42 protein-coding genes, 1 pseudogene and 1 riboswitch (2 of these 44 cut by a window edge) are annotated in these 57671 nt (G+C 72.2%); of the genes and pseudogenes, 16 read left to right on the top strand and 27 right to left on the bottom strand.

What is annotated here, in order from left to right; all coding sequences use genetic code 11:
* On the bottom strand, nt 1-642 hold the 5' portion of the coding sequence (locus MDN94_RS11490) for a DUF3017 domain-containing protein (protein ID WP_482725718.1). The gene continues 78 nt to the left of window position 1, outside the view; only the first 642 of its 720 coding nucleotides appear in the window; the start codon lies at nt 640-642; the stop codon falls past the left edge of the window.
* 17 nt (nt 643-659) lie between these two features.
* Entirely contained in the window at nt 660-1529 is an 870-nt protein-coding gene (locus tag MDN94_RS11485) for a bifunctional methylenetetrahydrofolate dehydrogenase/methenyltetrahydrofolate cyclohydrolase (RefSeq protein WP_482725717.1), read from the bottom strand.
* Between the two features lie 245 nt (nt 1530-1774).
* Here MDN94_RS11485 and MDN94_RS11480 point away from each other — a divergent pair, with 245 nt between their 5' ends.
* Both MDN94_RS11480 and MDN94_RS11475 read left to right on the top strand, forming a co-directional pair.
* Nucleotides 1775-2317 carry a hypothetical protein gene (locus MDN94_RS11480; protein ID WP_482725716.1) on the top strand — a complete coding sequence of 181 codons (543 nt, stop codon included), beginning with the start codon at nt 1775-1777 and terminating at the stop codon, nt 2315-2317.
* 139 nt (nt 2318-2456) lie between these two features.
* Nucleotides 2457-2711 (top strand): annotated as a pseudogene (locus tag MDN94_RS11475) (FHA domain-containing protein); the annotation flags it as partial.
* A 559-nt stretch (nt 2712-3270) separates the two neighbouring features.
* On the opposite strand, the gene purH reads toward MDN94_RS11475, so the two are convergent.
* Together purH and purN are read right to left on the bottom strand one after the other, a co-directional pair.
* Nucleotides 3271-4833 (bottom strand): bifunctional phosphoribosylaminoimidazolecarboxamide formyltransferase/IMP cyclohydrolase, encoded by a 1563-nt coding sequence (gene purH, locus MDN94_RS11470; protein WP_482725715.1) that lies wholly within the window; start codon nt 4831-4833, stop codon nt 3271-3273.
* The gene (gene purN / locus MDN94_RS11465; RefSeq protein ID WP_453467368.1) at nt 4830-5444 is read right to left on the bottom strand and encodes a phosphoribosylglycinamide formyltransferase; all 615 of its coding nucleotides are present in this window, start codon (nt 5442-5444) and stop codon (nt 4830-4832) included. Before purN ends, purH begins: the two co-directional genes overlap by 4 nt.
* Nucleotides 5445-5679: 235 nt before the next feature.
* Between purN and MDN94_RS11460 the strand changes: the two genes are divergently transcribed.
* Nucleotides 5680-6477: a hypothetical protein gene (locus MDN94_RS11460; RefSeq protein WP_482725714.1), complete on the top strand. Its 798-nt coding sequence runs from the start codon at nt 5680-5682 to the stop codon at nt 6475-6477.
* A 34-nt stretch (nt 6478-6511) separates the two neighbouring features.
* Here the strand turns inward: MDN94_RS11460 and MDN94_RS11455 are convergent, their stop codons facing one another.
* A complete protein-coding gene (locus MDN94_RS11455) occupies nt 6512-8251 on the bottom strand; it encodes a cell division protein PerM (protein WP_482725713.1) in 1740 nt (579 codons plus the stop codon).
* A gap of 115 nt (nt 8252-8366) precedes the next feature.
* Here MDN94_RS11455 and MDN94_RS11450 point away from each other — a divergent pair, with 115 nt between their 5' ends.
* Nucleotides 8367-9740, top strand: a complete 1374-nt coding sequence (locus MDN94_RS11450; protein ID WP_482725712.1) for a sigma factor-like helix-turn-helix DNA-binding protein — start codon at nt 8367-8369, stop codon at nt 9738-9740.
* A gap of 72 nt (nt 9741-9812) precedes the next feature.
* Here MDN94_RS11450 and sucD read toward each other — a convergent pair whose 3' ends face one another.
* The 8 genes from sucD to MDN94_RS11410 form a co-directional block, all read right to left on the bottom strand.
* Nucleotides 9813-10697 carry a succinate--CoA ligase subunit alpha gene (gene sucD / locus MDN94_RS11445; protein WP_053557004.1) on the bottom strand — a complete coding sequence of 295 codons (885 nt, stop codon included), beginning with the start codon at nt 10695-10697 and terminating at the stop codon, nt 9813-9815.
* 20 nt (nt 10698-10717) lie between these two features.
* Complete coding sequence (gene sucC, locus MDN94_RS11440) at nt 10718-11899, bottom strand: ADP-forming succinate--CoA ligase subunit beta (RefSeq protein ID WP_482725711.1); 1182 nt, start codon at nt 11897-11899, stop codon at nt 10718-10720.
* 340 nt (nt 11900-12239) lie between these two features.
* A complete protein-coding gene (locus tag MDN94_RS11435) occupies nt 12240-13220 on the bottom strand; it encodes a hypothetical protein (RefSeq protein WP_482725710.1) in 981 nt (326 codons plus the stop codon).
* Nucleotides 13221-13331: 111 nt separating this feature from the next.
* Nucleotides 13332-14309 (bottom strand): hypothetical protein, encoded by a 978-nt coding sequence (locus tag MDN94_RS11430; protein ID WP_482725709.1) that lies wholly within the window; start codon nt 14307-14309, stop codon nt 13332-13334.
* A 113-nt stretch (nt 14310-14422) separates the two neighbouring features.
* Entirely contained in the window at nt 14423-15598 is a 1176-nt protein-coding gene (locus MDN94_RS11425) for a VWA domain-containing protein (RefSeq protein ID WP_482725708.1), read from the bottom strand.
* Nucleotides 15595-17928, bottom strand: a complete 2334-nt coding sequence (locus MDN94_RS11420; RefSeq protein ID WP_482725707.1) for a DUF5682 family protein — start codon at nt 17926-17928, stop codon at nt 15595-15597. The genes MDN94_RS11425 and MDN94_RS11420 overlap by 4 nt, the downstream gene beginning before the upstream one ends.
* A complete protein-coding gene (locus MDN94_RS11415) occupies nt 17925-19037 on the bottom strand; it encodes an ATP-binding protein (RefSeq protein WP_482725706.1) in 1113 nt (370 codons plus the stop codon). The genes MDN94_RS11420 and MDN94_RS11415 overlap by 4 nt, the downstream gene beginning before the upstream one ends.
* A gap of 121 nt (nt 19038-19158) precedes the next feature.
* The gene (locus MDN94_RS11410) at nt 19159-19581 is read right to left on the bottom strand and encodes an MmpS family transport accessory protein (protein WP_482725705.1); all 423 of its coding nucleotides are present in this window, start codon (nt 19579-19581) and stop codon (nt 19159-19161) included.
* A 129-nt stretch (nt 19582-19710) separates the two neighbouring features.
* Here MDN94_RS11410 and MDN94_RS11405 point away from each other — a divergent pair, with 129 nt between their 5' ends.
* On the top strand, nt 19711-21087 hold the full coding sequence (locus MDN94_RS11405) for an SWIM zinc finger family protein (protein WP_482725704.1): 1377 nt from the start codon (nt 19711-19713) through the stop codon (nt 21085-21087).
* A 15-nt stretch (nt 21088-21102) separates the two neighbouring features.
* Entirely contained in the window at nt 21103-22725 is a 1623-nt protein-coding gene (locus tag MDN94_RS11400; protein WP_482725703.1) for a DUF5691 domain-containing protein, read from the top strand.
* A 204-nt stretch (nt 22726-22929) separates the two neighbouring features.
* Here the strand turns inward: MDN94_RS11400 and icmB are convergent, their stop codons facing one another.
* On the bottom strand, nt 22930-23343 hold the full coding sequence (gene icmB, locus MDN94_RS11395; protein WP_005313282.1) for a coenzyme B12-dependent isobutyryl CoA mutase small subunit: 414 nt from the start codon (nt 23341-23343) through the stop codon (nt 22930-22932).
* Between the two features lie 365 nt (nt 23344-23708).
* Between icmB and MDN94_RS11390 the strand changes: the two genes are divergently transcribed.
* Nucleotides 23709-24566 (top strand): esterase/lipase family protein, encoded by an 858-nt coding sequence (locus MDN94_RS11390; protein WP_482725702.1) that lies wholly within the window; start codon nt 23709-23711, stop codon nt 24564-24566.
* 231 nt (nt 24567-24797) lie between these two features.
* The gene (locus tag MDN94_RS11385) at nt 24798-26369 is read left to right on the top strand and encodes a M23 family metallopeptidase (RefSeq protein ID WP_482725701.1); all 1572 of its coding nucleotides are present in this window, start codon (nt 24798-24800) and stop codon (nt 26367-26369) included.
* Between the two features lie 159 nt (nt 26370-26528).
* Here MDN94_RS11385 and pcrA read toward each other — a convergent pair whose 3' ends face one another.
* Nucleotides 26529-28964 (bottom strand): DNA helicase PcrA, encoded by a 2436-nt coding sequence (pcrA, locus tag MDN94_RS11380; RefSeq protein ID WP_482725700.1) that lies wholly within the window; start codon nt 28962-28964, stop codon nt 26529-26531.
* 241 nt (nt 28965-29205) lie between these two features.
* A riboswitch (cyclic di-AMP (ydaO/yuaA leader) is annotated at nt 29206-29367 on the top strand.
* A 2-nt stretch (nt 29368-29369) separates the two neighbouring features.
* Here pcrA and MDN94_RS11375 point away from each other — a divergent pair.
* Nucleotides 29370-30554, top strand: a complete 1185-nt coding sequence (locus MDN94_RS11375) for a C40 family peptidase (RefSeq protein ID WP_482725699.1) — start codon at nt 29370-29372, stop codon at nt 30552-30554.
* An 80-nt stretch (nt 30555-30634) separates the two neighbouring features.
* Here MDN94_RS11375 and MDN94_RS11370 read toward each other — a convergent pair whose 3' ends face one another.
* Nucleotides 30635-30988: a hypothetical protein gene (locus MDN94_RS11370; RefSeq protein ID WP_482725698.1), complete on the bottom strand. Its 354-nt coding sequence runs from the start codon at nt 30986-30988 to the stop codon at nt 30635-30637.
* 342 nt (nt 30989-31330) lie between these two features.
* Here MDN94_RS11370 and MDN94_RS11365 point away from each other — a divergent pair, with 342 nt between their 5' ends.
* Nucleotides 31331-32389 carry a C40 family peptidase gene (locus tag MDN94_RS11365; protein ID WP_482725697.1) on the top strand — a complete coding sequence of 353 codons (1059 nt, stop codon included), beginning with the start codon at nt 31331-31333 and terminating at the stop codon, nt 32387-32389.
* Between the two features lie 119 nt (nt 32390-32508).
* Nucleotides 32509-33261 carry a GNAT family N-acetyltransferase gene (locus tag MDN94_RS11360; protein ID WP_482725696.1) on the top strand — a complete coding sequence of 251 codons (753 nt, stop codon included), beginning with the start codon at nt 32509-32511 and terminating at the stop codon, nt 33259-33261.
* Nucleotides 33262-33279: 18 nt separating this feature from the next.
* On the opposite strand, the gene MDN94_RS11355 is transcribed toward MDN94_RS11360, so the two are convergent.
* Entirely contained in the window at nt 33280-33969 is a 690-nt protein-coding gene (locus MDN94_RS11355; RefSeq protein WP_307707843.1) for a LuxR C-terminal-related transcriptional regulator, read from the bottom strand.
* Nucleotides 33966-35255, bottom strand: coding sequence for a PspC domain-containing protein (locus MDN94_RS11350; RefSeq protein WP_482725695.1), 1290 nt, complete (start codon nt 35253-35255; stop codon nt 33966-33968). The genes MDN94_RS11355 and MDN94_RS11350 overlap by 4 nt, the downstream gene beginning before the upstream one ends.
* Before the next feature lie 203 nt (nt 35256-35458).
* Between MDN94_RS11350 and MDN94_RS11345 the strand changes: the two genes are divergently transcribed.
* The gene (locus MDN94_RS11345) at nt 35459-36736 is read left to right on the top strand and encodes a PspC domain-containing protein (protein ID WP_482725694.1); all 1278 of its coding nucleotides are present in this window, start codon (nt 35459-35461) and stop codon (nt 36734-36736) included.
* A complete protein-coding gene (locus tag MDN94_RS11340; RefSeq protein ID WP_482725693.1) occupies nt 36723-37043 on the top strand; it encodes a hypothetical protein in 321 nt (106 codons plus the stop codon). The genes MDN94_RS11345 and MDN94_RS11340 overlap by 14 nt, the downstream gene beginning before the upstream one ends.
* Here MDN94_RS11340 and MDN94_RS11335 read toward each other — a convergent pair.
* The 3 genes from MDN94_RS11335 to guaA form a co-directional block, all read right to left on the bottom strand.
* Nucleotides 36953-37474 carry a DoxX family protein gene (locus tag MDN94_RS11335; protein WP_482725692.1) on the bottom strand — a complete coding sequence of 174 codons (522 nt, stop codon included), beginning with the start codon at nt 37472-37474 and terminating at the stop codon, nt 36953-36955. The genes MDN94_RS11340 and MDN94_RS11335 overlap by 91 nt on opposite strands.
* Nucleotides 37475-37605: 131 nt before the next feature.
* Entirely contained in the window at nt 37606-38841 is a 1236-nt protein-coding gene (locus MDN94_RS11330; protein ID WP_482727056.1) for a hypothetical protein, read from the bottom strand.
* A gap of 241 nt (nt 38842-39082) precedes the next feature.
* Complete coding sequence (gene guaA, locus MDN94_RS11325) at nt 39083-40678, bottom strand: glutamine-hydrolyzing GMP synthase (RefSeq protein ID WP_307707838.1); 1596 nt, start codon at nt 40676-40678, stop codon at nt 39083-39085.
* A 311-nt stretch (nt 40679-40989) separates the two neighbouring features.
* Between guaA and MDN94_RS11320 the strand changes: the two genes are divergently transcribed.
* The gene (locus tag MDN94_RS11320; protein ID WP_208545425.1) at nt 40990-41277 is read left to right on the top strand and encodes a chorismate mutase; all 288 of its coding nucleotides are present in this window, start codon (nt 40990-40992) and stop codon (nt 41275-41277) included.
* 697 nt (nt 41278-41974) lie between these two features.
* On the top strand, nt 41975-43018 hold the full coding sequence (locus MDN94_RS11315; RefSeq protein ID WP_482725691.1) for an LAETG motif-containing sortase-dependent surface protein: 1044 nt from the start codon (nt 41975-41977) through the stop codon (nt 43016-43018).
* Between the two features lie 92 nt (nt 43019-43110).
* Here the strand turns inward: MDN94_RS11315 and MDN94_RS11310 are convergent, their stop codons facing one another.
* The 6 genes from MDN94_RS11310 to MDN94_RS11285 form a co-directional block, all read right to left on the bottom strand.
* Nucleotides 43111-45009 carry a GMC oxidoreductase gene (locus MDN94_RS11310; protein WP_482725690.1) on the bottom strand — a complete coding sequence of 633 codons (1899 nt, stop codon included), beginning with the start codon at nt 45007-45009 and terminating at the stop codon, nt 43111-43113.
* A gap of 63 nt (nt 45010-45072) precedes the next feature.
* Nucleotides 45073-46689 carry a succinic semialdehyde dehydrogenase gene (locus tag MDN94_RS11305; protein WP_482725689.1) on the bottom strand — a complete coding sequence of 539 codons (1617 nt, stop codon included), beginning with the start codon at nt 46687-46689 and terminating at the stop codon, nt 45073-45075.
* A 179-nt stretch (nt 46690-46868) separates the two neighbouring features.
* Complete coding sequence (locus MDN94_RS11300; protein WP_482725688.1) at nt 46869-48455, bottom strand: serine/threonine-protein kinase; 1587 nt, start codon at nt 48453-48455, stop codon at nt 46869-46871.
* 113 nt (nt 48456-48568) lie between these two features.
* Nucleotides 48569-51751, bottom strand: a complete 3183-nt coding sequence (locus MDN94_RS11295; RefSeq protein ID WP_482725687.1) for a protein kinase — start codon at nt 51749-51751, stop codon at nt 48569-48571.
* A 126-nt stretch (nt 51752-51877) separates the two neighbouring features.
* A complete protein-coding gene (locus MDN94_RS11290) occupies nt 51878-54433 on the bottom strand; it encodes a serine/threonine-protein kinase (RefSeq protein WP_482725686.1) in 2556 nt (851 codons plus the stop codon).
* Nucleotides 54434-54822: 389 nt separating this feature from the next.
* Complete coding sequence (locus MDN94_RS11285) at nt 54823-56529, bottom strand: glycerol-3-phosphate dehydrogenase/oxidase (RefSeq protein WP_482725685.1); 1707 nt, start codon at nt 56527-56529, stop codon at nt 54823-54825.
* A gap of 271 nt (nt 56530-56800) precedes the next feature.
* Here MDN94_RS11285 and MDN94_RS11280 point away from each other — a divergent pair, with 271 nt between their 5' ends.
* A protein-coding gene (locus MDN94_RS11280; RefSeq protein WP_482725684.1) for a nucleotide sugar dehydrogenase crosses the window boundary here: on the top strand, nt 56801-57671 show its 5' portion. Its footprint extends 353 nt past the window's final position; only the first 871 of its 1224 coding nucleotides appear in the window; its start codon is at nt 56801-56803; its stop codon lies beyond the right edge, outside the window.

Raw genomic sequence — 57671 nt, 5'->3', positions numbered from 1 at the left:
CAGCACGATCAGCGTTCCGAGCAGCCCGTACGTGATCATGTCCGTGAAACGGGAGCGGACGGCGAGCATGCCGACGGACGGCATGACGCGGCGCAGCACGGCGCCGAGGACGAGAGCCGCGCCGACCAGCATCGTTCCCACGCGGAAGGCGTCGGCGAAGGCGTTGGTGCCGACGACCAGCAGGCCGACTCCGGTCAGGGAGAGCACCGCGAGCAGCGGCCACTGCCGTGCCGGGGCGGGCGCGTCCCCGGGCGCGGCCCGCCCGCCGCCCTCGGGCCGGGCTGTGTCCAGGGTGACGGCGGGCGGCCTGCGCGAGCCGGCCCTGGGGTCGGGGTCGGCGTCGAGGCCGTGCCCGTCGGCCGCCGGACCGTCGCCCGGTCCCGCTCCGTCCTCGGCAGCCTCGGGTGCGTCTTCCGTCGAGGCCGCGGAGGCCGATCCGGGGTGCGACGCCGTACCGGCGGCCTCCGCGGAGGTGCCGGACACCGCCTCCGCTGCGGCCTTTCCCGAAGCCGTGCCGGCCGGGACGGAAGCGGTGTGGGCCTTTCCGGAAGCCGTGCGGGCCGGGACGGCCCGGTCCGGACCCGGGGCGCCGTCGCCGTCGCCCGGCCCTCGGGTGCCGCTGCTGTCCGCGCGTACCACCATGGGTCAGCCTCTTCCCGTCAGGCCGCGGACCCGGCCGACGCCGCGCGCTCGGCGGCCTCGACCACGTTCACCAGCAACTGCGCACGCGTCATCGGGCCCACGCCACCGGGGTTGGGGGCGACCCAGCCGGCCACCTCCGCGACGCCGGGGTGGACGTCACCGACGATCTTGCCGTTCTCGTCACGGCTGACGCCGACGTCGAGCACGGCCGCGCCGGGCTTCACGTCCTCGGGCCGGACCAGGTGCGGCACACCGGCCGCGGCGACGATGATGTCCGCCTGGCGCAGGTGGGCGGAGAGGTCACGCGTGCCGGTGTGGCACTGCGTCACGGTGGCGTTCTCCGACTTACGGGTGAGCACCAGCGGCATCGGCCGCCCAATGGTGATGCCGCGGCCGACGACCACGACGTTCGCGCCCTTGATCTCCACGCCGTGGTGGCGCAGCAGCTGGACGATGCCGTACGGCGTGCAGGGCAGCGGCCCCTCGATGCCCAGCACGAGCCGGCCGAGACTCACCGGGTGCAGCCCGTCCGCGTCCTTGGCCGGATCCATCAGCTCCAGGACGCGGTTCGCGTCGATGCCTTTGGGAAGCGGCAGTTGGACGATGTAGCCGGTGCACTCGGGGTTCTCGTTGAGCTCCCGAACGACCGCCTCGATCTCTTCCTGCGTGGCGGTCCCGGGCAGTTCGCGCTGGATCGACGCGATGCCCACCTGTGCGCAGTCGCGGTGCTTGCCGTTGACGTACCAGCGGCTGCCCGGGTCGTCCCCGACGAGCAGGGTCCCGAGACCGGGTGTGATCCCCCGCTCCTTGAGGGCCGCCACCCGGGCGGTCAGGTCGGACTTGATCGCGGCTGCGGTGGCCTTGCCATCGAGAATCTGGGCAGTCATGCCCCCATCCTCCCGGATGGACCCGCCCCGGTTCCAATCCGCCCGGCCTCCGTCTCGACGGGCGGATGGCCGAGAGGTTGCACTTGCACAACACCTGTGGATACCGGCTGGACAAAAAGTCCACTCTCAGACGACGATGAGCCGCGCAGTGCCGCGGGCAGTGCCGGGGGGCAAAACAGTAATAACAGCAGAGTTCCTCCGCTCGGGCCGCGTCGTCCCCGCATTTCCACACGGAGGAACCCGCCATGAGCTTCGGCGACCCGAACAACCCCTACGGCCAGCAGCAGGGCCAGCAGCCCGGCTACGGCTACCCGCAGGCCCCGCCGGTCCAGCCCTACGGCGGCGGCGGCTTCCCGACCGGCCCGCAGGAGATGCCGGGCGGCGTCAAGGCGGCTCGCGTGATGCTCTACGTCATCGCCGGCTTCCAGCTGATCGGCACGATCCTGTTCGCGCTCAGCGCGGTGGCCATCGGCAAGGCGAAGGACGACCCGGCGCTCAGGGACGACGTCCAGTTCCAGGACCTCGCCGACTACTCGTCGGGCGTCCTGTGGCTGCTCACGCTGCTGGTGCTGGCCTGGGGCGTCTTCGCCATAGTCCTCGCCGTCAAGTTCGGCAGCGGCGGCAACGGCATCCGCATCGCGGCGATGGTGTTCGGCATCATCACCGCCATCCTGGGCATCTACCCGTTCATCCTGGTGGGCCTCGTGCACACCGTCCTGGCGATCCTCGTGACCGTTTTCGTCGGCAAGTCCGACGGTGGCGCCTGGTTCAACCGCCAGCGCGTGTGAGTCCCTCGCACCGCATCCGCCGAAGGCCGTGAGACCCCCGGGTTTCACGGCCTTCGGCCTTTCGCGGCCGGCGACTCCCGTGCCGCACCGGGCGAACGCCCTGCCCTTGCCCGTACGTGTCCCCACCCTGGCGCAGCTCCACGCGCCGCTGCCCACCGGGAGCAGGTCATGGAGCGGCGGCGGCCGGTGTGACCCACGGCGAACCGGGCGGCCGTGCAGGGAACATCGACTTTCTCGCGGTGAAGCCGCGCCTCAAGCCCGGTCCTGACACCGTCGACCGCGGCTGAACGGCAAGAAGTTGTCCCTCGTCCCGCCGGCGCTCCGCTTCGACCTCGTACACGAGGACGACCTGCCTGCGCTCGCCGTCGCGGCTACGAGCGGGACCGTGCGATGACCGCCCCGGGGCCGTACGGCATCGCCGCCGTGCCCGCGGGCCACCGGTCTGATGCGCCGCGTACACATTGCCGAACGCCCCGGCGCCCAGCGGTTCGTCGACGATCCGCGCCCCGACGCAGACCATTGCCACCGTCGCGGCCCTCGGACTCGCGGCTATCGGAGCGATGGTGCCGGCGAGCAGCGCCGGAGCCGCGACGGCCGCATCCGCCTACTGCTCGAACTCAGGTAACGGCCAGGGAGCTTTCCCGTGCCGCGACACCCAGGAGGCTCGCTCCTGCTGAAGACCACGGACTCCGGCCTGGCCGTCAAGGTGTTGAACGGGACCGGCACCGACCGGGGCGGCGGCTACAACTGCGTCCGGGGCGACGAATTCTGCATCAGCAGCCCCCACGACGGCGAGAAGTTCACCAGCGGGGCGCTCGCCCCGAGATCAGCTCCCACCGGCGGGTGGTTGCCGCCGACTGAGCGGCAACTTCATGCGCCGAGCGCGTCGGTCCGACGCGCGTGCGGCCCGCCGGTCCATCCGACCGGCGGGTCGCACGCCGTGCTCGCACGGCTCAGTGGAAGAAGTGCCGCGTCCCCGTGAAGTACATCGTCACGCCCGCCTTCTTCGCCGCCTCGACCACCAGCTCGTCGCGGACCGAACCGCCCGGCTGGACCACGGCCTTGACGCCCGCCGCGGTGAGGATCTCCAGGCCGTCCGGGAACGGGAAGAAAGCGTCCGACGCGGCGTACGCGCCCCGGGCCCGGTCCTCGCCGGCCCGCTCGACCGCGAGCTTCGCGGAGTCGACCCGGTTGACCTGTCCCATGCCGACGCCCACAGAGGCGCCGTCCTTGGCGAGCAGGATCGCGTTGGACTTGACCGCGCGGCACGCCTTCCAGGCGAAGGCCAGCTCGGCCAGCTCCTCGGCGGACAGGGCCTCGCCCGTCGCCAGGGTCCAGTTCTCCGGCTTGTCGCCGTCCGCCTGGAGGCGGTCGGTGACCTGGAGGAGCGCGCCGCCGTCGATGGGCTTGAGCTCTACCGGGTTCGCCGGGGCGCCCTCGGCGCGCAGGACGCGGATGTTCTTCTTGCGGGCCAGGACCTCGACCGCGCCGTCCTCGTACGCCGGGGCCACGATGACCTCGGTGAAGATCTCGGCGACCTGCTCGGCCATCGCCACGGAGACCGGGCGGTTGACGGCGATCACGCCGCCGAACGCGGAGAGCGGGTCGCAGGCGTGCGCCTTGCGGTGCGCCTCCGCGACGTCCGCGCCGATCGCGATGCCGCACGGGTTGGCGTGCTTGATGATCGCGACGCAGGGCTCGGAATGGTCGTACGCGGCCCGGCGCGCGGCGTCGGTGTCCGTGTAGTTGTTGTACGACATCTCCTTGCCGTGCAGTTGCTCCGCCTGCGCGAGGCCGCCGCTGCCGGAGGTGTAGAGCGCGGCGGGCTGGTGCGGGTTCTCGCCGTAGCGCAGGACGTTCTCGCGCTCCCAGGTGGCGCCGAGGAAGTCGGGGAAGTCGCTCTCGTCGGCGGGCGCGTAGGAGGAGGCGAACCAGGACGCGACGGCCACGTCGTACGCGGCGGTGTGCTGGAAGGCCTCGGCGGCCAGGCGCTTGCGGGCGGCCAGCTCGAAGCCGCCCTCACGGGCTGCGGTCAGCACGTCCGCGTATCGCGCCGGGCTGGTGACGACCGCGACCGAGGGGTGGTTCTTGGCGGCGGCGCGGACCATCGACGGACCGCCGATGTCGATCTGCTCGACGCACTCGTCCGGGGTCGCACCCGAGGCGACGGTCTCCTTGAACGGGTACAGGTTCACGACCACCAGGTCGAAGGGCTCGACGCCCAGCTCGGCGAGCTGCCGCTGGTGGTCCTCCAGGCGCAGATCGGCGAGGATGCCGGCGTGCACGCGCGGGTGGAGGGTCTTGACACGGCCGTCCAGGCACTCGGGGAAGCCGGTGAGCTCCTCGACCTTGGTGACGGGGACGCCCGCCGCCGCGATCTTCGAGGCGGTGGAGCCGGTGGAGACGAGGGAGACACCCGCCTCGTGCAGGCCGCGGGCCAGCTCCTCAAGGCCGGTCTTGTCGTAGACGCTGACGAGTGCGCGGCGGATGGGGCGCTTCGTACCTTCGGCGGTCACGGGATTGTTACCTTTCGTCCCTCAATGCGGTAGCCGTGCCGGGCCAGACGCCCCACGACCTCGACGAGCAGCGAGCGCTCGACTTCCTTGATGCGCTCATGGAGAGCGGCTTCATCGTCCTCGTCCCGGATCTCGACCACGCCCTGGGCGATGATCGGGCCGGTGTCGACGCCGTCGTCGACGAAGTGGACGGTGCATCCGGTGACCTTCACGCCGTACGCGAGTGCGTCGCGCACTCCGTGGGCACCGGGAAAACTGGGCAGCAGCGCCGGGTGGGTGTTGACGACCCGGCCACCGAAACGGGCGAGGAACTCCTTGCCGACGATCTTCATGAAGCCGGCCGAGACGACGAGGTCGGGCTCGTAGGCGGCGGTGGCGGCGGTCAGGGCGCGGTCCCACTCGTCGCGGGTGGCATGGTCCTTCACCCGGCACACGAAGGTGGGCAGTCCGGCCCGCTCGGCCCGCTCGAGGCCCGCGATGCCGTCGCGGTCGGCGCCGACGGCGACGATCCGGGCGCCGTACCCGTCGGGGTCGGCGGCGATGGCGTCGAGCAGGGCCTGGAGGTTGGTACCGGACCCGGAGACCAGGACGACGATGCGGGCGGCGGCCACGGGGACTCTTTTCGCGTTACGGTGCGGCTTACGGTGCAGCTTTGTGCGGTCGTACAAATGGAGCGCATCCCCGGATACGGGGAACTCTACGAAGCGGTCGACCGTCAGCAACGATACCGGCACACAGCACGGCCCCCACGGGACGGGGGCGTGGCCGGAAGGTAGCGTCTGGGGGGCAGGGCCCGCGCCCAGGCGGTCCCGATCAAGGGCATGACGAGGGGAAGACGTTCACCAGATGCCGGACCGACGCCGTCGTACGGACCTCCTGTTGCCGCGGGAGCGCCAGTCCACGGACGACAACAACCCCTTCGCGCCGCCGCCGGAGGGCAGGCCGGACCAGCCGTGGCAGCCGCGCCACCCGGCGTCCGAGGACGACTCCTCCTCGTCCTCCGGCCGGTCCGGCGGCGACGGCTCGGACAGCGGCTCGGGATCGGGATCGGGCTCGAACCGGGGCAGCCAGTGGAGCAGCCGCCAGCCCGGCCGGTCGTCGGGCGGCGGCTTCGGCGGTCGTCCGCGCCCCGACGGCAACGGCGGCGGCCAGGGCGGGCCCGGGGCCCCCGGCGGCCTGCGATGGGACCCGACGGACCCCGCGCAGCGGCGGGCACGGTACGCCCTGCTGTCGGGCATGTGGGCGTTCTTCTTCGCCCTGTTCGACTTCCCTGAGATCGCCCTGCTGCTCGGTGCGCTCGCGCTGTACTGGAGCATCAGCTCGCTGCGCGCCAAGCCCCGGCGCCGGCTCGACGCCGACGCCCTGACCACGGGCGGGACCCCGGCGAACGCACCGGCCGCCCCGCAGCACACGCCCGCGGCCGGGCCGCCCGCCTCCCCCGGCAGGCCGCAGATCACGGCGGCGGTGAGCGGCCTGGTCATGGCGAGCGTCGCGCTGCTGATCGTGGCGGCGTCCTTCACGGCGCAGCTTGTCTACCGCGAGTACTACACCTGTGTGAACGACGCACTGACCAAGTCGGGGCAGCTGGCCTGCAACGAAAAGCTCCCGGAGCCTCTTCGGGGCGTGCTGGGCGTCAAGGAGTAACACGCGCGACAGCGCACGGGAGCCGCGCCGCAGGTCATTGGGCGGCTTCCTCGGAGGGCTCGGGCGGTTCCTCGCCCGGGCCCTTCGCCGTCCGCGACGCGGGCGGTGATGTGGGCGGCGAGGTGGGCGGGGACGCCGGGGCGGGCACCGGTCCTGCGTCGGACTCGGACCGGCCGTCGGGCTCGGTCCCGGGAGGCGGCGCGGGTACCGGGGGTGGGGGGAAGTCCGGCGTCAGGCCGCCGGAGGACTCCTTCAGCGCGGCCCAGCGGTCCTCATGGGGCCCGCGGGCCGTCCAGGTGTCCGCCGGCAGGAAGTCGTACAGCTCGGACTCGTCGTCGAGCGGGCCGGACCCGCCGTCGAGGTCCGTGTCCGACCGCTCCTCCCCCACCGCCGGAGACGAGGGCGCCGGCGACGTCGCCGGTGCGTCCACGAACGGCACCGCGTCCCCTTGCCCCTCGGCCTCGGCGGCGCGACGGCGCAGCAGCCCGCGCAGCCCCCGGCCGGGCGTCCGCAGCCGCCACGCCCGCAGCGCCAGTGCCAGCGGCACACCCAGGCCGGCCGTCCAGAGCAGGGCAGCGCCACCGGTCAGCCACCACACGGGGCCGAACTCCGAGAGGCGGCCGGTGCCGAGCGGACCTCCGGCGGCGGCGGCGAGCAGGCACATGAGCACGGCGCAGCCGACCGCGCCGAGCAGCACCGTGAGGGCGGTCCCGCCGGAGCTCCAGGCGCTCTCGCGCTCACCGTGCCGCGGGGCCGCCGCTCCCACTGTGAACCAGGCGAGCACCGCGCCCGCGACGAGGGGCACCGCGACCGCCGCCCAGTGCAGCGGCGTGCCGGGCCCCTGCCCCGGCACCGCCGCGAGCAGCGGGAAGTCGGGCAGCGCGGGCGTGCCGGTCGCCGCAAGCGGTGCCGCCGTCGCGCCCGTGCCGAGGGTGAATCCCGGCCCGAGCCCGTAAGCGGCGCCCCACACCGCCGCGTTCGGCAGCAGCGCCAGCGCCAGCAGAGCGAGGGCCGCCCGGCCCGACCACTCCCCGGACAGGCCCAGGAACGACTCCTGTGCTGCCCGCCCGTGCCAGACGGTGGAGGTCACGGCCAGCACCGCCCCGCCGACGATCAGCGTGAGCGTGCCCGCGCCGGCGGACCGCAGCGCGGGAGGCACCCTGGCATGGGCGACGGCCGCCCGCAGCCGCTGCGGCACCCCGGCCGGCAACGGTCCCAGCGGCCGGCCGCTCGCGGTCCAGGCCCCGGTGGCCGCGGCCAGGAAGGTCACGAGCGGCAGATGGACCAGTGCGCTCAGTGGGTCGGCGGCGAAGGGACCACCGGCGGCGTAGAGCATGACCGGCGCACCGACCATCACGTAACCGCTGGCCACCATCGTCGGCGCGCTCCAGGCGGACGGCCTCGGACGGCCCTCCGCCGGTTCCAGGGCGTCGCGTGCCGCACGGTGGGCCAGCCGGACGGGCACGGCGACGAGCAGCAGCGGCACGATCCCCATGGGCGCGGGCGCCCCGGAGAGCGTGTCCGTCCGCACGAGTTCCGTGCCGTGCGCGAGCAGCCACAGCGCCGCCGCGACGTGCAGCGCGTCGGCCGGGTCGCTGCCGGGGAAGGGCGAGCTGATCCACATCACCGTCACGAGCACGGTGATCACGCCGAGCCCGAGTCCGGCCGCCGTCGCGCCGCGTACGAACGACGCGACCAGCGCGACCGACGCGCCGCCCTGCACGGCGACCGGTGCTTGCGGCACTGAGTGGCTCTGTTCGGTCACTTGGGTCACGCGGCCATGCTGCCAACGACACGCGCTTTATCCATGTAACGGGCGAATGATCGATGTGTCGCCCAAGATACGTTTATGTGCTTTTTGTCGAGTGCAGTGCCGTGAGGGGCCCTTCATGACCGAGAGCATCACCCGCTCCGCGTCCGGAACCCCCCTGCCGCCCCCGAAAGAACGGCGCAGGCTCCGAGAGGCGAATTCCCTCTCGGAGGACGAGGTCGCGACGACGATGGCGGTCACCCGGGCGACGATCCGGTCCTGGGAGACCGGACGTACGAACCCAAGGGGGCGCAAGCGCGAGGTGTACGCCAGGCTGCTCGCCGCCTTCGGCACGCCGACCGTGGAAGGCACCCCGGGCGGCGGGCCCCCGACGGACGACCGGGACCGGAACGGCAAGGACGAAGACGACCGGGACCGACCAGAACGGTGCGGCAGGGACGAGGACCGGGACCCGAACGGCAGGGACGAAGATACCCGGGACAAAGAGGGCCCCGTCCGCACCGCACGGCCGACCGGCACGGCGCAGCCCACGGCGAACACCCGCCCCCGCGCCGCCGTGCAACGCGCCGCGAAACCGCCCCTGGCCCTGCCTCCGAGGCCCGTCGGCAGGCCCGGACCGCCGTCCGCGACGGCGCTCTCCGCCGAGGGTCCGCGCGCCGTCGGCTCCCTCGACCCGGCGACCGACCCGGCCCCCAGCCCGGAGGAGGCGTTCGACGTGCTCTACGCGGGCGCCGCCCCGGACCTGGTGCGCCAGACGTATCTGCTCACCGGCCGCCGGCGGCTCTCCCAGGAGTCGGTCGAACGCGCCTTCCACCACGCCTGGCAGCGCTGGCCGGAGGTCGCCGTGGACCGGGACCCGGCGGGCTGGGTGCGGGCGGTCGCGTACGAGTACGCCATGTCCCCGTGGAACCGGCTGCGGCCCGCGCACCGGTACCCCGACGAACTGCCCGCCGAGGAGCCCCGGCGGGAACTGCTCGAGGCGCTGCAGGAACTCCCCACCTCCTACCGCCGCGCGCTGCTGCTCCACGACGGCCTGGGGCTCGGACTGCCGGAGACCGCGGCGGAGACGGAAGCGAGCACCCCGGCCACCGCGAGCCGTCTCGTGCGCGCGCGTGCGGCCGTGGCCGAGCGGCTCCCCGAACTGGCGGACACGAGCCTGCTGCGGGACCGGCTGGGGGCGCTGGCCTGCGCCGGGCCCGCACCTCTCATGACACCGGCGTGCGACGTGCGCGGCGGGTGCGAGCGCAGGGCGCAGATGTGGACACGGGCGGCCGTCGCGGCGACCGCGCTGTTCGTCGCGGCGACCGCCTTCACCCTCGTCACGGCGCCACGGCAGTACGATCCGCCGATCTCCCCGGCCCAGCAGATCGTGGGCGTGCCCGCACCGCAGTACGGGCCGCCGCGGCTGACGGATCAGGACAAGGCGCTTCGCGACAAGCTCCGTTCGGACCCGGCGAACTGGCCTGGGCGCCTCGTCCCGCTGTACGGCTGACAGGCTCGTTCCGATACGCGTGCGGGCCCGCCCCGGTCACCCGGGGCGGGCCCGCACATGTGCTGTGGAAGGTCAGCCGGCGAGGATGGCGCGCGCCAGCTTGGCCGTCTCGGTCGGCGTCTTGCCGACCTTGACGCCCGCGGCCTCGAGGGCCTCCTTCTTCGCCGCGGCGGTGCCGGAGGAGCCGGAGACGATGGCGCCGGCGTGGCCCATGGTCTTGCCCTCGGGGGCGGTGAAGCCCGCGACGTAGCCGACGACCGGCTTGGTGACGTTGGCCTTGATGAAGTCGGCCGCACGCTCCTCGGCGTCGCCGCCGATCTCACCGATCATCACGATCAGGTCGGTGTCGGGGTCCGCCTCGAACGCCGCGAGGGCGTCGATGTGCGTCGTACCGATGACCGGGTCGCCACCGATGCCGACGGCGGAGGAGAAGCCGATGTCACGCAGCTCGTACATCATCTGGTAGGTCAGCGTGCCGGACTTGGACACCAGACCGATGCGGCCGGGCTTGGTGATGTCGCCCGGGATGATGCCGGCGTTGGACTGGCCCGGCGTGATGAGGCCGGGGCAGTTCGGGCCGATGATGCGGGTCTTGTTGCCCTTGGACTTCGCGTAGGCCCAGAAGGCGGCGGAGTCGTGGACGGCGATGCCCTCGGTGATGACGACCGCGAGGGGGATCTCGGCGTCGATCGCCTCGACGACGGCGGCCTTCGCGAAGGCCGGCGGCACGAAGAGGACGGAGACGTCGGCGCCCGTCTTCTCCATGGCCTCGGCGACGGAGCCGAAGACCGGTACCTCGGTGCCGTCGAAGTCGACGGACGTGCCGGCCTTGCGCGGGTTCACGCCGCCGACGATGTTGGTGCCGTCACCCAGCATGAGCTTGGTGTGCTTCATGCCCGTGGCACCGGTCATGCCCTGGACGATGACCTTGCTGTCCTTGTTCAGGAAGATAGCCATGGTTCTAGATCCCTCTTCCCTTACTTCGCAGCAGCGGCGAGCTCGGCGGCCTTGTCGGCCGCGCCGTCCATGGTGTCCACGCGCTGCACCAGCGGGTGGTTGGCGTCGGAGAGGATCTTGCGACCCAGCTCCGCGTTGTTGCCGTCGAGGCGCACGACCAGCGGCTTGGTGACTTCCTCGCCCTTGGACTTCAGCAGTTCCAGGGCCTGGACGATGCCGTTGGCGACCTCGTCACAGGCGGTGATGCCGCCGAAGACGTTGACGAAGACGGACTTGACGTCCGGGTCGCCGAGGATGATCTCGAGGCCGTTCGCCATGACCTCTGCGGAGGCGCCGCCACCGATGTCGAGGAAGTTGGCGGGCTTCACGTTGTCGTGGGCCTCGCCGGCGTAGGCGACGACGTCGAGGGTCGACATGACCAGACCCGCGCCGTTGCCGATGATGCCGACCTCGCCGTCGAGCTTGACGTAGTTGAGGTTCTTGGCCTTGGCGGCAGCCTCGAGCGGGTTGGCTGCGGCCTTGTCCTCGAGAGCCTCGTGGTCCGGCTGGCGGAAGTCGGCGTTCTCGTCGAGGGACACCTTGCCGTCGAGCGCGATGACGTCACCGCTCGCGACCTTGGCCAGCGGGTTGACCTCGACGAGGAGCGCGTCCTCGGCGATGAAGGTCTTCCACAGGGTCACCAGGACCTCGGCGACCTTCTCGGCGACCTCGGCCGGGAACTGGGCCTGGGCGACGATCTCGCGGGCCTTCTCGATGGAGACGCCCTCGTTGGCGTCGACCGGCACCTTCGCCAGCTTCTCGGGGGTCGTCGCGGCGACCTCCTCGATGTCCATGCCACCGGCTACGGAGGCCATGGCCAGGAAGGTGCGGTTGGTGCGGTCGAGGAGGTACGAGACGTAGTACTCCTCGGCGATCTCCGGAGCGGTCTCCGCGATCATCACCTTATTGACCGTGTGGCCCTTGATGTCCATCCCGAGGATGTCCGTCGCACGGGCGACGGCCTCGTCCGGAGTGGCGGCCAGCTTGACGCCGCCGGCCTTGCCGCGGCCGCCGACCTTCACCTGCGCCTTGACGACCGACTTGCCGCCCAGTCGCTCGGTGGCCTCGCGCGCCGCCTCAGGCGTGTCGATGACTTCACCGGCCAGCACCGGTACACCGTGCTTGGCGAAGAGGTCCCTCGCCTGGTACTCGAACAGGTCCACGCGCGTCCGTCCCTTTTCTGATGATCGCGGTTCGTTGTCTGCGTGGGCGTGCCGCGAAGGGCAACGTGACTGCTCTTGTCACAAGGGAGGCACACACGGTGTCCGTGGGCGCGGCATGTCCGCCTGGCAGGTTATCCCCGCCGGAGGTGCGCCCCTAAATCGCAGATCACACCTGAGCGGTGATTACGGTCACAGAGCGCACCCCGATCATACGGCCGGACGGGGGCCGAAGGCCTGCCCCGACGGAGGGGGCGGGACGTCACCAAGACCCCGGTGACGTCCCGCCCCTGCCGCTGGTTGCCTGGTCAGGCACCTGACGGGTGCCTCGGCGCGTGACTGCTCAGATACCGTACGGGAGGTAGCTCGGGGTCACGTCGGAGACGACGTCCTTCACCCCGCCGACCGCGTTGCCGGCGAGCGGCGCCGCGTCGCCCGTGACGTTCGTCGCAATACCCTGCGCGAACGGCTGGACCTCGGACACCACGCCCGCCGCGAACGGGTCCACCTGGCCGGTCAGGCCGTGGACCAGGGCGCCGGCGCTGTGGCCGACGCCCTGCGCGAGCGGCTGGACGTGGCCGGCCACCGTGTCGATGAGCGGCTGGACCTCCGCGACCACACCGGCCGCGAAGGGCTGCACCTCGCCCGCGACGCCGCCGGCGAAGGGCCGCACCTCGCTCACGACGCCGGTCGCGAACGGCTGCACCTGGCCGGCGACGCCGCCGGCGAACGGCTGCACGTCCGAGACGACGCCCTGGGCGAGGACGCCCGCGTCCCCTGCGGCCTGAGCGGCGACCGGCTGGGCGCCGGCCACGGCGGTCGCGACGACGGGCGGCAGCACGGCCGCGGACGTCTCGTCGACGATGGGGCCGGACGCGTCGACCGCGCCCTGTGCACCGGCCTCCGCAGCGGCCGGGGCCTGCTCCAGTTCGTGCGCGAACGCGGACAGGGGGCCGAAGAGGTAGTCGATGTCGGCATCGACGGCCGGGGCGGCGGGGACGCCGATCGACGGGGCCTCGGGGGACGGCAGGTGGACGTCGTGAACGGACGGCGCCTCGTACGAGGGGAGCTCGCCCTCGACGTACTCGCGGGCCTGGTCCGCGGCACCGGTCGCCAGGTCCTGGACGTCGGCCTCGGGCAGCAGCGCGTCGGCGCCAGGGTCCACGTCGGTCACCACGTCGAGGGTGGCGTCGACGGCCTGGTCCGGGGTGGACAAGGGCACGGAGGCCGGCGCCTCGTCGGCGCTGGCCACGGCGGTCCCGAGGGCCCACATACCGGTGGCGGTGGCCGCGACCGCGATGGAGCGGCGGATGTTCTTGTGCATGCTCGGTGATTCCTTCGAATTCGTTCGGCGGTCCGGAGAACAGGGCTCCGGAGTGGCGGGCAGACCTGCCCACCCCCGCGTGGCAGGTCAGGAGGCGGGGGAAGGCCTGCCCTAGCCGGGGAATTCGAGGACGTCTCGCGGCCGGTCGCGGGTCGGCGGCTCTGCCGCCGGGCAGCCGTGACCGCGGGCGAACGCGTCAGGGGAGCCGCCGGCCGAGGTGGCCGCCGGCTGGTCGCCCGCACGGGGCGTTTGCGTCTCACCGGAGTGGTGCACGGCGCCCGGCCGGCCGTTGCACGGGTCCACAGGGGCCGGCGCGGGCGCGGGAGAGTGCGCGGACTCGGCCCGTGCCGCGCCGGGGTGACCGCCGGACGCGTCGCCGCAGCCCGGTGCGCCGGCGGCACCGGTGGGACCTGCGGCGTAAAGGCTCGTGTCGCCGGCCGCCGGGTCGATACCGACGGGCGCGACGCTGAACGCCCCGCCGCCCCACGCGTACTGCCGCGGCGAAAGGTCGTCAGGAAGCACGACGCCACCGCCGCCCGGCAGCGCGCCGCCGGGTTCCGGCAACCGGCTGTCGGGCAGAGGGCCGGTGACGAGGGCGAGCAGCGGACCGGCGAGCCGGCGCACGCCGTCGGTGACCGGACGGGCAGCCTCACGGACCGTTTCCACGGCCTGCCCGGCGCCCGTGGACCGGACGGCGCCCAGGGAACCGTCGGCCACGCGCCGCAGTTCCCGTGCTGCCCGCTGCTCGGCGCCCTCCACCGCGGACGCAGGCCCGGCTGACGGGGACGGTCCGGCGGAGCCGGATGATCCGGCCGTCCCCGCCGACGTGCCCGAAGGGAGCGGCGCGGCGACGGCGTCTCCCGCACCGGCCGGCCCGGGCACGGCGCCGGTCTCGGTCCGGGCGCCTGCCTGGACCTCGGCGGTGACGTCACCGGCCGGAAGCTCGGCCGCCTGGGCCGGGCCGCAGAACAGCAGTCCCAGCGTGAGCATTCCACCGAGAAGCAGCAGAAGGCGCAGCGTCCGCGAACCGGCCACCGCCCGGCGCAGCGCGCGCGGGACGGCAGCGGTGCGGAGCGCTGCGGCAGTCACGGTGGAGGGGCTCTCTCTCGGTCGGCGTCAGCCGGGATCGCGACGATGCTCGCACGAAGCTCCCCGGGCAACGCAAGTCCCGTGTTACCGATGGGTCACCATGTCATGTCCTGCTACTGATGGGCAGCCATGTCCGGTATGGGCAGGGGGCGTTTCTCGATGGCCGCCGCCATGACGTCCGGGAAAAGATCCGGGGTGCAGGCGAACGCCGGTGCCCCCAGGGCTCCAAGGGCCGCGGCGTGCTCGCGGTCGTAGGCCGGGGCGCCCTCGTCGGAGAGCGCCAGCAGAGTGACGAACTGCACTCCGGACGCCTTCATCGCCGCGACCCGCTTCAGCATCTCGTCGCGGATGCCGCCCTCGTAGAGGTCACTGATCAGGACGACGACGGTGTCGGAGGGGCGGGTGATCTGCGACTGGCAGTACGCCAGCGCCCTGTTGATGTCAGTGCCGCCGCCGAGCTGCGTGCCGAAGAGGACGTCCACGGGGTCGTCGAGCTGGTCGGTCAGATCGACGACGGCGGTGTCGAAGACGACGAGCCGGGTGGCGATGGAGCGCATCGAGGCCAGCACCGCGCCGAAGACCGACGCGTAGACCACGGACGCGGCCATCGAGCCCGACTGGTCGATGCAGAGCACGACCTCTTTCTTCACCGCCTGGGACGCCCGGCCGTAGCCGACGAGCCGCTCGGGGACCACCGTGTTGAACTCGGGCAGATAGTTCTTGAGGTTCGCCCGGATGGTGCGGTCCCAGTCGATGTCCCGGTGGCGCGGCCGGTTGATCCGCGCGGAGCGGTCGAGCGCACCGGTCAAGGTGGACCGGGTGCGGGTGGCGAGCTTCCTCTCCAGCTCCTCGACGACCTTGCGCACGACCGCCCTGGCCGTCTCCTTCGTCGTCTCGGGCATCGCCTTGTTGAGCGAGAGCAGGGTCCCGACGAGGTGTACGTCTGCCTCGACCGCCTCCAGCATCTCGGGCTCCAGCAGCAGCGCCGACAGTCCGAGCCGATCTATCGCGTCACGCTGCATGACCTGCACGACGGAGCTCGGGAAGTACGTGCGGATGTCGCCCAGCCAGCGGGCGACGGACGGCGCGGACGACCCCAGGCCGGCCGAACGGCTTTGGCTGCGGCCCCCATTGGTGCTTTTCGCGGACCTGCCGTAGAGAGAGGTGAGCGCGCCGTCCATCGCCGCGTCGGTGCCCGTGAGGGTGCGGCCCGTGCCGTCGGCACCCGGTTCTCCGCCGAGGACCAGCCGCCAGCGCCGCAGCCGCTCGTCGTTCACGCTCGCAGTCATCCGGCCACTCCCGCCAGGTTGTTCAGCTCGTTGTCGTCGATGCCGAGGAGGAGCCCCAGCACGGGAAGCACCGCGTCCGCGCGGGCGGTGTCGAGGCCCGGTCCGAAGCCGGGGATCCCGGCGTCCGTCCGTGCCTGTGCGGCCGCCGTCCCCTGGCCGCGCCGGACGAGTTCGCCCAGCGTGCGCCGAACGCCCGGTTCGTAGGCCGAGAAGGTGCGGCGCAGCAGCGGCAATACATCGGTGAACGCTTCCGCGGACACGCCGGTCAACCACGAGTCGACCAGCCCCAGCAGGCGTTCGTCGTGGACGAGCAGCAGCCCTCCGCCGGACGCGCCGCCGACGAACCCCTCGATCCAGGCGGCCGCAGCGGCCGGCTCCGTGCCCGTGGAGAGCGCGAGTGCCATCAGGCGTGCGGCCTCGTCCTCCGCGAGGTGCCCCTCGTCCAGCAGCAGTCGGGCCGCCCGGCCGCGTACGACCCCGGGGACGGAGTCCCGGCCGGACAGCTTGCGCAGCACGGACCGCCAGCGCTCTCCGATGCCCTCCGCGTCCGGAAGCAGGCCGACGGCCGCGTGCACACCGTCGAGATGGCCACGCATCTCCTCCGCGCCGTCGGCGTCGAGCCCGGTGCAGGCGGGCGGCAGGCCGACGCAGATCCGCTCGGCGAGGCCGGCGGCGACCTCGCCGAGGGCCGCCGTGTCCGTGGCGCGCACGTCGCCGTACCGCAGGGAACGGGCCAGCGCGGGCAGCGCCTGCGCGAGATGGCTCACGTCGGCGTCGAGGGCGGCCCGGTCGGCCAGGGCCTGCATCACCACGGGGAGCGCGTCGGGCAGTTCGGCCAGGAGGCACTGCTCGGCGAGCGCGGTCACCTCGGCGAGTGCCGTCGCGGCGACTGCCTGCGCCTCGGCCTTGGCCGTGGCGGCGGAGAGTACCGTGGTGCCCCAGACGCCGGCCTCGGCGACCTTCACGGACAGCTCGGGCTCCCAGCGCAGCCGCCAGCTCTCGCGGAACGTGCCGGTGCTTCCCCGGCCCGCGGCCGGCTCGCCCCAGCCGACCGCCAGCAGCCGCAGCCGGTGCAGCAGCCTGCTCTTGGCGGCGTCGGTGTCCTTGCGCAGATCCAGGTCCAGTTCGCGCTCGAGTGCCTCCGGCTTGAGCCGCAGACTGCGCTGCTGACGGGTCAGGTCGCGCTGGAGCGGTACGGCGGGCGCCGTGTCGGGCACCTCGCCGAGGACGTCCCCCACGATGAGCCGGTCCCTGACGAGGTCGAGCGGCACGTCGGAGCCGTCGCACATCACGGCCCGGACGGCATCGACGGTCTCGGTCAGTCCGGCGAGCGGGCGGCCCCGCATCACGGCCAGGGTCTCGGCGAGCCGGACGGCCTCGATGACATGGGCGGACGACACCATCCGGTCCTCGTCCCGGAACAGCCGGGCCACCTTCGTCATCCACCGCTCCACGGGCCGGTCGGGGGCGCCGAAGAGGTGGCCGTACCAGCCGGGCGAATCGATGCCCGCCCCGTAGCCGGAGCGGCGCGCCAGCCTGCGGTGGGTCCAGGGCACCCAGGTCATTTCCGTCCTGACCTTGGGCAGCCCCTTGAGGACGGCCTTGTCCGCGGCGACCGTCGTCGCGGTCATGAGCGCCGGCACGTGCCAGGCGCCGCAGACCACGGCGACGCCTTCGTCCCCGAACTCCTTCTTCGCGGCGCGGAGCTGGAGCCTCATGAAGGCCTCACGCGCGAGGTCACGGTCGTGACCGCCGTGGCCGTACGTCTCCCGCAGGGCCGCCATCGCCTCCGCCAGGGCGGCGAACGGCGCGAACGGGTCGGGCCCTCCGGCGGCGCCGTCCGCCGAGCCGCGCTCCGGTGCCGGGCGGGCACCCCTGAGCTCGACAACGTCCTCCCACCAGCGCTCCGGGTCGTCGTACCCTGCGGCTCCGGCGAGGACGGCGATCGGATCGACCCGCACGTCCGGCGTGTCCTGCGAGACGTCCTCGGGCAGTGGCCCGGATTCCCCGGCCATCGCGAGCGAATGCGCCGCGGGCAGGTCGATGAAGCGCACGGCCGCGCCGTTGGCCAGCGCCCACCGGATCGCCACCCACTCGGGGGAGAACTCGGCCAGCGGCCAGAACGCCGCCCTGCCCGGATCGTCCGCGGCGTGCGCGAGCAGGGCGACGGGCGGACACATCTGCTCGTCGGCGGCCAGCGGAAGCAGTGCGTCGCCCTCCGGCGGCCCTTCGATCAGCACGGCCGCGGGGGCGGCCGCCTCCAGCGCGGCCCGCACCGCCCGGGCCGAGCCCGGCCCGTGGTGGCGGACCCCGAGCAGGAGCGGGGTCATGCGCTCACCTCGCGGCAGGCGCGGTAGAAGTCCTTCCAGCCATCCCGCTCGCGCACCACCGTCTCCAGATACTCCTGCCAGACGACCCGATCGGCGGCCGGGTCCCGCACGACCGCGCCGAGGATGCCCGCCGCCACGTCCCCCGGCCGCAGCACGCCGTCTCCGAAGTGCGCCGCCAGGGCGAGACCGCCGGTGACCACGGAGATCGCCTCGGCCGTCGACAGCGTCCCGGACGGGGACTTGATCTTCGTGCGGCCGTCGGTGGAGACCCCGTCGCGCAGCTCACGGAAGACCGTGACCACCCGGCGGATCTCTTCCAGCCCTTCGGGAGCGGCCGGGAGGTCGAGGGAACGACCGATCTGGTCGACGCGCCGCGACACGATGTCGACCTCCGCCTCCGGCGTCAGGGGCAGCGGCAGGACGACGGTGTTGAAGCGCCGGCGCAGGGCGCTGGACAGGTCGTTGACCCCGCGGTCGCGGTCGTTGGCGGTGGCGATGAGGTTGAAGCCGCGGACGGCCTGCACCTCCTGGCCGAGCTCCGGGACGGGCAGCGTCTTCTCGGAAAGAATCGTGATCAGCGTGTCCTGCACATCGGCCGGGATGCGGGTGAGCTCCTCGACGCGGGCGGTCATGCCCTCGGACATGGCGCGCATGACGGGGCTGGGGACCAGCGCGTCCCGGCTGGGGCCGTGTGCCAGCAGCTGGGCGTAGTTCCAGCCGTAGCGGATGGCTTCCTCCGGCGTGCCGGCGGTGCCCTGGACAAGAAGGGTGGAGTCGCCGCTGACGGCCGCGGCGAGATGCTCCGACACCCAGGTCTTCGCGGTGCCCGGCACGCCGAGGAGCAGCAGGGCGCGGTCGGTCGCGAGCGTGGTGACGGCCACCTCGACGATCCGGCGGGGTCCCACGTACTTCGGTGTGATCACCGTGCCGTCGGGAAGCGTGCCGCCGAGCAGGTAGGTGGCGACGGCCCAGGGCGACAGCCGCCAGTTCACCGGCCGCGGCCGGTCGTCGGCCGCGGCAAGCGCCTTCAGCTCGTCGGCGAAAGCGTCCTCCGCGTGCGGCCGCAGGGCTTCGTTCCCCACCTTGGCAACGGTTTCTGACACGGTCATGGATCCCCCTCCAGATCGTTCGACCCGATGTGGGATCCACCGTGCACCATGCCACTGACAATCGGCCCGGCCTCGGGATGACCGCAGGTCAGAGGCCGAAAGCCGGTGTGGACAAGGGGAGTCAGCCGCCGACCGGTGACTCCGCGATGCAGCCTCCCGCGGTGGCGAGGCCCTCGCCCGTCTCCTCCTTCAGCACCTTGCCCTTGTGCGTGATCCTGCACGTGACCTCGGTGCCGGTGAGGTCGGCGGCGACCGGCATCACCGCGGCGGGCATGATGCCGCGCAGCGTGACCGTCTTCGTCCACGGCAGGGTGGGCTTCTCCACCGTCTCGATCTTCGGGTTCATCGCCTCGCCGCCACCGCCGTGGTACTGGATCGAGTCGACGTTCTTGCCCGTGACCTCGTACGTCACCTCGTACTTCTCGTTGACCGCCTTGTCCACCTGGTCGACCGCCTCGGAGCAGGCGGTGAGACCGAAGGCCAGACCAGCCGCGATGCCGGTGGCCGTGACGGCGCGGACCGCCGTACGGATGGAGCGCTTCATGCTGGATCCCCCCGGATCTTTCGAATTCGACACTGCGGAAAAAGTAGCAAGCGCGGGCCAACATCCGTTCGAAAGGGGCGGATTCGCAGGTCAGAGCGATTGTCAGTGGTCCCCCGTAGCGTCGCTCCCATGCTGCTTTCAAACGGGGGAACGGCCCCTGCCTCCATGGATCAAGGGGTGGCACGCTGGGCCGCGGAGCAGGTGCTGTCGCTGGCTCCTGACAACGCATCACGCAAGGCGGGGAGCAAGCTCGGCTCGGCCGGTCCCTGGTCGGATGCCGGCTGCGACCCTTCCGGTGCCGTGTGGGGCCTGTGCAAGGGCAGCGGCAGCAAGCCGTACCAGACGGTCGTGGACACCACCGGCCCGGCTTACAAGTGCAGTTGCCCGAGTCGGAAGTTCCCGTGCAAGCACGCGTTGGGGCTGCTGCTGCTCTGGGCGTGCGACGAGCAGACCGTCGCGCACTGCGAGGTCCCGAAGTGGGCGGACGAATGGCTGTCGGGACGCAGGAACCGCGCGGCGGCCAAGGAACAGCCGGGCGCCGGCTCCGGCGCGAAGAGCGCCGACCCGGAGGCGGCCAGGCGGCGGGCGGAGCGCAGGGCGGAGCGGATCACCGCGGGCGCCACGGAACTGGAACAGCGGCTCGCCGACCTGCTGCGCGGCGGTCTCGCGGCCACGGAGCGGTCCGGATACGGGCTCTGGGAGGAGACCGCCGCACGCATGGTCGACGCCCAGGCCCCGGGCCTCGCCGCGCGTGTCAGGGAGCTCGGCGCGATCCCGGGCTCCGGGCCCGGCTGGCCGGCGCGGCTGCTGGAGGAATGCTCCCTGATCCATCTGCTGGACTCCGCCTGGCTGGGTCGCGAGCGGCTGCCCGAGGCGCTGGCCGCCACCGTCCGTGGCAGGGTAGGCCTGCCGTCGGCCGCGGAATGCCCGGCGGTCCGTGACCAGTGGCGGGTCCTCGCCCAGTACGACTCGTCCGACGGCAGGCTCACCACCCGGCGTGTCTGGCTGCACGGGCGGGACTCGAAGCGCACGGCGCTGCTGCTGTCCTTCGGCGCAGCGGGCAGACCTCCGCAACTCGCCCTGCCGGTAGGGCTGATGGTCGACGCCGAAGTCACTCCTCACGGCGCCGGCCGGCCAAGGGCGGAATTGGGCACGCGGTTCGGCCCGCCCGTCGCCATCGACGCACCGCCGCCGGGCGGGCCCTGCGCCTCGGCGGCCGACGCGTACGGGCAGGCCCTGCGCAACGACCCGTGGCTGGATGCCTGGCCGGTCACGCTCACCGGCGTCATCCCCGTGCCCGACGGGACGGGGTGGCAGCTCGTCGATGCCGACGGCGGCGCGGCGCTGCCCGTCGCCGCCGCGGCGCTCACCCGCCCGGGCCTGTGGAAGCTCGTGGCCCTCGCCGGGGGCCGGCCGGTCACCGTGTTCGGCGAGTTCGGACACCGGGGCTTCATGCCGTTGACGGCCTGGCCGGAGGACATGCCCGAGACGGTCCCGCTGATCTGAACGTAGGGAGACCTCATGACCACCACCGCCAGTGCGTCGCCGTGGGAAGAGCTCGTCACCTCGGCCCTGCTCGGCACCGACCGCCGGACACCGCCGACCGGTACGACACCCGCCGGGAAGGACGCGCCCGTCGCCCTGCTCGACGCTGCCGCCCTGCACACCGTGCGGCGCCGGGCAGGGCTGAGTCCCGTACCGCCGAAGGCGGGCGGCACGTTGCCGGAGCCGGCGCCGCACGACGGGCGCCGTGCCCTGCCGCTGCCCGCGCGGCGACGGCTCGTCCAGTTGCTGGCCGACCGTTCCGGTTCCTCGGGCTCAGGGGGCAGGCGCGGCACCGCCCCGGACCTCACCGAGCTGCTCCCCCAATGGCTCGCCGCCGCCAACGAACACGGCTACCAGGCACCGGCGTCCGTGCTGCCCGCGCTGCTCGACGCGGCCCGTGCCCGCACGGACCTGCGCCCCCATGCGCTGACGTTCGCCGGGCCGCGCGGACCGTGGCTCGCCCGGCTCAACCCGGAGTGGAAGTTCGCGCTGCGCGGCGGGTCCGCGGGCTCCACGCTGCCGGACATGGAGGACGGGGAGGCCGTGCGGAAGCTCTGGGAGGAAGGCCTGTTCGCCGAACGCGTCGCGCTGCTCGCGGGTCTGCGCGTCCACGACGCCGGCGCCGCGCTGGAGCTGCTCGCCTCGACGTGGGCCACCGAGCGGGCGGAGGACCGGCTGATGTTCCTCGACTCCTTGCGGTCGGGACTGTCCGACGCGGACGAGCCGTTCCTGGAACAGGCGTTGTCGGACCGCAGCCGGAACGTCCGCTCCACGGCCGCCGAACTCCTTTCCGCCCTGCCGCATTCCGCGCTCGCCGGCCGCATGGCGGCGCGTGCCGCGTCGTGCGTCTCGATGGACCGCAGCGGCGGCGCCGAAGCGGTGATCGTCGTGGAGGCGCCCCATGAATGCGACGCGGACATGCAGCGCGACGGCATCGTCCCGGCCCCGCCGTCAGGCCGCGGCGAGCGGTCCTGGTGGCTCGGCCAGCTGGTGGAGGCCGCCCCTCTCTCTGTCTGGCCGGACCGGCTGGGCGGGCGCTCGGTGCGCGAGATCGTCGCGCTGCCCGTGTCCGACGGCTGGGCGGACGAACTGCACGCGGCCTGGTGCCGGGCAGCGGTACGGCAGCACGACGCCGACTGGTCGCGCGCCCTCCTCGGCTCGCCCGCCGCACCGCCTTCGACCGGTCCCGGGACGACCTCGCCGGCCGAGCGGTCGAAGCTCCTCGCGGCCCTGTCCGACGACGAACGTGCCGCATGGGTGGCCGAGTTCATAGCGGCGCACGGCCTCTCGGAAGCGTTTCAGCTGCTCGGTGTGTGCACGGTGCCATGGGCGGCACCGCTCGGCCGGGCGGTCGTCGACGCGCTCGACATCGCGCGGGACGCGGGCAGCTACCCGTGGAGCTTCAGCGGTGTGATGGGCCTCGCGGAACGCTGCCTGTCGCCGGACGAGGCGGACCGGCTGGAGGTTCTCACGGCCGTACCGGACGAAAAGGAGGACGCGTCGCCGGGCGCGGGCGGATACTGGTCGGAAGCGTTCCAGCGCCTGGTCTCGACGCTGCGCCTGCGGGCGGCGATGCACGAGGAACTCGCCGCAGCGTGACCAGCCGGGCCGCCTGCCGCGCAGGCCTGTGCGGCAGGCGTCACGCCGGCCCGGGCGTCCGGCCCCCGGCCGGAACGCGGGGCCGGCCCGGGCGTACCGGCGGGGCCCCTGCGGGTGCGCAACCGCGCGCCCGGCCGGCTCGGCCACGTCACGCCGCTCAGTGGACCGGCGGCGAAGCGCGCGAACCCGATCGCGCGCCGCCGACTACGCCTCCGCGGTCGCCCGCACGTTCGCGTTGACCCAGTCCACGATCGACGCCGTCGTCGCGCCGGGCGTGAAGATCTCCGCGACGCCCTGCTCCTTCAGCGGTGCGATGTCCGCCTCCGGGATGATCCCGCCGCCGAAGACCTTGATGTCTTCCGCCTCGCGCTCCTTGAGCAGCTCGATGACCTTGGCGAAGAGCGTGTTGTGCGCTCCGGAGAGGATCGACAGGCCGATCGCGTCGGCGTCCTCCTGGATAGCCGTGTCGACGATCTGTTCCGGTGTCTGGTGGAGCCCGGTGTAGATGACCTCCATACCGGCGTCGCGCAGCGCCCGCGCGATCACTTTGGCCCCGCGGTCGTGGCCGTCGAGACCCGGCTTGGCCACCACCACGCGGATCGGACCAGTCACACCCATTACTGCCTCCTGGGTCCCCGCGACCCGTGCGGGCGCGCGAAGAGTGAACGAACGTTATCTCCAGCATCCCGCAACCGGCCGTTTCGCGGTGCGCGGGGAGGGGGAAATCACACGTAGGACATTTTTCGCCGAGCGTTCGCACCGGCTTCAGGCAGCGCGCCACCCACGCGCAGCCCGCCGGCACGGTCGCACGGGGAGCCGCCGCAGGTCCACAACGGGTCGTCGCACCACCGTGCCGACAGCCGCACGGCACGGTGGTGCGACACCGGCGGCGCGGGCAGACGTCCGCGCCGGTCCGAGCGCGCTTCCCATGAGGGCACGCGGGGCAGAGCCGCCCCCGTCGTGCCGTACGGGAGGAGGTCGTCATGAGGGTCCTGCCTCCCTTTCCCATGACGCTGCCGGTGAAGTGGTCCGCAGCGTTGCTGCGCGCGACCGTTCTGGAGCTGGCGATCCTGGCCGGGCACCTGCTGCTCTATCCGACCGGCCTCACTCCGGAGCGCCGCCCCCGCCCGCGTCCCCACGCGGGAGCCGATGACGACGCCCGTGCGGGCGCCGGGGCCGCACGCCGCCTGCCCGGCACACCGGACGCCGTCCCCACCGTCCTGCTCCACGGCTTCGTCGACAACCGTTCGGTGTTCGTACTGCTCCGCCGCGCCCTCGCCCGGCAGGGCTCGCGCCATGTCGAGTGCCTCAACTACTCGCCGCTCACCTGCGACATCCGTGCCGCCGCGGATCTGCTCGGCCGCCATGTCGAAAAGATCTGCGCGCGCACCGGCCACCCCGAGATCGACATCGTCGGGCACAGCCTGGGTGGCCTGATCGCCCGCTACTACGTCCAGCGCCTTGGCGGCGACCACCGCGTCCGCACCCTCGTCACGCTCGGCACCCCGCACTCGGGCACGGCCGTCGCCCCGCTCGCGAGCGCCCACCCGATCGTGCGGCAGATGCGGCCGGATTCGCCGGTGATCGAGGAGCTGCGCATGCCCGCGCCCGGCTGCCGCACCCGGTTCGTCAGCTTCTGGAGCGATCTGGACCGGATCATGTCGCCGGTGGAGACGGCCCGCCTCGACCATCCGGACCTTCTCGCCCAGAACGTGCGAGTGAGCGGAATCGGCCATCTCGCACTGCCCGTTCACCCCGCCGTCGCCGACGGCATCCGCGAGGCTCTCGAGTCGGGCGTGTCGGAAGCGGGCTCTTCTTCGGGTACCGCGTCCGTCGCTTGAGGTGCCCTTCGAGCGATCCATCGAACACTTCTCGAACGTAGGGCCAAAGCTCTGCCCCTGGGCCGCCGAAACGCGACTGAATGCCCGTTTCCTGATTGCGTAGATGCCTCCGAAGATTGTCGCCGTCGCGTACCGCCGGGTACAGTCGCGCCACTGCTTCCCCGTGGGACCCCCTCTGCAAACAGGTGGCCCCCGGAAACAGGTCCTGCTGTCGAGGCGAGAGAGAAGTTGGTGAACGACCAGCACACCAACGCCGGGTACGGCGGGTACGCCACCGGCAGCTTCGACTCCGACCCGCTCTTCGGCGCCATGCCGGGAAGTTACGAGGCGGGCCACAGCGGCCAGTACGACTCGTCCCAGTGGAACGCCGGCGGCGACGGAAGCACCGGGCACGACGCCTACGCGACGGCCCAGCAGACCCAACAGCCCCCGTACGACGCGCAGTACGAGCAGCAGCAGTACGCGCAGTACGACACCACCGGCCAGTGGGACGCGAGCGCCTGGAACGAGGCCGGCGGCACCGGCCAGTACGAGACGGCCGCCGCGGCCTTCGCCTACGACGCGACCGCCCAGTGGGCCCCCGGCACCTTCGACAGCGGCGCCTACGACGCCACGGCCTGGAACTCCGGGGCGGCCACGCCCGAAGGACTCGTCCCGCAACAGTTCGTGCCGGAGCAGGAGTTCACCCCGCAGACCGGTTACGAGACGTACGAGACCTACGGCGCATATCCGACGGGCGACGCCTACGAGTCGGCCCCGGCGCAGGAGACCGGCGAGGCGTACGAGACCGGCCCGGGGTACGAAGCACCTGGGTACGAAGCAGGCGAAACGTACGGCTACACCTTCGAGGCACCACAGGACGCCGAGCCCGAGGCCTCGGCGGCGGACGCCGAAACCGGCTACGAGGCGGAGTACGGCACTGAGGCCGACGTCGACCCGGACGCTCCGCAGAGCGACGACGTTCCGGATCACGAGGCGATGACCCGGACCATGACCGCCGTGCCGGCCGTACCCGCCACACCCGTCTCACCCCGCCCGGTCCGCCGCTCCGGCGGCAGCCGCGGCCGCCGCCGCACCCCCGCCAAGCGCTCGGCGCTCCTCACCGTCGCCGTTCCCTCCGCCTGCGTCATGGGCGTCGCCGGCATCGCCGCCGCGTCCGTCAGCGGCCTCGGCAGCGAGAGCGGGACGACGGACGACAAGACCAACGTGGCAGCCGCCGACCCCGCCTCCGTGCAGCCGGTCGCCGCCAACAACGCCATGGACACGCAGCTCGCCGCGCTCAGCGCCGACGCCCGTGACTTCGGGGACCGGGCCTCCCGCACCCAGGAACGCATCGACCTCAAGGCGCGCCAGGCGGCGGAGAAGAAGAAGCGCGAGGAAGAGGCAGCCCGCCGCGAGGCGCTCCGCCCCAAGTTCGTGCTGCCGGTGAAGCAGGACGGACTCAGCGCGTACTACGGCCAGTCCGGCGTCAACTGGATGTCTCTGCACAGCGGTATCGACTTCCCCGTCCAGTACGGCACCGACGTCATGGCCGCGACGGACGGCACCGTCCGCACCCAGTGGAACAGCGCCTACGGCAACATGGCCATCGTGACCGCGGCCGACGGCACGGAGACCTGGTACTGCCACCTGAGCACCACCAAGATCCGCAGCGGCTACGTCAAGGCCGGTGACGTCATCGCCTACTCGGGCAATTCGGGCAACTCCACCGGACCGCACCTCCACTTCGAGGTCCGGCCCGGCGGCGGCGCGGCCATAGACCCGCTGCCCTGGCTGCGCAGCCACGGCCTCGATCCCGCATAGACCCGCCCGGCCCGTCGAACCCGCGTCAAGCGTGCCCGGACGGACGGGCGTCGGCGTGCGCCTGTGCGCACGGTCGTGGAGACAGGTGTCCGCGCACGCCTGACGTACGCGTCCTGGGATGTCCGGAGTGCCGGCCCCCGCAGGGGCCGAACACCGTCGTCAGAGCTTCTCGACCGGGGCGTACCTGAGCAGCAGCCTCTTCGGCTTCTCGTCCCCGAAGTCGATCGTCGCCTGCGCCTCGGACCCCGAACCCTTGACCTCGACCACGGTCCCCAGACCGAACTGGTCGTGCGTGACCCGGTCGCCCACGGCCAGCGAGATCACCGGCTTGTCGCTCGTCCGCCGCGTGGCGAAGCCGGAGGCGCCGCCGCGCGAACGGGAGGAGGACAGCGAAGAGGCGATGCCGGACGTCGGTCCGGCGGGGGCCGCCATCGGACCCGTCCGCTTCCAGGTCAGGTGCTGACCGGGGATCTCCTCGAGGAACCGCGACGGCGGGTTGTACGACGGCTGTCCCCAGGCGCTGCGCATCGAGGACCGGGTCAGATAGAGCCGCTCACGGGCGCGGGTGATGCCCACATAGGCCAGGCGCCGCTCCTCCTCGAGCTCCTTCGTCTGCCCGAGGGCCCGCATGTGCGGGAAGACGCCGTCCTCCATGCCGGTGAGGAAGACGACAGGGAACTCGAGGCCCTTGGCGGTGTGCAGGGTCATCAGCGTGATGACACCGGTGCCCTCTTCGTCCTCGTCGGGGATCTGGTCGGAGTCGGCGACGAGCGCCACCTGCTCGAGGAACTCGGCGAGTGTGCCGGTGCCCTCCTCGTCACCCCGGGCCTGCTCGAACTCGAGGGCCACGGCGGCGAGTTCCTGGAGGTTCTCGATGCGCGTCTCGTCCTGGGGGTCCGTGGACGCCTGGAGCTCCGCGAGATATCCGGTCCGCTCCAGCACGGCCTCCAGCACGACGGCCGGGCCCGCGCCCGAGTCGACGATCGTGCGCAGCTCCTCCATCAGGACGTTGAACCGCTTGACCGCGTTGGCCGAGCGGGCCGCCATGCCGTACGCCTCGTCGACACGGCGCAGCGCCTGCGGGAAGGTGATCTTCTCGCGCAGCGCGAGGGCGTCGATCATCGCCTCCGCACGCTCGCCGATGCCGCGCTTGGGCACGTTCAGGATGCGGCGCAGCGGGACGTTGTCCTCGGGGTTGGCGAGGACCCGCAGGTAGGCCAGCACATCGCGGACCTCCTTGCGCTCGTAGAAGCGCACACCGCCGACGACCTTGTAGGGCAGGCCGACGCGGATGAAGATCTCCTCGAAGACACGCGACTGGGCGTTCGTGCGGTAGAAGACGGCGACGTCGCCGGCCTTCGCCTCGCCCGAGTCCGTGAGCCGGTCGATCTCGTCGGCGACGAACTGGGCCTCGTCGTGCTCGGTGTCCGCGACGTAGCCGGTGATCTGGGCGCCGGCGCCGGCGTTCGTCCACAGGTTCTTGGGACGGCGGGACTCGTTGCGCTCGATGACGGCGTTGGCGGCGGAGAGGATCGTCTGGGTGGATCGGTAGTTCTGCTCCAGCAGGATCGTCGTCGCGTCCGGGTAGTCCTCCTCGAACTGGAGGATGTTGCGGATGGTCGCGCCGCGGAAGGCGTAGATCGACTGGTCGGCGTCACCGACGACGCACAGCTCCGCCGGCTCCAGGTCCTCGTACCCCTTGCCCACCAGCTCGCGCACGAGCGTGTACTGAGCGTGGTTGGTGTCCTGGTACTCGTCGACGAGGACGTGCCGGAACCGCCGCTGGTAGTGCTCCGCGACGTCCGGGAACGCCTGGAGCAGATGGACGGTGGTCATGATGATGTCGTCGAAGTCCAGGGCGTTGGCCTCGCGCAGCCGGGCCTGGTACATCCGGTACGCCTCGGCGAGCGTCTTCTCGAATCCGTCGACGGCCTGGTCGGCGAAGGTCTCCTCGTCGATCAGCTCGTTCTTCAGGTTCGAGATCTTGGCGCTGAAGGACTTCGGCGGAAACTTCTTCGGGTCGAGGTCGAGATCACGGCAGACCAGCGACATCAGGCGCTTCGAGTCCGCCGCGTCGTAGATCGAGAACGACGAGGTGAAGCCCAGCTTCTTGGACTCGCGGCGCAGGATCCGGACGCACGCGCTGTGGAAGGTCATGACCCACATCGCGTTGGCGCGCGGGCCCACCAGCTGCTCGACGCGTTCCTTCATCTCGCCGGCGGCCTTGTTGGTGAAGGTGATCGCCAGTATCTGGCCGGGGTGGACCCGGCGCGTGCCCAGCAGGTGGGCGATGCGATGGGTGAGCACTCTGGTCTTGCCCGAGCCGGCGCCGGCGACGATGAGCAGCGGTGAGCCTGTGTGCACGACGGCGGCGCGCTGCTGCTCGTTCAGCCCGTCGAGCAGGGCGGCTGGGTCCACGACGGGGCGCGGCGCGCCGTCGCGGTAGTAACCGTCGCGGGCCGGAGGCACGTCGAAGGCGCCCTGGAAGAGGTCGTCCGGAAGCTGCTCCGGAGCCGGGTCCTCGGGCGGAGGCGGGGGCCCGTCCGCGTCGGGCCGGAGGTCCGCCAGGAAGCTGTCGTCAAAGAGGCTGCTCATCGCTTAACGAGTCTAGGCGGCCGGACCGACAACCGTGGCCGCACAGGGACACCGGCGGGCGCCACGGTATGTGACAGTGCGGATCCGCGGGGCGACCGTCGGCCGGGCCGGAGACCCGCCCGCGAAAAGGGTCACGAAAATGTATCGGACATATCGAACATCAACCTTCACAGCAGACGCACGAGTTGGCTAGCGTGCTCGACCAGGCGGCCCGCATCCCTCCCGGCGAACCACGCCGAACGGGCGGCCTGCGCCGAATCCGGGCTTCTCCCGAGGGAGTTCGGAACCGGGGACCCACCAAGCATCACCGGGGTGAATCGGACCGTGCCCCGTTCGGTCCGTAGGGCGTCTTCCGTTCGCCCGAACCCGACAGCTAACCCGGTAGGCGGTCCACGGAAGAAGGAGATGCCGGCCTTGGCGTCGCATCGCAAGCCCCGCAGCCGTACCGCAAAACCGTCCACCGCCGTCGGGTTCACCACGGCCGCCCTCGCCGGTGTGACGCTGCTCTCCACACAGAGCGCCACCGCCGCGCCGTCCGACCCGAAGCCCAGCATCGAAGAGGTGCAGAAGAAGGTCGACGACCTGTACCGGCAGGCCGGCAGCGCGACGCAGGAGTTCAACAAGGCGAAGGAAGCCACGGCGGAGAAGCGCCAGGAGGTCGACCGGCTGCTCGACGAGGCGGCCGAGCGCACGGAGAAGCTGAACGAGTCCCGCCGCGCCCTCGGCAACTACGCGGCAGCGCAGTACCGCACCGGTTCCGTCGCCCCCACCGCCGCGCTGATGTTCGCGGACAGCCCCCAGGCGTACTTCGACCAGACCCAGCTGATGGACCGGATGACGGACCAGCAGCGCAGGGCCGTCAGCGAGTACGAGACCGAGCGGGCCGCGGCCGCGAAGCAGCGCGCGGAGGCAACCAAGAGCCTCGAGTCCCTCACGGACTCCCAGGAGGCCCTGCGCACCAGCAAGCAGACGGTGCAGACGAAGCTCGCGGAGGCACGCGCCCTGCTCTCCGAGCTGACGGCGGAGGAGAAGGCACGCCTCGCCGCGATCGAGCGGGAGAAGGAGGAGGAGGCGCGTCGCAAGGCCGAGGCCAAGGCGAAGGCGGAGGCGGAGGCGGAGGCGGCGGCCCGGGCGGAGGCCGAGCGGCAGCAGCAGGAGCGCGAGGCCACCCCGGAGACAGGCACCACCGACCCGGGGACCGACACCGGCACCGGCACCGGCACCGACGACGGCACGTACGCGGCCAAGGCCGACAAGGTCCTCGCGTTCGCCCGTGCCCAGATCGGCAAGCCCTACGTATGGGGCGCGACGGGCCCGAGCTCGTACGACTGCTCCGGCCTCACCGCGGCCGCGTGGAAGGCGGCGGGGGTGGACCTGCCGCGCACCACCTGGGACCAGGTGAAGGTCGGCACCCGTGTCGAGACGGCCGACCTGCTCCCCGGAGACCTGGTCTTCTTCTACGACGACATCAGCCACGTCGGCATCTACATCGGCGACGGCAAGATGATCCACGCGCCCAAGCCGGGCACGAACGTCCGCGAGGAGTCCATCTACTACATGCCGATCTACGGCAGCGTCCGCCCCGCCTGAGGCGCGGGACCGGCACGAGGCCGGACGCACCGGTGCCCGGGCGGCCGAGCCGTCCGGGCACCGGTGCGTCCGCGCGCGGGTCAGGTCCAGAGCGTGGCGACGAAGATGTTGGCCACGGTCAGGCCGCCCACCGCACCGAAGAGCGCTTTGTCGACCTTCTCCTCGTCCCTCTTGACGTACACAAGGCCGAGGATCACGACCAGCACCGCCAGCTTGATGCCGATCTTGAGGTTGTTGACCGTCTGGTCGTCCGCCTGGTTCAGACCCACCAGGGCCACACCGGTGACCAGCATGGTCAGCGCACCGTGCAGCATCGCGGGACTGAAGCGGGCGGTGCCCTCGCCCATCGCCTTCATCTGAGTCAGGAACCCGCCCAGCAGCGAGGCGATGCCGATGATGTGCAGTGCGACGAAGACATTGATGAGTACGTCCATGGCCCGGAGCCTAACTCTGCCCATACCACCGTCGGCCGGGCAGGTGGCCCTGTCCGCGGCATCGGTCGGGGGACCGATCGATGCGCGTCCGCGACGACGGTCGGACGTTCATCAATGGCTGCCCGACGCCCATTTTCGGAGATTTCCGGTCGTTGCGTCCCGCCGCCGTCGATACGGGGCCTAGCGTCCTTCCCCAGGTGGCCGACTCCCCGCGAGCCGTCGTACAGCCGGACGGCACTCGGCCGCCACCGCCGGAAAGTCCTGCGGCGGACCGCTTCCCCGTGCGGCCGCCGCAGGACGCAGGTGCGGCGGCAGGGACGACGGAAGGACGTGGAAGCCCTCGTGGCAGCACACCGGGAACACCGAAAGCCCCGTGGACGCCGGCTCGACGGACCCGCCGCCCGTACCGCGGTCACGCTCGCCCTGGCGGGCGCGGCGGCCACGACCGCGTTCGACGGCACGGGACACGCGGAACCGGTCCTGACCCCCGCGCAGATCCGGGCCGAGGTGGACCAGCTGTACCAGGAGGCCGAGGTCGCCACCGAGAAGCACAACGGCGCCAGGGAACGGGTGGAGAGCGCCCGCAGATCGCTGGACTCGATGCGTGACGAGGCCGCGCGACGGACCGCGAGCCTCAACACCTCCCGCAACGCCCTCGGTTCCCTCGCCACCGCCCAGTACCGTGACGGCGGCACGGACCCCGGTCTGCGGCTCGCGCTGACCTCCGAACCGGAGGAGTACCTCCGGCGCGCCGCCGTCGCGGAAAGGGCCGGAGCGCTCCAGGCCGCCGCGGTCTTTGACGTGCGCCGGCAGTTACGGGAGCTCGCACAGCTCAAGGCCCAGGCCGGTGACCGTATCGCCGAACTCGAGGCACACCGCAAGGAACTGGCCGGCCACAAGGCCGCCGTGCGGAGCAGACTCGCCGCCGCGGAACGCCTGCTGGCCCGGCTGACCGCCGAGCAGCGGGCCCGCTACAACGGCGGCACCGAGTCGGACGGACCGGCGCGGGCGGACCGCGCCGGCACTGCGCGCGGCACCCTGAAGGCCCCGAACAGCCGCGCGGCGCAGGCCGTCGCCTACGCGCACGGAGCGATCGGCAAGCCCTATGTGTGGGGGGCGACGGGCCCCGGGTCCTACGACTGCTCCGGGCTGACCCGGGCCGCCTGGCGTTCCGCCGGGGTCTCACTGCCGCGCACCACGTACACGCAGATCAACGTCGGGGCGCGGGTGCCCCGTTCCCAACTGGCACCGGGTGACCTGGTCTTCTTCTACTCCGGCGTCTCGCACGTCGGCCTCTACATCGGCGACGGGCAGATGATCCACGCCCCGCGCCCCGGTGCCCCGGTGCGGGTGGCGCCCATCGACCGGATGCCGTTCGCGGGAGCGACCCGCCCCGCGTGACCCGCCCGGGCACGGCGGCCCCTCGAAGCGGCTGCCCTCCCCTTAATCCGGTTGCCCGTTCCCCGGGCCGGTGCCACCATCCCGGGGTCCGTTCCAGCCCCGACCAGCAGGAGCCGTACGTGGACCTCGACGTCCAGAACTATGTGCGCACGCTCGCACTCCGCTCACCCGGCCACGTACGTGTGGGCCCCTTCACGGTGCGCTACAACGCCGACTGGCCCATCCCGCCCGTCAATTACGCCGTGCCCGACCATGCCGCCAGTCCGACGGCGGACGACATCCGGGCCCTGATCGAGGTGTTCCGCGAGAAGGAGCGGCTGCCGCGCCTGGAGTTCCTGCCGTCCTGCGCGCCGGACGTAGAACCGGCCCTGCTGGCGGCCGGTTTCACGGTCGAGCGCCGTGCACCCCTGCTTGCCTGCTCCCCCGACGCGCTCGTGACACCGCCGGTGCCGGGGATCACCTTCACCGTCGTGTCGGACGAGGCCGGTTACCGGGCCGCGGCGGGGGTGCAGCATGCCGGATACGGCTTCGAGGGCGAGGCGACGGAGGGCGAGATCGGCGCACTGCGGAAGGTGGTGGAGGGCGGCGGGGTCGCCGCTGTGGCCACGGACGACACCGACGGCACCCCGGTCGCGGCCGGCAGCTGCTCGGTCCCGGTCGACGGTCTCTGTGAGCTGACCGGACTCGCGGTCGCCGCGACCCACCGCCGCAGGGGCATCGGCGCGGCTTTCTCCGCGTTCCTGACCGCGAAGGCATTCGACGGCGGCTGCCGGACCGTGTGGCTGGAGCCCGGCGACGCGGACGTCGAACGGGTCTACGCCGCCGTGGGCTACGTCAGGGTCGGCAACAAGACCGACATGTCCCTGACCTGACCCGACGTGGCGGCGTCGTCACACCAGGCGCCGTGCCGTCGCCCACCGGGTGAGCTCGTGCCGGTTGGACAGCTGAAGCTTGCGAAGCACCGCGGACACGTGCGACTCGACCGTCTTCACCGAGATGAAGAGCTGCTTGGCGATCTCCTTGTACGCGTATCCGCGCGCGATGAGCCGCAGCACCTCCCGCTCCCGCTGCGTCAGCCGGTCCAGGTCCTCGTCGACCGGCGGCGCGTCCGTCGAGGCGAAGGCGTCCAGCACGAAGCCGGCCAGCCGCGGCGAGAACACCGCGTCGCCGTCCTGCACCCGGAAGATCGAGTCGACCAGGTCGCTGCCGGTGATCGTCTTGGTGACGTAGCCACGGGCGCCGCCGCGGATGACGCCGATCACGTCCTCGGCCGCGTCGGACACCGACAGCGCCAGGAACCGCACCGGGTTCTCGGCCGCCGCCATCAGCGAGGCGCAGCGGCGCAGCACCTCCACCCCGCCGCCGCCGGGCAGGTGCACGTCGAGGAGGACGACCTCGGGGCGGGTCGCCGTGATCACGGTGACCGCCTGGTCGACGTCGGCTGCCTCCCCGACGACCTCGACGCCGGTGCGCTCGGTCTGCCCGATCTCGGCCTGCACTCCCGTGCGGAACATCCGGTGGTCGTCGACGAGTACGACCCGCACCCGACGTTCTGTGGTCTCTCCGGCCGCCTCGGTCATCCGTCCGCCCTCTCCATCTCGAGCTCCACTTCCGTGCCCCCTCCGGGCACGGAGCGCAGTCGTGCCGTCCCGCCGTTGCGCTGCATACGCCCGATGATCGACTCCCTGACGCCCATCCGGTCCTCCGGTACGGCGTCCAGGTCGAATCCCGGCCCCCGGTCCCGTACGGACACGAAGACCGTACGGCCCTCGACCTCCGCGTACACCTGCACCGCCCCTCCCGCGCCACCGTACTTGGCGGCGTTGACCATCGCTTCGCGGGCGGCCTGCATCTGTGCGCCCAGTTTGTCGTCGAGCGGGCAGTCGCCGACGACGACGACCTCGAGCGGGACCCCGTGCTTGTCCTCGACCTCGGCAGCCGCCTTCTTGACCGCCTCCGCGAGGGTGTCGGGCTCCTCGTCCTCGTCCTTGCCGGTGCCCTCCGGCTTGTAGAGCCAGTTTCGCAGCTCGCGTTCCTGGGCGCGGGCGAGCCGACGCACCTCGCCGGCGTCGTCGGCGTTCCGCTGGATCAGGGTCAGGGTGTGCAGGACGGAGTCGTGGACGTGAGCGGCGACCTCCGCCCGCTCCTGGGCCCGGATGCGCATGGTCCGCTCCTCGGAGAGGTCCTGCGTCATCCGCACCAGCCACGGGCCCGCGAGCAGGGCGACACCGGCGATGACGGCGACCGCGGCGGTCAGCACATTGCCGAGCTGGGCGGCCGAGCCGCGGACCACCATGAAGACGGTCAGGCCCATGCCGACGAGGGCCACGCCGGCCAGCGCCCTGGCCAGTTGGAGCAGCCGCCGCCGACGGCCCACGTCGGTCCAGCGGGCGCGGCGGGCGTTGTCCGCCTGCCGCCAGACCAGGACGACTCCGGCGCCGATGAGCAGCGTCGGCCAGACGTAGCGGTCGCTGCCGCGCATGTCGACGTTGCCGACGAAGACCGCGGCCCCGAAGAGCAGGGCGACCATCGCGAACAGCTGGCCCTTGTCCGGCTTGCGCAGCCGGCGGCGCCCGTCCGGCGTGGTCTCGAACACCGAGCGCGGTTCCGCCGCCCGGCCTCCGACCCCGAGGGGGACGACGATCCAGAACACCGCGTAGAGCACGGCGCCCAGGCCGTCGGCAAGGAACAGCCCGAGGAAGACCAGGCGCACCCAGATGACGGGCAGCCCCAGGTGCCCGGCCAGACCGCGGGCCACACCGCCGAGCATCCGCCCGTCGGCACTGCGGTACAGCTTGCGCAGAGCCGGCTCCTCGGGCAGCGGGGCGCGCGAGGGGCCGGTGGTTCCGGGCGTGGCGACTGGCATGCATCGATCGTCACACGGCGGAACGGGACGCGGTATCAGGGTCGTCCCCCAACCGTCCCTGATCCCCGGGATCCCCGGGTGCGTCCTTGGGTGTCCGAGGGAGGCCCGGCCGCAGTCCCGAGGAGGGCTCAGGGACGGAAATCAGGGAACGGCCAGGGTCGGCGCGGCTCCCGCCCCACCTCTCGGCCCGTCACCATGGACCCATGACAGAGCAGCCGACCGTCCCGCCCCCCGAGGCACCCCAGCTGCGCCGCTCCCCGCGCCACAAGGTGGTTGCCGGTGTGTGCGGCGGACTGGGCCGCTACTGCGACGTGGACCCGGTGATCTTCCGGATCGCGGTCGGCGTGCTCTCGGTGACCGGCGGAATCGGGCTGATCTTCTACGGCTTCGCCTGGCTGCTGCTCCCCTCGGAGGAGGACGAGGAGAACGAGTTCCGCCGGCTGCTGTCGGGCCGGGTCGACGGCGCGTCGCTGACGGCCGTGCTCCTCGCCCTGATCGGTTGCGGGATCTTCCTCTCCATGCTGGGCAACGACAGCGCCCTCTCCTTCGCCGCGCTGCTGTCGCTGGCGGTCACCGGGGCGGCCGTGTGGTCCCAGCGCCGCCGGCTCGCCACGACCGAAGGCGCACCGATGGACACGGCGACGGCGCACACGGTCGCCGAGGCCCCTCCGGAGACCAAGGCCCCGCCGGTGCCGGAGAGCCCTTCGTGGTGGCGCGACCCGATCGTCAAGGACGGCACGACCGGCCCGGTGCCGACCGGCTATCTGTGGGGCCCCGACGCGGCGGTGGCGGACGCCTCGGCGCCGCACGGCCGGGGCGGAAGCGGGCGGGTGCCGCCGGCAAACCGCGGTCCGCGGGGAATCGGCGGCGCGGTCTTCCTCCTGGCACTCGTCGCGGGCGGTCTGGGGACGGGACTGAGCTGGGAGGGGCAGCCCTTGGGCACCGCCCTGCAGATCGGTCTGGTGGCCGCACTGTCGGTGTTCGGACTCGGCCTGCTGGTCAGCGCCGTGCTGGGCCGCACGGGCTTCGGCACGATCCTGTTGACGCTGGTCACGGCGGGGATGCTCGCCGGCGCATCGGCGCTGCCGAAGGACATCGGCACGAGCTGGGGCGAGCAGCACTGGCGGCCGGCGTCGGTCACCGCCGTCGAGCCGCTCTACGAGCTGGGCACCGGGGTCGGCACCCTCGACCTGTCCGCGCTCTCCGTCCCCGCGGGCGAGGCGGTGTCGACACGGGCCGAGATCGGGGCGGGGCAGCTCAAGGTCGTGCTGCCGAAGGACGCGACGGTGAAGCTGGACGCCGAGGTGGGCGTCGGCGACCTCCGGCTCCCCGGGGACACCCCGAACGACATCGACGTCGGCCCGAGCCAGGACCGCCGGCGCACGCTGCCACCGCCCGCCGGGGCCGGGCCGGCAGGGACGCTGGAGCTGAAGCTGGAAGTGGGCATCGGACAGGTGGAGGTGACCCGTGCAGAGTCATGAGTCCGGTGAGGGGGCCGTGCGCCACGGGGCGGACGGGTCCGGTCGCGCGTTCCGGCACGGCTTCCGCCCCGCGAGGTTCGTCGCGGGGCTGTGCGTCCTGACAGTGGCGCTGCTCTACGGCGGGGACGCGGGCGGCGCCTGGCACACGCCCTGGTGGGTGGCGTTCCCCGTGATCGTCGGCGGCTTCTTCATGGCGGGCGTGGTGGCCGCCGTGCACTACGGGGTGCGGCGCCGGGCCGCGATCAGCGCGTCGAGGGAGAACAGGGAGGCGCCCGCGAGCACCAACGGCAGCCAGGCCATCAGGTAGGCGAGGTCGTTGCCGTAGTAGTAAGGGTCCGTCTGCCAGCTCACCGTCAGCCACAGGCTCAGCGAGATCAGTGCCCCGCCGAGGGCGGCGAGCCGGGCCAGCAGCCCGACCAGGGTGCCGATGCCGACGGCCAGTTCACCGAGGGCGACGGCGTAGCCGAAGCCCTCCGGGTTCTTCAGCGCCAGATCGACGAGCGCCGGCACGGCGGACGAGTCCCGCACGGCGTTCATCATCTCGCCGATGGAACCGGTTCCGGTCGCCGACATGAACGCGCTGTCGGTGAGTTTGTCGAGGCCCGCGTAGATGAACGTGACGCCGAGGAAGACACGCAGCGGCAGCAGGGCGTACCGGCCGGCCCGCTCCCTGAAGCCGCGTGGTCCTTCATCGGCGGGCGCCCCGTGGTCCGCCGTTGCCCGATGAGTGTGTGTCATCGCTGGTCCCCGCCTTCAGTCGACCCGTCGCCCGACCATACGTACGGCGCGGTCGTGCCGCTCACCAGACTAGTCACAGACCTTGTGACGCACGGGTCCTGTGACACACGGGTGAGGGGCAAGGCGCGACGTCAGTACGTCACTTCGATGAGGCAGCGGTTGCTCTCCACGCCGGCGGCCGTCACCACCTGCACATCGACCCGCCCGGGCTCGACCTCCGCCGGCACCGGCACGGTGAGCACCGTGTCCGTCGGGTTGGCGAATCCGCCGGGCACCGGGATGAGCGGGACGTGCACATGCACGGTCCCGATGCGGACGACCATGCGCGCCAGCCGGTCGGGGACGCCCGCGCCCGGCGGGACGAAGCCGGAACCGCGGAGCTCGATGTCGTCTCCGGTGCGGATCGGTCCGTCCAGGTCACCGGCCTCCCGTGCCCGTACCACCGACATCACCACGGGCCCGCCGCCCTCCGCGTACTTGGCGGCCAGGTACGTCCCCGCGGAGACGGCCATCAACAGGACGGCGCCCCACGGCAGCTCGGGCAGCCGCCCGGGGCCGCGCCCGAGCTGCACCAGCGTGTACGTCATGGCGGCCGCGCTCAGCAGCACGTACTGCACATCGGCGAAGGCGGCCCGGCCGTCGTCGTCGCAGACGAGGTCGCGGGGGTGGGGCCGGTCGGCCGGCACCTTCTGCAGCCGCTGGCCCCGGACGCGCACGGCGACGACCCGGCGCACCAGCACGGCGACCCCGCAGACCAGGGCGAGGACGGTCAGCAGGCCGGCGCCCCGGCCGAGGGCCAGGCCGCCGGCGAGCCGGTCGTGGTCCGCGGGTGCGGAGGACCACGCCTGTTGGAGCGCGAGGACCAGCAGCGCGTAGCAGGCCACCAGCACCCAGGCGATGGCGACGGAACGTGAGGTGGAGAGCCGGTTGTCCTCCCCGGCAAGCGGCGCGAGGAGCCCGCCGCGTGCCCGGTGGGCGTGGGCGCCGGCAGTGAGAGCACCGGCGACGGCCAGCGCGGCGAGCAGTCCTGCCGTACGGGCGCCGGTCCAGCCCGCGCCCATGGCGGTCACCAGCTGCACGGTGGCGAGGACACCGAAGCAGGCCCACACGGCGACGAGTGAACGCAGCCTGAGCCGGCGCAGCCGGGCGCCGTCCGCCTCCCGGTCGCGGTCGGAGACCGTGAGGGCGGCCTGGGTCAGCTCGTCCGAAACCCACTGGCGCGAAGCGCCGGGCGAGTGGGCCACGCCCGCGGGCAGTCCCTGGCCGGCGGCGAACCCCTCGCGCAGGCCGACGAATTCGGCCACCGCGCGCCGGTGGCTCTCGCGCGCGCCGTGCCCGCACTCGTCGCACCGTCCCGCTTGCTGCATCGCCACGACCGAACGCCACCTCTCCCGCATCAGGAAGAACAACTGCCTTGTGATGCATGGGAATTGTGCCGCACGCAAACCGCCGCCACCCTGATGGCCGAGGCCACGCCGGGTGAATCACGACCTCACCGTGTTGACGCCACCCCGTCGGTCGGCGCCCACTCTTCGGCCGACGGCCGGAACGACGACGCCGCCGCTCGGACGAACGAGCGACGGCGTCGGCGTTGAAGTCGGGGAGAGGTCACTCCCACTCGATGGTGCCCGGCGGCTTGCTCGTCACGTCGAGGACCACTCGGTTCACGTCCGCGACCTCGTTGGTGATCCGCGTCGAGATCTTCGCCAGCACCTCGTACGGCATCCGCGTCCAGTCCGCCGTCATCGCGTCCTCGGACGAGACCGGGCGCAGCACGATCGGGTGGCCGTAGGTGCGGCCGTCGCCCTGGACGCCGACGCTGCGGACGTCGGCGAGCAGCACCACGGGGCACTGCCAGATGTCGCGGTCGAGACCGGCCGCCGTGAGCTCCTCGCGGGCGATGGCGTCGGCCTCGCGAAGCAGGTCGAGCCGCTCACGCGTGACCTCGCCGACGATGCGGATGCCCAGACCCGGTCCCGGGAACGGCTGACGCTGGACGATCTCGTCCGGGAGGCCGAGCTCCTGCCCGACCATGCGGACCTCGTCCTTGAACAGCTTGCGCAGCGGCTCGACGAGTTCGAACTCGAGGTCCTCCGGCAGGCCGCCGACATTGTGGTGCGACTTGATGTTGGCGGTACCGGTGCCGCCGCCGGACTCGACGACGTCCGGATAGAGCGTGCCCTGGACGAGGAACGCGACGTCCTCGCCGCCCGCGGCCTCGGCCACGATCTCGGCCTGCGCCTGCTCGAAGACCCGGATGAACTCGCGCCCGATGATCTTGCGCTTCTCCTCGGGGTCCGAGACCCCGGCCAGCGCCTTGAGGAAACGGTCCGCCGCGTCGACGACCTTCAGCTGCACGCCGGTGGCGGCGACGAAGTCCTTCTCGACCTGCTCCGTCTCGCCCTTGCGCATCAGACCGTGGTCGACGTACACGCAGGTGAGCTGCGAGCCGATGGCCTTCTGTACGAGCGCCGCGGCGACCGCGGAGTCCACACCGCCGGACAGACCGCAGATCGCGCGCTTGGTGCCGACCTGCGCGCGGATCGCCTCGACCTGCTCCTCGATGACGTTGCCCGTGGTCCAGTTCGGCTCGATGCCGGCGCCGCGGTAGAGGAAGTGCTCGAGGACCTGCTGGCCGTAGGTGGAGTGCATCACCTCGGGGTGGTGCTGCACTCCGTACAGCTTCTTCTCGTCGTTCTCGAAGGCGGCGACCGGCACCACGTCGGTGGACGCGGTGACCGTGAAGCCCTCGGGCGCGGCGGAGCAGGCGTCGCCGTGCGACATCCACACCGACTGCTCGTCCGGCGTGCCCTCGAAGAGCGTCGAGCCGCTCTTGGAGACATGCAGGGGCGTGCGGCCGTACTCCCGCGCGCCGGTGTTGTCGACGGTGCCGCCGAGCGTCGTCGCCATCAGCTGGAAGCCGTAGCACATGCCGAAGACGGGGACCCCGGCCTCGAAGATCGCGCGGTCCAGGCGCGGGGCGCCCTCCGCGTAGACCGAGGAGGGGCCGCCGGAGAGGATGATCGCCCTCGGGTTCTTGGCCAGCATCTCCGCCACCGGCATGGTGGACGGGACGATCTCGCTGTAGACCCGGGCCTCACGGACGCGGCGGGCGATGAGCTGGGCGTACTGGGCACCGAAGTCGACAACGAGGACTACGTCCGGGTTGGAGTGGTCGGCGGCGGCGGAGGGTGCTGCTGGCACTGGTGGCGGCCTTCCGGCGGGGAGAGAGGGTCTGCTTTGTCGATTCTACCGGCGCGCCGGAGATCCCATTTCGTCTCACCATCCGAACCCGGTTTGCCCGGCGCGGCCGGGCCGGGTCCATACTGGCCGCATGCAGAAGCAGCTGACCTTCGTCTTTACCTATGGCACCGGCCCGTCCGGCTGCCATGGTCGTGCTGCCTAGCTTCAGACAGCGACTTTCCAGGCGCCCCGGGCCGACAAGGCCCGGGGCGCTTGTGCATTTCCGGGCCGTGCCGATCCGGGGCCCCACCGATACCCGAGGAGCCCATGAGATGTCCGTCACCGAGACCGAGAAGACCGGCGCCCGCACCGAGACGGCCGCCACGGTGATCACCGGAGCGCGTGAGCGCATCGACGCGCTCGACGACCGGATCATCGGCCTGATCCAGGAACGGATGGCCGTCTCGGCCGTCATCCAGGACGCCCGGATCGCCTCCGGCGGCCGCCGGGTGAACCTGGCGCGCGAGATGGAGGTACTGGGGCACTACAGGGACGCGCTGGGCAAGCCGGGCACGTCGATCGCGATGACGATGCTGGAGCTGTGCCGGGGCCGGATCTGACCGGCCCGGGTACTCCTGCGTATCTGCGTTCGGGCGCATCCTCACCCGTACGGCGCGTGACGCGCCCTGCCGGTCTTCGTTGGTCCCGTTGTCCGTGCCAGCCAGGGGCGGCCTCGAAGGAAACCACGCGTGGCTCCGCCGGTGCGTGTGACGTACTGCAGGTACGTCGTGGGACCTCGCACCAGCGCGCGTGACCGGTCGGCAGGGGACAGCAGCCCGGTCACCCCAAGCGGTCGGCCCCGGGGACGCCCGGTGCCGGCCGCATCCCGTTCCGACGGTCGCGCAGACGCGTCACCCGGTCCCGTACGACCCGACACGAGCACGTCCCGCTCCCCGCGACCCGGTCGCCGCCCACGGAACCCGCCCCGCGCGTCCTGTCGCCGAAGGCCGGACTTGCGCTGCGCTTCCCCTCGCGGCGGGGCCGGCACCCCCTCCCCACGACGCGGTGCGCCCCTCGGCCCCGCGGCCCGCCACGGTTGCGAACCGTCGCCGGTGCGTTCGGAACGATCCGGCCATGGTCACGCCTGTGGCGCAGGTCACATAAAGATCCCGTGAGTCGGCGTGCAACCAATCACCCTGGTCACCGGTCATGCATGCGTAACAAGGACCTCAGCTGTTCGCACCCACCGTGGTGCCGGGGGGTCACAACCAGCCTTCGTACCGCGTCCGGCGGTACCCGGACTTCACTGAGGTCTCAATGAAGCTTCGCCGTGCCATGGCCGTCGCCGCCGCGACCGCTGTCATCGCCCCTGCCACGTTCCTGGCGGCGCCGGCCGCGTTCGCGACGGACGCGAGCCCTTCGGCCACGGAGACCACGTCCCCGGCTCCCACCGGGTCCGAGACCGCGTCTCCGTCCCCGACCGGGTCCGAGACCACCTCCCCCGCCCCGACCGGGTCGGAGACCACCTCCCCCGCGCCCACCGGGTCCGAGACCACGTCTCCGTCCCCCACCGGGTCCGAGACCACCTCCCCCGCGCCTTCGCCCTCGACCTCCGCTCCCACCCAGGACCCTGAGGACCCCGAGGAGCCGCCGTACTGCGAGGAGCTGGACGAGGACTGGGAGGAGAAGGCCCTCGGCCTCGAGATCAGCGGCCTGCCCGGCAAGATCGTGGCCGGCAGCGGCTGGGAGGAGTTCAACCTCACGATCACCAACAACTCCAAGGCCGACCTCAAGGAGGTCGCCTTCTACGCCGAGGTCGAGAACGACCAGTTCGAAGAGGACAAGTGGCTCAGCAAGCACGTCGAGCTGCAGTTCCGTCTCCCGGGCACCGACCAGTGGGAGCGGATCGGCGACTCGGAGTTGGCCGGTGACTACTTCTGGGGCGTCGAGACCATGAAGTCCAAGGACTTCGTGAAGATCGACCTCCGCCTCAACGTGGCCAAGACCGCTCCGGCCGCCGAAAGCTACTCCTTCGGCTCCGGCGGCTACCTGGGCGACGTCGACGGCCAGGAGTGCATCGCGGAGAACGCCGGCGTGTACGCCGACTTCACCGTCCTGAAGCCGGGCTCCCCGAACCCGAACCCGGGCGAGGCCGAGCCGGGTGACGGCGAGGGCAAGGACAAGGGCCCCGACACCAAGCCCCAGGGCGACGTGAAGGAGCTCCCGGTCACCGGCAACCTCGCCGAGACCGGCTCCGACTCGACCCTGCCGGTCATCGGCGCGGTCGGCGGTGTCGCGATCCTCGCCGGCGCCGGTGTCGTCTTCGCGATGAAGCGCCGCCGTGGTGACGCCACCGCGTAACGCCTGAAGCTCAGGCACACAGAGCCACCAAGGCCGCTGCACTCGGAGGGGGGTGCAGCGGCCTTCGTGCGTGCGGATCGCCCGTGGGGCGCTCAGGCCTCCTGAGGCTTGGGCAGGGCAGCCTTCTCGGTCCCGGCCGTCTTCTCGGCCACCGCCTCGGCCGTCTTCTTCGGTTCCGCCGTCTTCTTCGGCGGGAGTGCCGGCATGCCGAGGAACGGCAGCTTCAGCGCGCCGAACGCGTCCGCCGGTACGGCCGGGGCCTTGGGCGCGACCGGGGTCAGGCGTTCGTACGCGCGGCCCTGGGCCGGGCGCGGGTCGTCCTCGCCCTTGTTCGGCCAGAACGACATCGCCCGCTCCGCCTGGGCCGTGATGGTCAGCGACGGGTTGACACCGAGGTTCGCCGACACCGCGGAGCCGTCCACGACGGAGATGCCCGGGTGGCCGTACAGCCGGTGGTACGGGTCGATGACGCCGTCCGCCGCCGTGGCGCCGATCGGGCAGCCGCCGAGGAAGTGCGCGGTGAGCGGGGTGCCCATCACTTCGCCGATGTTGGAGCCCGCGAAGCCGTTGATCTCCTCGGCGAGCAGGGACGCCGCGCGGGTCGCCTCGGGGATCTGGTTCGGATTGGGGGCGCCGTGGCCCTGGCGGGCGGTGAGCAGTCCCTTGCCGATCCCCTTCGGCTTGCGGTACGTCGTCAGCGAGTTGTCGAGCGACTGCATGACCAGGCCGATGATGGTCCGTTCCGACCAGCGCCGGTTGGACAGGGCGCGGACCGCGAGCAACGGGTGCCTGGCCATGTTGCCGAGCCAGCCGACGACACGGCCCTTCGCCCGGTAGGGCACCTGAAGGACGGTCATGCCGCCCATCGCGTTCGAACCCCTCCCGTAGCGCACGGGCTCGATGTGGGTGTTCTCGTCCGGGTGGATCGAGGACGTGATGGCCACGCCACGGGTGAAGTCGACCCGTTCCGCGCCGTGCCGCTTGCGGTAGCGCCGGTTGTCGGTCTGAGCGCCGACCAGGGCCTCCGAGTTGGTGCGGGTCAGCTCGCCGAGCCGTGCGGACAGCCGCGGCAGCAGTCCGCCGTCCCTCATCCGGTGCAGCAGGGTCTGTGTGCCGTACGTACCGGCGGCGATGACGACGCGGCGGGCCGTGAACGTACGGCCCTTCCCCTTGCGCCTGTTGTCGCTGGGCAGCGTCTTGATCGCGAAACCGCCCCGCGAGTCCTCCGTGACGGCGACCACGGACGTCATCGGGTGCACGGTGGCGCCCGCCTTCTCCGCGAGGTACAGGTAGTTCTCGTTGAGCGTGTTCTTCGCGCCGTGCCGGCAGCCCGTCATGCACTCGCCGCACTCGCTGCACGCCCTGCGGGAGGGTCCGGCGCCCCCGAAGTACGGGTCGGCCACCTCTTGGCCGGGCCTGGCACGCACCGTCCCGTCGGCGTCGTCTCCGTCCCCGAAGAACACCCCGACGGGCGCCATGTGGAAACTGTCCCCGACGCCCATGGCCTCCGCGGTCGCCTTCAGATGGACGTCGGAGGGGGTCATCGTCGGGTTGAGCCGCACGCCGAGCATCCGCCGGGCCTGGTCGTAGTAGGGCTTCAGCTCCTCCTGCCAGTCCGTGATGTCCTTCCACTGCGGGTCGTTGAAGAACGGCGCGGGCGGCACGTAGAGCGTGTTCGCGTAGTTGAGGGAGCCGCCGCCCACGCCCGCTCCCGCCAGCACCATCACGTTCCCGAGCAGGTGGATGCGCTGGATGCCGAAGAGTCCGAGGGCCGGTGCCCAGAGGTAGTTGCGCAGGTCCCAGGAGCTCTTGGGCAGGGACTCGCGGGTGAAGCGGCGGCCCGCCTCGAGGACGCCGACCCGGTAGCCCTTCTCGGTCAGTCGGAGGGCGGACACGGAGCCACCGAAGCCGGAGCCGACGACGATCACGTCGTAGTCGTACCGCGTGTCGTCCTCCGCGGCCCGGTTTCGGGCAGGGGATACCTCGGACATGGCTCTCCTCATGAAGGTGCGGGCGTGCGGGTGCGGGTCACGGGGTCCGTCGGACCGGGCGGGTCAGCGCAGACGGAGGGCCTTCATCGCCTTGAGGCTGACGCTCATGAAGGCCGCGTACTTCTCGTCGTCCATGCCGAACGACGGCGCGAGCGGCAGCAGACGCTGCTGGGACACGGTCTGCGCCTCCGTGTACTTGAGGATGCCCTCGGAACCGTGGCGGCGGCTGAGCCCGGAGTCCTTCATGCCGCCCATCGGGGACTGGACGCTGCCGTACGCCGGCGCGTAGCCCTCGTTGATGTTGACGGTGCCGGTGCGCAGCTTGGCGGCGACGGCGTGTCCACGGCGGGCGTCCTTGGTCCAGACACTCGAGTTGAGGCCGTACGGGGTGGCGTTGGCCTGGGCGATGACGTCGTCCTCGTCGGTGAAGCGGTACACGGAGACCACCGGGCCGAAGGTCTCCTCCGTGCACACGGCCATCGGGGCCTCGACTCCGTCGAGGATGGTGGGCTCGTAGAAGAGCGGGCCGATGTCGGGCCGTGCGACACCGCCGGCGAGGAGCCTGGCACCCTTGGCGACGGCCTCCTCGACATGGCGGGTGACGGTCTCGAGCTGGCGCTCGCCGACGAGGGAGCCCATGTCGGCCCCGTAGGCGAGGGAGTTGCCGAGCCGCATGGCCTTGGTTCGGGCGGCGAACCGCTCGAGGAAGTCGTCGGCGACGGACTCGTGCACGTACAGCCGCTCGATCGATATGCACAGCTGGCCGGCGGAGGAGAAGCAGGCGCGCACCGCTCCGGCCGCGGCCTTCTCGACGTCCGCGTCGTGCAGGACCAGCATGGCGTTCTTGCCGCCGAGTTCGAGGGAGACGCCGATGAGGCGGGCGGCGGCGCCCTGTGCCACCTCGCGGCCGGTACGGGTGGAGCCGGTGAACGACACGTAGTCGGCGTGCTTGACGACCTCGGGGCCGACGACGGGGCCGTCCCCGATGACGACCTGGAAGACCTCGGCCGGCAGCCCCGCCTCCACGAGCAGGTCGCGCGCCCACAGGGCGGTCAGCGCCGTCTCGGTGTCGGGCTTCATCACGACGGCGTTGCCGGTGACGAAGGCGGGCAGCGCGTCACCGACGGACAGCTCCAGCGGGTAGTTCCACGGCGCGATCTGTCCCACCACACCGCGCGGATGGCGCAGTTCGGTCGTCTTCGTGAGGACGGGGACGACACCGGTGTGCCGCTTGGCCTTCAGGTACGAGGGCGCCTTGCGTCCGTAGTGGCGGGCGGCGACGGCGACGGCCTGCACCTCCTCGTGGGCGTGCAGGCGGGCCTTGCCGGTCTCCAGCTGGATCAGGTCCAGGACCTCCGCCTGGCGCTGGAGGACCAGGTCGTGGAAGCGCAGCAGGACGGCCGCGCGGGCACGGACCGGGGTGGCTGCCCATGCGGGCTGGGCGGCGCGTGCCCGCTCGAAGGCCGCGGCCACGTCATCGGGGGTGGACTCGGGGAGTTCGGCCAGCTGCTCGCCAGTGAACGGCGCGTGGTTGGCCGTGCGGCCGGAGCCGGCCACCGACTTGGTCAGCCGGGCGACCAGTTCGGGGGTCACCACGTCGGCGGCGGTGCGCGCGCCGGCCGGAGCGGCGGCTGTCGGGTTGGTGCCCAGGGCGGCCGCGGTGGCCTGCGAGTCCGTCATGGGGGCGAGAGTAGGCGCAGAGCAGCACTTTGGGTACCCGTCGGTAACAGCTTTTCACCATGCTCACACGACCGCGCCAGCGATCACTGGCACATAACCCCTGATCAGGCCCTATTCATCGGTCCGGCGGGCACGCCCGGCAATTTTTCCGGCAGCCTCGGGGAGTCGCGTGACCCTGTTCACGGCGCCGGGGGCCGCCATCCCCGCAGCATGGTGTCGAACTGCTCGCGGGTCGTCACCCAGTCGTGTGCGGGGCCGGACATGTAGAGGGCGTACTCCGTGCCGTCGTCCTCGTAGTACATCTGGTCGATCGCCCGTCGGGGTCCGGGATGCTCCTTGCTCTCCGTCCAGGTGAACTCCCAGATCGCGGACTGCGTCCGGTCCCGGAACGTGTTCGGGTGGAGCTGCACCCGGCGGTACTCCGGCAGGCGCTTCTTGAGGTTCTTCTGCATGTCGAGCATGTGCATGTACGGGTTCTCGTGGTCGGGCGCCGGGTCGATGCTGATGCGGATGCGGTGGCGGCCGTTGTCTGGTGTGTAGTCGATCTGGTTGCCGTCCGTCTGACGCCGCCAGCCGTCCGGCACCCAGAGGCTGAAGCCCGCCACGTCCTTGACGCGTCGCCAGCCCTCGGGGATCCCGGCATCCTCCGGCGCGGTGCTCTCGGCGCCGCCCGTCACGGCGCCTCCGGCGGCCGCCGCCTCTCCCTTACGGCCGTCCCCGCCGTCGCCCGCGTACTGCATCGCCAGACCCGCGGCGCCGCCCAGAACGGCGGCCAGCACGACGGCGATCACCACCGTGCGGACGCGCCCGCCGCGACGGCCGACTGCCTGCGAGGGTCCGGGCGCCGGTACGGTGCGGGACCGGTCCACCGCGTCGCCCGGCTGCGGCAGCCGCTGCGTCGGCACCCGCGTACGCCCCGTCTCCACCGTCCCACGGCCCTCCATGGCGTCCGTCAGCATCCGCTCCGCCTCGGCCGCGGAAGGCCGGTGCGACGGTTCTTTGCGCAATAGGGCCAGGATCACCGGAGCGAGCCTGCCCGCCCGTACCGGGGCAGGCGGTTCCTCGTCGACCACGGCCTGCATGGTCGACAGGGGCGAGGAGCGCCGGAACGGCGACCGTCCCTCCACCGCCGTGTACAGCGTCGCGCCCAGTGACCACAGGTCCGAGGCGGGGCCGGGGTCGTGGCCGCGGACCCGTTCCGGCGCGAGGTAGTCGATCGAACCGACGATCTCGCCCGTCCTGGTGATCGTCGAATCGCCCTCGATGGCCGCGATCCCGAAGTCCGTTATGAGCGCCCGGCCGTCCTTGGCCAGCAGGACGTTGGCCGGCTTGATGTCCCGGTGGAGCACCCCTGCGGCGTGCGCGGCGCCCAGCGCCCGCAGGATGTGCAGCCCGATCCGGGCCGCCTCCGTCTCATCGATCCGCCCGGGCTCCTTGACCGCGTCCGCGAGCGAGGGGCCGTCGACGTACTGCATGACGATCCAGGGCCGTGCGTCGTGCTCGAGCACGTCGTGCACGGTGACGACACCGGGATGGCTGATGCGCGCGGCCGCGCGCGCCTCCTTCTGGGTGCGGGCGTGCAGGACGGCCCGGTCGGCCTCCGACACGTAGAGCCCCGCGGTCAACTCCTTGACCGCCACCACCCGGTGGAGCACTTCGTCATGGGCGCGCCATACCTTGCCCATACCGCCACGGCCGATGGTCTCGCCCAGCCGGTAACGCCCGGCGAGCAGCAGACCGGTGCCTGTGCTGTGAATGTGTTCCACGTACCCCGCCCCGTTCCTTGGAATGACAGGTTACGGAGCGGATGTACGGCCACGGAACATCGGACGCCTCAAGTGACCGCACTGTGATGCGCGTTCCGTGCGCGCACGGGCACTCAGCGGGCGGAACGGTAACTCGCCGTGGCCTGCTCGAAGACCTCGGTCACTTTGTCACGCTGTGCTTCCGGTCCGATCACCTGGACGACGTGATAGGTGCCGTCGACGGCGAGCGCCAGGTTACGCACGTACACCTCACGGCCGTTGCTGTCCTGCCAGGTGAACTGGCCCTCGGCCATCGCCTGTCGGCCGACGTCGATGCGGCGCAGCCCGGTGGCGCTCGCCCACGAGGAGTCGCGGAAGGGCTGGAGTTCGGGCTCCTTGTCCCGCTGATAGACCAGCGGGTCGTCGCCGTTCGCCTGGACGGTGTCCCGGCCCGGCACGACGATGAGCGTGAAATCGCCGCCGGTGTAGCGGACTTGCCCGGCATCGTTGATCGGCCGGCGCTGCCACGTCCGGTCGACGGCGATCCGGAAGCCCTCCGGGTCGTCCCGGAGCTCATAGCCGGCGGGAAGTTCACCGGCCGGGGCGGAGGTCTGCGGCTGCTGGGACCCGGGCGAACCGGTGGGCGTCGGCTCCGGGTCGGCGCCCGCGCCCGTACGGCCGGGGCTCGGATCCTGCTGCGACGGCCCGGTGCCCGCCTCCCTGCCCTGAGGCGACCGCTGCCCGTCGTCCGCCTTCGGCATGAACAGCACGGCGTAGGTGATCGCGGCCACCAGGGCGAGCAGGATCACCAGCACAAGCGTGCGGCCGAGTGCTCGCGGCTTCCGCCCCTTGGCCTCATAGGACCGCCGGTTCGACGTGTCGTAAGAGTTCTCGTACGTCTCCTCGTAGGCGCGCCGCGGCGGCGGGACCTGGGCGACGGGCCTGTCCCTGCGCCCTTCCCCGCCCCTGCCTACTGCCCTGTCCCGGCTCCTGGTCTTCTTGTGGCGGTGGCGGCCGTGCGCGTCGGGACCGCCTCCGCGGCGCCTGCGGACGAGTTCGCCCCGGCGCCGGACGATCGGCAGCCGCGACCCGTCGACCGCCCCGGGCGGCAGGGGAACGACGTCCGTCCCGGCCTCGGGCTCCGGCGCCGAACGGACGAGGGAACGCAGCCAGCCGCGCAGCTCCTCGAAGTCGGGCCGCTCCGTGGGGTCCTGACGCAGCAGCGACTCGACGACCGGCCGCAGCGCGCCGCACTCCTCCGCGAAGGCGGGCGGCTCCGCGCACACCAGCTGGACGAGCTCTGCGGCGCTCTCCTCCGGGTACGGGGCGTGCCCCTGGACGGCCCGGTACAGCAGCGCCCCCAGCGCCCACAGGTCGGTCGCCGGGCCCACGGGCGCGGCGAGCTGCCAGTTCTCATGGACCGGGCCCGCCTGCTCGGGCGCCCACCGCTCCGTCACGGCACCGACCACGGTGATCCGCGCCTGGCGCGCCCGCTCCGCGGCCAGCGGTGTCGCGGGACCGCGGTACGGGGCGGAGCCGCCGGCGGTGACGACCTCGTCCCAGCGGCCGGGGGCCGCCGTGCCGTCCGTGGCGGCGGGTCGGCGCTGTGCGTCGGCACGCAACGCGTCACCGCCGCGGTGCCAACTGCCCGCGGCCGCGCTGTCCGTACGCGCCGCTGGGAGGGCGGGGCGCTGTCCACCGGCCGGTCGGCCGCCGGTTCCCGGGCCGCCGTCCGCCCGTGCGACGGGCAGCGCGGGCCGAACGTCACGAAGGGGTTCCCCGCCGGCCCTGCGCACGCCGTAGGGGTCGTCGCGGTACGGGTCGTGCGGGCGCGCGCCCGGCAGCGCTGGGCGCCCGGCGATACCCCGAGGGCCGCCGCCTCCGGCGGGCAGCGAACCGGCGCCCTCCCGGCCGGCGAACGGCGCGTCGTGCCAGGTGCCGGTCAGCCGGACGCGACCGGGACCGTCCTGAGACGGCCCCTCGCCGTCCCGGTCCCGGTCATGCGGGCCTTCGCCGTGACGCTCCACGTCCCGGCCTGTGCCGAACCGGCCCCGGTCCCCGCCGTCCCGGTACGGGCCCTCGTCACTTTCCGCGCCGTACGGGCTCCCGTACCGGTCCGTGTCGTAGCCGTCCTCATGACGGTCGTCGTAGCCGTCCTCATGACGGTCCGCGTCGTAGCGGTCCTGCTGACGGTCCGCGTCGTACGGGTCTCCGTACCGACCTGCGTCGTAACGGTCCTCGTGCCGCTGTTCACGGCCGTGGGCCTCCGCGTCGCGGGGCGGTATGCCGAGCAGGCCGAGACCCAGGTCCTCGAAGTCGGCGTCGTCGTCCTCGTCCCGGACGCCGCCGAGCCCGAGAAGACCTCGGCGCCCCTCGTCGGGCCGTCGGGCCCACCAGTCGGGGTCGAGACCGTCCTGCTCCAAGCGGTCACGGGCATCGGCGTTCTCGTCCTGGCGACGGCTCTCGCCCGTCCGTGCCCCGGCACGGGCACCGGCGCGGTAGGCCGCGATCGCCCCGGCACGGGCGGCACGCACGTCGGGCACACCGGTCGAAGGGCCGCTCTGCTGGGGCAGGGCGGGACGGGCGGACGCTGCCTCTACCTCGTGTCCGCGTGCGGACACGTCACCGGCATCGCGCCCCGGCGCCGGCCCTGGACCCGGCCCATGGTCCCGCTCTGACCCGTCGTCGGTGTCCGGGTCCGCGTCCGGCTCCGGTACCGGCGCGTAGCCGCACAGCGCCTCCTCCGCGGCGCCGGACGCCAGACCGGTGAGGACCACACGTCCGTCCTCGCAGACGAGCACCGTGCGCACCGTGATGTTCCGGTGCGTCCAGCCGTGGGCGTGCAGGACGCGCAGGGCGGTCAGGACGTCGGAGGCGATCTCCGCCGCCCGGTACGGGGTGAGCGGCTTCTCCGCGAGCAGCGCCGCCAGGGGCCTGGCCGCGACCCGTTCGCTCACTATCCACAGCGAGCCGTCCTCGGCGAAGACGTCGAAAACCTGGTCCAGTCGCGGGTGGTCGGGGATCTGCGCGGCCGCCTGTGCCGCCTCGACCGCCCGCCGGACCGCCGGGTCCGTGGGGCGGCGCGTCGTGCCGCCGCCTCTTCCGCCGTGGGGCCGCCGCGGCACCGCCGCGCCGGCGAGGCCGTCCTCGTCGAGCACCTCCGCGTCGACGATCTCAGGCAACGGCACCTGCCGCACCAGGACTTCATGTCCGCTGTAGGTGTCGAACGCGCGGGTCTCCGCGAATTCGTACTCGTCGGACGGCGGCAACGGCAGGCGGTAGCGGTCGGCGAGCACCCTTCCCGCATAGTCGTCCACGACGCCTCCCCGAGCGCGCTGTCCCCGGCCGGCACAGAAACAACGCAATAAGCCGTCAAATCCGGTCGCTCACCGGCCTCTTGTCGCTGCGTACCGTCCGCGGGTTCTCACGATACGTGTCCTGGGTCAGTCCTTGGGGCTGAACGTTGCGAACGCCGTCTTGCGCAGCGTCTCGCACTCCTTGCTGCGCCACTCGCTCGCCTTGCAGGTGACCATGATCGAGTAGCCGCGCCCGGCGTCGACCTTGAAGCCCCTGTTCAGGATACGTACCCGCTGGCCGTTCTCGTTGCGCTCGAACTCCCAGTCCGCGACGGTCGGATAGCCGTTGTACTCGACCGTCCCTATCCCCAGGTGCTTGTAGCCGTTGCTCGTGGCGCTGACACCGGCGACCGCCGCGGCCCATGCGGCCGCCGCGTCGTCCTTGGGGCTGTTGTTGAAGTCGACCTGGACACGCGGGACCCCACCGTCGACGCTGAACTTGCCGCCCGAGTTCTGGCCGGCCACACCCGTGAGCTTGAAGTTCGAGGGCATGGCCATGGTGAAGTGCCAGCGGTCGTTGGAGACCATCACGTACCCGGCCGGCAGCGTGTCGCCGCCCGCCGAGTCGTCGCCCTTGGGGTCACCCGAGGGCGGGGCGTCCGGGCTGCCGGTGCTGCCGCCCTGCCCTCCGTCCTCCTCCTTGCCGCCGTCCTTGCCGGTGTCGTCACCGCTGTCGGGACTCCCGTCGCTGCCCGCACCACCGGTCGCCTTGTCCTTTCCGCCACCGGCGGTGGAGCCGGCAGAAGCGGCGGTCTCGTCCTTGCCCTTGCCCTGGTTCCCGGTGTCGTCGTCACCGAAGACGAAAACCAGCACGGTGGACAGCACGGCGAGCAGTGCGACGGCCGCGATGATCACCAGCGTGCGGCGGGGTACCACGTCGGTGAGCGGTGCGCGCACCGGCGCGGCCCGGCGTGCGGAGCCGCCCGGCGCGGGCTGCGGCTTCGACTCCGACTTCACGGCGGCGGCCGCGTTGCGTACGGAACGCAGCGCGCCACGGACCCGGTCGGCGGCAGGGTCCTTCGGCCCGGCCGGGGGGACGGGGGGCACGGACGGCAGTCTGATGGCGCGGGTCGCCTCGGGCGACGGCTCGGGCTCAGGCGGCAGCGGCGGCGCCTCCGGCGCGTTCACCACCTGGGTGAGCAGGGCGCGGGCGCCGGCGTCGTCCAGCCGCTGGGCGGGGTCCTTGGCGAGCAGGCCGTAGATGACCTCCTCCAGCGGGCCCGCGTTCTTGGGCGGGTCGAGCGGCTCGGTCATCACGGCGGTCAGCGTCGCGATCGCCGAGCCCTTGTCGTACGGCGGGCAGCCCTCGACGCTCGCGTAGAGCAGGCCGCCGAGCGACCAGAGGTCGGCCGCCGGTCCCGGCTTGTGGCCGCGGGCTCGCTCGGGCGAGATGTACGACGGGGCACCGACGAGCATGCCGGTGGATGTGATCGACGGGTCGCCCTCCACCTGCGCGATACCGAAGTCGGTGAGCACGACGCGGCCGTCACGGCCGATCAGCACGTTGGACGGCTTCACGTCACGGTGCAGGATGCCCTCGCGGTGCGCGGAGCGCAGCACGTCGAGGATCGCCAGACCCACCTCGGCCGCCCGGCGGGGCGTGAGGACGCCGTCCTCCCGTACGACCTCGGCCAGGGACTTGCCCTCGACGAGCTCCATGACGATCCACGGGCGGTCGTCCTCGTCGACGACGTCGTAGACGGTCACAGCGCTGTTGTTGCGGATGCGGGCGATGGCCTTGGCCTCGCGCAGGGTGCGCGTGATGAGCCGGCGCTTCTCGTCGTCGTCGATGCTGTTGGGGAAGCGCAGTTCCTTGACGGCGACGGTACGGCCGAGGGTCTCGTCGACGGCGCGCCACACCGTGCCCATGCCGCCGCGCCCGAGGACGCCGCCGAGACGGTAACGCCCGGCCAGCAGGCGGCCCTCGGAACCGGTGGCGCCGCGTCCCTTGGAGAGCGGCGCACCCGCGCCCCCGGCACGGCCGGTCCGGTCCGCGGGGGCGGACTTCGCCGCGGCGGCCTGCGAGCCCGCGCCACGGCCGCCGTCGGCGGGCGACCCGGAGCTCGCACCGGTGGCCGCCTGCTGCGCGGCCGGCGCGTCCGCGGGCTCCGCCGGGTGCCTACCGGCCTTCGTGACGGACAGCGGCTTCGCGTCCGCGGCTACAGACTTCGCGTCCGCGGCGGCAGGCTTCGTGTCCGTGGCGGCAGGCTTCGTGTCCGTCAAGGCAGCGCCGCGGGCATCGCCCTGCGCATCCTTCCGCGGGTCGCCCTGAGCAGTCGTCACGCCCGCGCTGCGGGAGTCGAGACCGGGCTTCTGGGCGTCCTCCGTCTCCGCAGGGGCACCGCCCGCGGCCACGTCCTCGTCATCGGCCCCGACCGCGCCGGAGGCGTCCGGGCCCGCGGCGCCCGCTGTGACGTCGCCGTCCTCGCTCTTGTCCTCGGGGACCGCGTCCTTGACCTCCGGAGCGGCGTCCTTCACTTCGGGGGACGCGTCCGCTTCGGCCGCCTTCGGGTCCGCCGCGCCGGCGGCGGAACCTTCGCCCCCGCCGGCGGAACCGGCCCCCGCGCCCGCGGCAGAGTCCGCATCCTCGCCGGCGAAGCCGGCCCCCCGCTGGGGCTTCCGCGACTGCTCAGCCTCCGACATGCGTCCCCTCTGCGATCCCTGATCTTCGCCCGCGCCTGCCGCTTTCCGCGCGATGCGGTAACCCGCCCTGGCAGAGCGCCCATTGTCCCTCACCCCGGGACCGGTACGTCGTCCGGGTCCACCCAGCGGCGTGCCGGGCGCCCCCGAATACGCCACCCACCATGCCATCACACGGTGTGAAGCCCACCCCCGCACTGGTCGGAGGCGTGCCCGGACTCCACAACCGCCCTCGCGGCGGGCCGGTATCCCCGGGGCCGACGGGCCATCAGAGACCGACCTGACCGGATCAAGGCAGTCCGAATCGAGGCAGTCCAGGCCGGGGCAGGCCGGACCGGGGCAGGCCGGACCGGGGCAGGCCGGACCACGGAAGCCGGACCAGGTAGGCAGGATCAGAGCGGCACGATGTCCGGCGCCCCCAGCCGCGCCGCGTCCGCCGTCTGGTCGTCCGGCTGCCGCTGCGACTCCCGTTCCGCTTCCACCCTCTTCTCGTAGTGCTCGACCTCCTTCTCGATCTGCGCCTTCTCCCAGCCCAGCACCGGGGCCATCAGCTCGGCGCACTCGCGTGCGCTGCGCGTCCCCCGGTCGAAGGTCTCGATCGAGATTCGGGTACGCCGGGTCAGCACGTCGTCGAGATGGCGGGCGCCCTCGTGCGACGCGGCATAGACGATCTCGGCCCGCAGGTAATCGTCCGCGCCGCTCAGGGGATCACCGAGCGTATGGTCCTCCGCGATGAGGGCGAGCAGTTCCTCCGCCATGGCGCCGTAGCGGTTCAACAGGTGCTCGATGCGCACAACATGAAGACCCGTCCGCTCGGCGATCCTCGCCCGGGCGTTCCACAGAGCGCGGTACCCCTCGGCGCCGAGCAGCGGCGTGTCCTCCGTGACACAGGCCGCCACCCGCTGGTCGAGGCCGTGCACCGCCGCGTCAACGGCGTCCTTGGCCATCACCCGATACGTCGTGTACTTGCCGCCGGCGACGACGACGAGCCCCGGCACGGGGTGCGCCACCGTGTGCTCGCGCGACAGCTTGCTGGTGGCGTCCGACTCGCCGGCGAGCAGGGGCCGCAGCCCGGCGTAGACCCCCTCCACGTCGTCCCGGGTGAGCGGCACCGCGAGCACCGAATTGACGTGCTCCAACAGGTAGTCGATGTCGGCGCTGGAGGCGGCGGGGTGCGCCTTGTCGAGGTCCCAGCCGGTGTCGGTGGTGCCTACGATCCAGTGCCGTCCCCAGGGGATGACGAACAGCACGGACTTCTCCGTGCGCAGGATCAGCCCGGTCGTGGAGTGGATGCGGTCCTTCGGCACCACGAGGTGGATGCCCTTGGAGGCGCGCACATGGAACTGTCCGCGCTCCCCGATCAGCGCCTGTGTGTCGTCCGTCCACACCCCGGTGGCGTTGACGACCTGCCGGGCCCGGACCTCGTACTCACCGCCCGCCTCCACGTCGAGCACCCGGGCTCCGACGACCCGCTCGCCCTCCCGCAGGAAGCCGACCACCCGGGCGCGGCTGGCGACTTGGGCGCCGTAGCCGGCGGCGGTGCGCACCAGGGTCGTCACGAAGCGGGCGTCGTCCATCTGGGCGTCGTAGTACTGAAGGGCCCCGACGAGGGCGTCCTTCTTCAGCGCGGGGGCGACCCGCAGGGCGCGCCGGCGGGAGAGGTGCCGGTGAACGGGGAGCCCCCGCCCGTGTCCCGAGGACACCGACATCGCGTCGTACAACGCGACACCGGAGCCGGCGTACAACCGCTCCCATCCCTTGTGCTGGAGCGGATAGAGGAACGGCACCGGCTTGACCAGATGCGGGGCGAGCCGCTCGAGCAGCAGCCCGCGCTCCTTGAGTGCCTCCCTCACCAGGGCGAAGTCGAGCATTTCCAGATAGCGCAGTCCGCCGTGGATCAGCTTGCTCGACCTGCTCGAGGTGCCGGAAGCCCAGTCGCGCGCCTCCACCAGCCCGGTCGTCAGTCCTCGTGTCGCGGCGTCGAGCGCGGTGCCCGCTCCGACCACGCCGGCGCCCACCACCAGCACGTCCAGTTCCCGCTCGGCCATCCCGGCGAGCGCTTCGGCGCGCTCCGCGGGTCCCAGTGTCGCTGTCCTCACTGTTGCCTCCCGTCGCCCCCGTGTAATTCCTGCGGTCGGTCTCACAACGTCGAACCCGCCATGCCGGACTCACAAAGTCGGACTCACACCGTCGATTCTGTCCGTACTTGCCGACTTCAGCCACCGCCTGTGGATAACACTCGCTCGACCAGGAGCCCGCAATCCGGCAGAACGGTCATATTTACGCCTAGTCTGACATTGCGCCTGCCCGTTCTGCCCACAGGGCTTGCGCTCACTGTCCCCTTCGGCTACGGGAAGGACGGCCACAGCCATGCCCGCAGATCTCGCCGTCATCGGACTCGGACACCTCGGTCTGCCGCTTGCCCAGGCCGCCGTGGCGTCAGGCATCGAAACCATCGGCTACGACCCCGACCCCCGCCAGCACGCGGAACCCGCCGCCGGAGTGACGCCCGCCGACATCCGGCGCATGCTCTCCGGCGGCTTTCGCACCGTCACGGACGCGGCCGAGCTCGGCCGTGTGCGCACCGCCGTCATCTGTGCGCCCACACCCATGGGCGCCGACGGCACACTGGACCTGACCCCGCTCGCCGACGCCGCCCGGGCGCTCGCGTCCCGGCTACGGCCGCACACCACCGTCCTGCTGGAATCGGCGGTCGAGCCCGGCACCACGGAGGACTTCCTCCGTCCGCTCCTCGAAGAGGGCTCCGGCCTGCGGGCCGGCCGGGACTTCCACCTGGCCTACTCCCCCAGCCGCACCGACCCCGGCCGCCGCACGCACGGCTACGCCAACACACCGAAGGTCATCGGCGGTCTCACCCCCGCCTGCACGGAGTCCGCGGCCGCCTTCTACGCCCGGCTGACCGACAAGGTGGTCCGCGCCCGCGGTCTGCGCGAGGCCGAGACCGTCAAGGTCCTCGAGACGAACTTCCGGCACGTCAACATCGCCCTCGTCAACGAGATGGCCGTGCTCTGCCACGACCTCGGCATCGACCTCTGGGACGTCATCCGCTGCGCGGAGACCAAGCCCTTCGGTTTCCAGTCCTTCCGCCCGGGCCCCGGCGTCGGCGGCCACGGCGTCCCCCTCGACCCCGGCCCCACCCCGTGCCGCCCGCTGCGCATGGTGGGCCTCGCGCAGGAGATCAACTCTCGGATGCCGCAGTACGTGGTCCGCCGCTGCGCCA

The organism is Streptomyces sp. WAC00040, from assembly GCF_056835925.1.
Note: the sequence above shows the minus strand (reverse complement) of the source record. Positions and strands in the feature narration are given on the sequence as shown.

Excerpts from the sequence above, each read along its gene's own strand:
- MDN94_RS11485 (WP_482725717.1), bottom strand. The coding sequence starts at position 1,529 with ATGACTGCCCAGATTCTCGATGGCAAGGCCACCGCAGCCGCGATCAAG.
- MDN94_RS11480 (WP_482725716.1), top strand. The coding sequence starts at position 1,775 with ATGAGCTTCGGCGACCCGAACAACCCCTACGGCCAGCAGCAGGGCCAG.
- MDN94_RS11460 (WP_482725714.1), top strand. The coding sequence starts at position 5,680 with ATGCCGGACCGACGCCGTCGTACGGACCTCCTGTTGCCGCGGGAGCGC.
- MDN94_RS11450 (WP_482725712.1), top strand. The coding sequence starts at position 8,367 with ATGACCGAGAGCATCACCCGCTCCGCGTCCGGAACCCCCCTGCCGCCC.
- sucD (WP_053557004.1), bottom strand. The coding sequence starts at position 10,697 with ATGGCTATCTTCCTGAACAAGGACAGCAAGGTCATCGTCCAGGGCATG.
- MDN94_RS11435 (WP_482725710.1), bottom strand. The coding sequence starts at position 13,220 with ATGCACAAGAACATCCGCCGCTCCATCGCGGTCGCGGCCACCGCCACC.
- MDN94_RS11425 (WP_482725708.1), bottom strand. The coding sequence starts at position 15,598 with ATGACTGCGAGCGTGAACGACGAGCGGCTGCGGCGCTGGCGGCTGGTC.
- MDN94_RS11420 (WP_482725707.1), bottom strand. The coding sequence starts at position 17,928 with ATGACCCCGCTCCTGCTCGGGGTCCGCCACCACGGGCCGGGCTCGGCC.
- MDN94_RS11415 (WP_482725706.1), bottom strand. The coding sequence starts at position 19,037 with ATGACCGTGTCAGAAACCGTTGCCAAGGTGGGGAACGAAGCCCTGCGG.
- MDN94_RS11410 (WP_482725705.1), bottom strand. The coding sequence starts at position 19,581 with ATGAAGCGCTCCATCCGTACGGCGGTCCGCGCCGTCACGGCCACCGGC.
- MDN94_RS11405 (WP_482725704.1), top strand. The coding sequence starts at position 19,711 with ATGCTGCTTTCAAACGGGGGAACGGCCCCTGCCTCCATGGATCAAGGG.
- MDN94_RS11400 (WP_482725703.1), top strand. The coding sequence starts at position 21,103 with ATGACCACCACCGCCAGTGCGTCGCCGTGGGAAGAGCTCGTCACCTCG.
- icmB (WP_005313282.1), bottom strand. The coding sequence starts at position 23,343 with ATGGGTGTGACTGGTCCGATCCGCGTGGTGGTGGCCAAGCCGGGTCTC.
- MDN94_RS11390 (WP_482725702.1), top strand. The coding sequence starts at position 23,709 with ATGAGGGTCCTGCCTCCCTTTCCCATGACGCTGCCGGTGAAGTGGTCC.
- pcrA (WP_482725700.1), bottom strand. The coding sequence starts at position 28,964 with ATGAGCAGCCTCTTTGACGACAGCTTCCTGGCGGACCTCCGGCCCGAC.
- MDN94_RS11375 (WP_482725699.1), top strand. The coding sequence starts at position 29,370 with ATGCCGGCCTTGGCGTCGCATCGCAAGCCCCGCAGCCGTACCGCAAAA.
- MDN94_RS11370 (WP_482725698.1), bottom strand. The coding sequence starts at position 30,988 with ATGGACGTACTCATCAATGTCTTCGTCGCACTGCACATCATCGGCATC.
- MDN94_RS11355 (WP_307707843.1), bottom strand. The coding sequence starts at position 33,969 with ATGACCGAGGCGGCCGGAGAGACCACAGAACGTCGGGTGCGGGTCGTA.
- MDN94_RS11350 (WP_482725695.1), bottom strand. The coding sequence starts at position 35,255 with ATGCCAGTCGCCACGCCCGGAACCACCGGCCCCTCGCGCGCCCCGCTG.
- MDN94_RS11345 (WP_482725694.1), top strand. The coding sequence starts at position 35,459 with ATGACAGAGCAGCCGACCGTCCCGCCCCCCGAGGCACCCCAGCTGCGC.
- MDN94_RS11335 (WP_482725692.1), bottom strand. The coding sequence starts at position 37,474 with ATGACACACACTCATCGGGCAACGGCGGACCACGGGGCGCCCGCCGAT.
- MDN94_RS11330 (WP_482727056.1), bottom strand. The coding sequence starts at position 38,841 with ATGCAGCAAGCGGGACGGTGCGACGAGTGCGGGCACGGCGCGCGCGAG.
- MDN94_RS11320 (WP_208545425.1), top strand. The coding sequence starts at position 40,990 with ATGTCCGTCACCGAGACCGAGAAGACCGGCGCCCGCACCGAGACGGCC.
- MDN94_RS11315 (WP_482725691.1), top strand. The coding sequence starts at position 41,975 with ATGAAGCTTCGCCGTGCCATGGCCGTCGCCGCCGCGACCGCTGTCATC.
- MDN94_RS11310 (WP_482725690.1), bottom strand. The coding sequence starts at position 45,009 with ATGTCCGAGGTATCCCCTGCCCGAAACCGGGCCGCGGAGGACGACACG.
- MDN94_RS11305 (WP_482725689.1), bottom strand. The coding sequence starts at position 46,689 with ATGACGGACTCGCAGGCCACCGCGGCCGCCCTGGGCACCAACCCGACA.
- MDN94_RS11290 (WP_482725686.1), bottom strand. The coding sequence starts at position 54,433 with ATGTCGGAGGCTGAGCAGTCGCGGAAGCCCCAGCGGGGGGCCGGCTTC.